57 protein-coding genes (2 of these 57 only partly in view) are annotated in these 55461 nt (G+C 69.3%); 19 read left to right on the top strand and 38 right to left on the bottom strand.

The window, feature by feature from the left end:
* Positions 1 to 287, top strand: the final stretch of a protein-coding gene (locus ABT170_RS14540; RefSeq protein WP_351867274.1) for an SIR2 family protein. The gene continues 1321 nt to the left of window position 1, outside the view; the window shows 287 of its 1608 coding nt (coding positions 1322–1608); its start codon lies off the left edge, out of view; it ends in the stop codon at positions 285 to 287.
* Between the two features lie 156 nt (positions 288 to 443).
* On the opposite strand, the gene ABT170_RS14535 is transcribed toward ABT170_RS14540, so the two are convergent.
* The 6 genes from ABT170_RS14535 to ABT170_RS14510 all read right to left on the bottom strand — a co-directional run bounded on the left by ABT170_RS14535 (position 444) and on the right by ABT170_RS14510 (position 6029).
* Positions 444 to 764, bottom strand: coding sequence for a DUF6087 family protein (locus ABT170_RS14535; RefSeq protein ID WP_351867271.1), 321 nt, complete (start codon positions 762 to 764; stop codon positions 444 to 446).
* 226 nt (positions 765 to 990) lie between these two features.
* Positions 991 to 2772 (bottom strand): hypothetical protein, encoded by a 1782-nt coding sequence (locus tag ABT170_RS14530; protein WP_351867268.1) that lies wholly within the window; start codon positions 2770 to 2772, stop codon positions 991 to 993.
* Between the two features lie 269 nt (positions 2773 to 3041).
* Positions 3042 to 3206 carry a hypothetical protein gene (locus tag ABT170_RS14525; RefSeq protein ID WP_351867265.1) on the bottom strand — a complete coding sequence of 55 codons (165 nt, stop codon included), beginning with the start codon at positions 3204 to 3206 and terminating at the stop codon, positions 3042 to 3044.
* 167 nt (positions 3207 to 3373) lie between these two features.
* Positions 3374 to 4618 carry a PH domain-containing protein gene (locus tag ABT170_RS14520; protein ID WP_351867262.1) on the bottom strand — a complete coding sequence of 415 codons (1245 nt, stop codon included), beginning with the start codon at positions 4616 to 4618 and terminating at the stop codon, positions 3374 to 3376.
* The gene (locus ABT170_RS14515) at positions 4615 to 5172 is read right to left on the bottom strand and encodes a PH domain-containing protein (RefSeq protein WP_332758406.1); all 558 of its coding nucleotides are present in this window, start codon (positions 5170 to 5172) and stop codon (positions 4615 to 4617) included. The genes ABT170_RS14520 and ABT170_RS14515 overlap by 4 nt, the downstream gene beginning before the upstream one ends.
* A 296-nt stretch (positions 5173 to 5468) precedes the next feature.
* Positions 5469 to 6029 (bottom strand): hypothetical protein, encoded by a 561-nt coding sequence (locus ABT170_RS14510; protein WP_351867258.1) that lies wholly within the window; start codon positions 6027 to 6029, stop codon positions 5469 to 5471.
* Between the two features lie 237 nt (positions 6030 to 6266).
* Between ABT170_RS14510 and ABT170_RS14505 the strand changes: the two genes are divergently transcribed.
* Positions 6267 to 6623, top strand: a complete 357-nt coding sequence (locus ABT170_RS14505; protein WP_351867255.1) for a WhiB family transcriptional regulator — start codon at positions 6267 to 6269, stop codon at positions 6621 to 6623.
* Between the two features lie 818 nt (positions 6624 to 7441).
* Here the strand turns inward: ABT170_RS14505 and lexA are convergent.
* Positions 7442 to 8173 carry a transcriptional repressor LexA gene (gene lexA, locus ABT170_RS14500; protein ID WP_351867252.1) on the bottom strand — a complete coding sequence of 244 codons (732 nt, stop codon included), beginning with the start codon at positions 8171 to 8173 and terminating at the stop codon, positions 7442 to 7444.
* Between the two features lie 284 nt (positions 8174 to 8457).
* On the opposite strand from lexA, the gene ABT170_RS14495 reads away from it, so the two are divergent.
* From ABT170_RS14495 to ABT170_RS14485, 3 genes are all read left to right on the top strand, one after another.
* Positions 8458 to 9288 (top strand): SDR family oxidoreductase, encoded by an 831-nt coding sequence (locus tag ABT170_RS14495; protein WP_351867249.1) that lies wholly within the window; start codon positions 8458 to 8460, stop codon positions 9286 to 9288.
* 137 nt (positions 9289 to 9425) lie between these two features.
* Positions 9426 to 9917, top strand: a complete 492-nt coding sequence (locus tag ABT170_RS14490) for a hypothetical protein (protein WP_351867246.1) — start codon at positions 9426 to 9428, stop codon at positions 9915 to 9917.
* A gap of 256 nt (positions 9918 to 10173) precedes the next feature.
* Positions 10174 to 10455 (top strand): HU family DNA-binding protein, encoded by a 282-nt coding sequence (locus ABT170_RS14485; RefSeq protein ID WP_351867243.1) that lies wholly within the window; start codon positions 10174 to 10176, stop codon positions 10453 to 10455.
* 85 nt (positions 10456 to 10540) lie between these two features.
* Here ABT170_RS14485 and ABT170_RS14480 read toward each other — a convergent pair whose 3' ends face one another.
* Positions 10541 to 10741: a helix-turn-helix domain-containing protein gene (locus tag ABT170_RS14480; protein WP_351867241.1), complete on the bottom strand. Its 201-nt coding sequence runs from the start codon at positions 10739 to 10741 to the stop codon at positions 10541 to 10543.
* 125 nt (positions 10742 to 10866) lie between these two features.
* A complete protein-coding gene (locus ABT170_RS14475; protein WP_351867239.1) occupies positions 10867 to 11223 on the bottom strand; it encodes a hypothetical protein in 357 nt (118 codons plus the stop codon).
* Between the two features lie 482 nt (positions 11224 to 11705).
* Here ABT170_RS14475 and ABT170_RS14470 point away from each other — a divergent pair, with 482 nt between their 5' ends.
* On the top strand, positions 11706 to 12410 hold the full coding sequence (locus tag ABT170_RS14470) for a RapZ C-terminal domain-containing protein (protein WP_351867237.1): 705 nt from the start codon (positions 11706 to 11708) through the stop codon (positions 12408 to 12410).
* A 123-nt stretch (positions 12411 to 12533) separates the two neighbouring features.
* Here ABT170_RS14470 and ABT170_RS14465 read toward each other — a convergent pair whose 3' ends face one another.
* The 3 genes from ABT170_RS14465 to ABT170_RS14455 form a co-directional block, all read right to left on the bottom strand.
* Positions 12534 to 12716, bottom strand: a complete 183-nt coding sequence (locus ABT170_RS14465; protein ID WP_351867234.1) for a hypothetical protein — start codon at positions 12714 to 12716, stop codon at positions 12534 to 12536.
* A 28-nt stretch (positions 12717 to 12744) separates the two neighbouring features.
* Positions 12745 to 13536, bottom strand: a complete 792-nt coding sequence (locus ABT170_RS14460) for a hypothetical protein (RefSeq protein WP_351867232.1) — start codon at positions 13534 to 13536, stop codon at positions 12745 to 12747.
* Positions 13537 to 13663: 127 nt separating this feature from the next.
* Positions 13664 to 14185 carry a hypothetical protein gene (locus ABT170_RS14455; RefSeq protein ID WP_351867229.1) on the bottom strand — a complete coding sequence of 174 codons (522 nt, stop codon included), beginning with the start codon at positions 14183 to 14185 and terminating at the stop codon, positions 13664 to 13666.
* A gap of 267 nt (positions 14186 to 14452) precedes the next feature.
* Here ABT170_RS14455 and ABT170_RS14450 point away from each other — a divergent pair, with 267 nt between their 5' ends.
* Complete coding sequence (locus tag ABT170_RS14450; RefSeq protein WP_351867226.1) at positions 14453 to 15055, top strand: hypothetical protein; 603 nt, start codon at positions 14453 to 14455, stop codon at positions 15053 to 15055.
* Between the two features lie 137 nt (positions 15056 to 15192).
* On the opposite strand, the gene ABT170_RS14445 is transcribed toward ABT170_RS14450, so the two are convergent.
* From ABT170_RS14445 to ABT170_RS14435, 3 genes are all read right to left on the bottom strand, one after another.
* Positions 15193 to 15399, bottom strand: a complete 207-nt coding sequence (locus ABT170_RS14445; protein WP_351867223.1) for a hypothetical protein — start codon at positions 15397 to 15399, stop codon at positions 15193 to 15195.
* A gap of 731 nt (positions 15400 to 16130) precedes the next feature.
* Positions 16131 to 16589, bottom strand: a complete 459-nt coding sequence (locus ABT170_RS14440; RefSeq protein WP_351867220.1) for a hypothetical protein — start codon at positions 16587 to 16589, stop codon at positions 16131 to 16133.
* 166 nt (positions 16590 to 16755) lie between these two features.
* Entirely contained in the window at positions 16756 to 17220 is a 465-nt protein-coding gene (locus tag ABT170_RS14435) for a DUF3592 domain-containing protein (protein ID WP_351867218.1), read from the bottom strand.
* A gap of 105 nt (positions 17221 to 17325) precedes the next feature.
* On the opposite strand from ABT170_RS14435, the gene ABT170_RS14430 reads away from it, so the two are divergent.
* Positions 17326 to 17706 (top strand): hypothetical protein, encoded by a 381-nt coding sequence (locus ABT170_RS14430; RefSeq protein ID WP_351867215.1) that lies wholly within the window; start codon positions 17326 to 17328, stop codon positions 17704 to 17706.
* 92 nt (positions 17707 to 17798) lie between these two features.
* On the opposite strand, the gene ABT170_RS14425 is transcribed toward ABT170_RS14430, so the two are convergent.
* Complete coding sequence (locus ABT170_RS14425) at positions 17799 to 18206, bottom strand: hypothetical protein (RefSeq protein WP_351867212.1); 408 nt, start codon at positions 18204 to 18206, stop codon at positions 17799 to 17801.
* 391 nt (positions 18207 to 18597) lie between these two features.
* Between ABT170_RS14425 and ABT170_RS14420 the strand changes: the two genes are divergently transcribed.
* Positions 18598 to 19272: an IclR family transcriptional regulator gene (locus tag ABT170_RS14420; RefSeq protein ID WP_351867210.1), complete on the top strand. Its 675-nt coding sequence runs from the start codon at positions 18598 to 18600 to the stop codon at positions 19270 to 19272.
* Between the two features lie 792 nt (positions 19273 to 20064).
* Here ABT170_RS14420 and ABT170_RS14415 read toward each other — a convergent pair.
* The 9 genes from ABT170_RS14415 to ABT170_RS14375 form a co-directional block, all read right to left on the bottom strand.
* Positions 20065 to 20295, bottom strand: a complete 231-nt coding sequence (locus ABT170_RS14415; RefSeq protein WP_351867207.1) for a hypothetical protein — start codon at positions 20293 to 20295, stop codon at positions 20065 to 20067.
* An 86-nt stretch (positions 20296 to 20381) separates the two neighbouring features.
* Entirely contained in the window at positions 20382 to 20780 is a 399-nt protein-coding gene (locus ABT170_RS14410; RefSeq protein ID WP_351867204.1) for a hypothetical protein, read from the bottom strand.
* Between the two features lie 724 nt (positions 20781 to 21504).
* Positions 21505 to 21822, bottom strand: a complete 318-nt coding sequence (locus ABT170_RS14405) for a hypothetical protein (RefSeq protein ID WP_351867201.1) — start codon at positions 21820 to 21822, stop codon at positions 21505 to 21507.
* 135 nt (positions 21823 to 21957) lie between these two features.
* Complete coding sequence (locus tag ABT170_RS14400; protein ID WP_351867199.1) at positions 21958 to 22428, bottom strand: hypothetical protein; 471 nt, start codon at positions 22426 to 22428, stop codon at positions 21958 to 21960.
* Positions 22425 to 23450, bottom strand: a complete 1026-nt coding sequence (locus ABT170_RS14395) for a hypothetical protein (protein WP_351867197.1) — start codon at positions 23448 to 23450, stop codon at positions 22425 to 22427. Before ABT170_RS14395 ends, ABT170_RS14400 begins: the two co-directional genes overlap by 4 nt.
* Before the next feature lie 371 nt (positions 23451 to 23821).
* Positions 23822 to 24214, bottom strand: coding sequence for a hypothetical protein (locus tag ABT170_RS14390; protein ID WP_351867194.1), 393 nt, complete (start codon positions 24212 to 24214; stop codon positions 23822 to 23824).
* A gap of 310 nt (positions 24215 to 24524) precedes the next feature.
* Positions 24525 to 24662: a hypothetical protein gene (locus ABT170_RS14385; RefSeq protein ID WP_351867192.1), complete on the bottom strand. Its 138-nt coding sequence runs from the start codon at positions 24660 to 24662 to the stop codon at positions 24525 to 24527.
* A gap of 140 nt (positions 24663 to 24802) precedes the next feature.
* Positions 24803 to 25624, bottom strand: a complete 822-nt coding sequence (locus ABT170_RS14380; RefSeq protein WP_351867189.1) for a hypothetical protein — start codon at positions 25622 to 25624, stop codon at positions 24803 to 24805.
* 531 nt (positions 25625 to 26155) lie between these two features.
* Positions 26156 to 26875: a TniQ family protein gene (locus ABT170_RS14375; RefSeq protein WP_351867186.1), complete on the bottom strand. Its 720-nt coding sequence runs from the start codon at positions 26873 to 26875 to the stop codon at positions 26156 to 26158.
* Between the two features lie 67 nt (positions 26876 to 26942).
* Here ABT170_RS14375 and ABT170_RS14370 point away from each other — a divergent pair, with 67 nt between their 5' ends.
* Positions 26943 to 27551 carry a hypothetical protein gene (locus ABT170_RS14370; protein WP_351867183.1) on the top strand — a complete coding sequence of 203 codons (609 nt, stop codon included), beginning with the start codon at positions 26943 to 26945 and terminating at the stop codon, positions 27549 to 27551.
* A gap of 221 nt (positions 27552 to 27772) precedes the next feature.
* Here ABT170_RS14370 and ABT170_RS14365 read toward each other — a convergent pair whose 3' ends face one another.
* From ABT170_RS14365 to ABT170_RS14345, 5 genes are all read right to left on the bottom strand, one after another.
* A complete protein-coding gene (locus tag ABT170_RS14365; protein WP_351867180.1) occupies positions 27773 to 33253 on the bottom strand; it encodes a hypothetical protein in 5481 nt (1826 codons plus the stop codon).
* A 371-nt stretch (positions 33254 to 33624) separates the two neighbouring features.
* Entirely contained in the window at positions 33625 to 35373 is a 1749-nt protein-coding gene (locus ABT170_RS14360; protein WP_351867177.1) for a hypothetical protein, read from the bottom strand.
* A 1068-nt stretch (positions 35374 to 36441) separates the two neighbouring features.
* Positions 36442 to 36861, bottom strand: a complete 420-nt coding sequence (locus tag ABT170_RS14355) for a hypothetical protein (protein ID WP_351867175.1) — start codon at positions 36859 to 36861, stop codon at positions 36442 to 36444.
* A gap of 161 nt (positions 36862 to 37022) precedes the next feature.
* Positions 37023 to 37496, bottom strand: a complete 474-nt coding sequence (locus ABT170_RS14350; protein WP_351867172.1) for a hypothetical protein — start codon at positions 37494 to 37496, stop codon at positions 37023 to 37025.
* A 126-nt stretch (positions 37497 to 37622) separates the two neighbouring features.
* The gene (locus ABT170_RS14345; protein WP_351867170.1) at positions 37623 to 37973 is read right to left on the bottom strand and encodes a DNA ligase-like domain-containing protein; all 351 of its coding nucleotides are present in this window, start codon (positions 37971 to 37973) and stop codon (positions 37623 to 37625) included.
* A 557-nt stretch (positions 37974 to 38530) separates the two neighbouring features.
* Between ABT170_RS14345 and ABT170_RS14340 the strand changes: the two genes are divergently transcribed.
* Entirely contained in the window at positions 38531 to 39295 is a 765-nt protein-coding gene (locus ABT170_RS14340) for a hypothetical protein (protein WP_351867167.1), read from the top strand.
* Positions 39296 to 39366: 71 nt separating this feature from the next.
* Positions 39367 to 40200: a hypothetical protein gene (locus tag ABT170_RS14335; RefSeq protein WP_351867165.1), complete on the top strand. Its 834-nt coding sequence runs from the start codon at positions 39367 to 39369 to the stop codon at positions 40198 to 40200.
* Positions 40201 to 40388: 188 nt separating this feature from the next.
* Here the strand turns inward: ABT170_RS14335 and ABT170_RS14330 are convergent, their stop codons facing one another.
* Entirely contained in the window at positions 40389 to 40811 is a 423-nt protein-coding gene (locus ABT170_RS14330) for a hypothetical protein (RefSeq protein ID WP_351867162.1), read from the bottom strand.
* A gap of 508 nt (positions 40812 to 41319) precedes the next feature.
* On the opposite strand from ABT170_RS14330, the gene ABT170_RS14325 reads away from it, so the two are divergent.
* From ABT170_RS14325 to mihF (ABT170_RS14310), 4 genes are all read left to right on the top strand, one after another.
* The gene (locus tag ABT170_RS14325) at positions 41320 to 42456 is read left to right on the top strand and encodes a VVA0879 family protein (protein ID WP_351867159.1); all 1137 of its coding nucleotides are present in this window, start codon (positions 41320 to 41322) and stop codon (positions 42454 to 42456) included.
* 58 nt (positions 42457 to 42514) lie between these two features.
* Positions 42515 to 43396: an ATP-dependent DNA ligase gene (locus ABT170_RS14320; RefSeq protein WP_351867156.1), complete on the top strand. Its 882-nt coding sequence runs from the start codon at positions 42515 to 42517 to the stop codon at positions 43394 to 43396.
* A gap of 214 nt (positions 43397 to 43610) precedes the next feature.
* Positions 43611 to 43907 carry a hypothetical protein gene (locus tag ABT170_RS14315; RefSeq protein WP_351867153.1) on the top strand — a complete coding sequence of 99 codons (297 nt, stop codon included), beginning with the start codon at positions 43611 to 43613 and terminating at the stop codon, positions 43905 to 43907.
* Positions 43904 to 44221 (top strand): integration host factor, actinobacterial type, encoded by a 318-nt coding sequence (gene mihF, locus ABT170_RS14310; protein ID WP_332757184.1) that lies wholly within the window; start codon positions 43904 to 43906, stop codon positions 44219 to 44221. Before ABT170_RS14315 ends, mihF (ABT170_RS14310) begins: the two co-directional genes overlap by 4 nt.
* A 244-nt stretch (positions 44222 to 44465) precedes the next feature.
* Here the strand turns inward: mihF (ABT170_RS14310) and ABT170_RS14305 are convergent, their stop codons facing one another.
* A complete protein-coding gene (locus tag ABT170_RS14305) occupies positions 44466 to 45005 on the bottom strand; it encodes a hypothetical protein (RefSeq protein ID WP_351867150.1) in 540 nt (179 codons plus the stop codon).
* Between the two features lie 827 nt (positions 45006 to 45832).
* Here ABT170_RS14305 and ABT170_RS14300 point away from each other — a divergent pair.
* From ABT170_RS14300 to ABT170_RS14290, 3 genes are all read left to right on the top strand, one after another.
* Positions 45833 to 46579 carry a hypothetical protein gene (locus ABT170_RS14300; protein WP_351867147.1) on the top strand — a complete coding sequence of 249 codons (747 nt, stop codon included), beginning with the start codon at positions 45833 to 45835 and terminating at the stop codon, positions 46577 to 46579.
* 117 nt (positions 46580 to 46696) lie between these two features.
* Positions 46697 to 47884 carry an integration host factor, actinobacterial type gene (gene mihF, locus ABT170_RS14295; protein WP_351867144.1) on the top strand — a complete coding sequence of 396 codons (1188 nt, stop codon included), beginning with the start codon at positions 46697 to 46699 and terminating at the stop codon, positions 47882 to 47884.
* Between the two features lie 212 nt (positions 47885 to 48096).
* Positions 48097 to 49002 carry a hypothetical protein gene (locus ABT170_RS14290; RefSeq protein WP_351867141.1) on the top strand — a complete coding sequence of 302 codons (906 nt, stop codon included), beginning with the start codon at positions 48097 to 48099 and terminating at the stop codon, positions 49000 to 49002.
* Positions 49003 to 49122: 120 nt separating this feature from the next.
* Here ABT170_RS14290 and ABT170_RS14285 read toward each other — a convergent pair whose 3' ends face one another.
* From ABT170_RS14285 to ABT170_RS14260, 6 genes are all read right to left on the bottom strand, one after another.
* Positions 49123 to 49632, bottom strand: coding sequence for a hypothetical protein (locus ABT170_RS14285; RefSeq protein WP_351867138.1), 510 nt, complete (start codon positions 49630 to 49632; stop codon positions 49123 to 49125).
* A 159-nt stretch (positions 49633 to 49791) separates the two neighbouring features.
* Positions 49792 to 50256 carry a hypothetical protein gene (locus ABT170_RS14280; RefSeq protein ID WP_351867136.1) on the bottom strand — a complete coding sequence of 155 codons (465 nt, stop codon included), beginning with the start codon at positions 50254 to 50256 and terminating at the stop codon, positions 49792 to 49794.
* 66 nt (positions 50257 to 50322) lie between these two features.
* Positions 50323 to 50955: a hypothetical protein gene (locus ABT170_RS14275; RefSeq protein WP_351867133.1), complete on the bottom strand. Its 633-nt coding sequence runs from the start codon at positions 50953 to 50955 to the stop codon at positions 50323 to 50325.
* Between the two features lie 172 nt (positions 50956 to 51127).
* Positions 51128 to 52210: a hypothetical protein gene (locus ABT170_RS14270; protein WP_351867130.1), complete on the bottom strand. Its 1083-nt coding sequence runs from the start codon at positions 52208 to 52210 to the stop codon at positions 51128 to 51130.
* 236 nt (positions 52211 to 52446) lie between these two features.
* The gene (locus tag ABT170_RS14265; RefSeq protein WP_351867127.1) at positions 52447 to 53679 is read right to left on the bottom strand and encodes an ATP-grasp domain-containing protein; all 1233 of its coding nucleotides are present in this window, start codon (positions 53677 to 53679) and stop codon (positions 52447 to 52449) included.
* Between the two features lie 44 nt (positions 53680 to 53723).
* Positions 53724 to 55461, bottom strand: the 3' portion of a protein-coding gene (locus ABT170_RS14260; RefSeq protein WP_351867124.1) for an FtsK/SpoIIIE domain-containing protein. 644 nt of this gene lie beyond the right edge of the window; 1738 of the gene's 2382 nt are visible here — the last part of the coding sequence; the start codon falls outside the window, past its right edge; it ends in the stop codon at positions 53724 to 53726.

The raw sequence follows: 55461 nt of genomic DNA, 5'->3' as shown, positions 1-55461 counted from the left end.
TCGGTCCCAGCCCCTACTACGCCCGGCGGTTCAAGCGGCTGTCCCCACTGCCGCGAACGCCTCGTGAGCTGGAAGCGCACGGCCTCGTGGAACTGATCAACTGCTGCCCGCTGCTGGATCCGGGCCAGTACCCACCCGCGGAGCTGCGGGACGTCCTGGTCGAGCGCATGGACGAATGCGGTCAAGGCACCTCGCACGCGACCGCGTTCCACAAGTGCGTGTGCCTCTACGACCTGCTGACCTACGGCCCGCCCTCCCAGGAACCCAATGTACCTACGCCTGATTGAGTCGGGGCGGGACAACCGACTCGGCGCCGATCCCGCTGCGGAGGTCGCTGGGCGAGGAGGGTGAGTACAGCCCCACCGCCCCGCACCGCACCGCAGGGAGACCCCGCACGCCCATGGGCGTTGATTTTCCGGCCGGCGCCGCTCCGTCTCAAGCTCTCAGCGGCCTTCCTCTTTCGGGGCCGTACGGCGATGCCGCCCTTTCCCCGGGCCGAGCGCGGGGCGATCCCACTCGGTCGGCTCCTCCTTCACCGGCTGCGGCGGATACAGCAGCGCCTTCGCGGCGTCCAGGTTCTCGACGACGCCGATCGTCTCCCACTCGGTGCCGTTCCACTCCTGAATGACCCGAGGAGCGTCCGGCTCGACGTGCGCCGCTCGATGCCGGTCCTCGGTGAGTGGCACCGCCCGCAGTCGGCCTTTCGAGGCGGCCCGGCGCTCCTCGCGCCGCCGTGCCCACTCCTCCAGCGGTTCCTCGTTCATCGGAGCATCGTGGCGCAAGCGCGCTCGGCCCGGCCACCCTCGCACGTCAAGCCCGCCCGGCGTCTCTCGGGACAGCGGCGCCGGGAGCCAGCCATCTACGACTCCCTCCACCGCGCCCGCACCGAACTGAGCATCGCGCCTGAACCGGCACCGCGCCCGGCCGGCTCCCGCAAGCCGGCGAACCGCCCGCCGCACGGGGACGGCGCGGCGGGCGCCGCTGATGCTCCTACTTCGCCCGTTGGAACCGGGAGACCTCCACGGCCCACTGCGCCACCGCTTCAAGGTCTCCCCGCGGCCGCGGCCGGCCGGCTGCGGCCGCGATCCGGGGGTAGGCCGGATGCATGTCGTGATCGGCCCCGGTGACCAGAGCGGACAGCAACGGCGCGGTCCCCGCGCGGCTCCGGTCCACCTCGATGAGCACGCTGGTTTGCTGGTTCCGCTCGAGGGCGGGCAGACCCGGCGGGAGCTGGGCGCGAATCTGCGCCCAGGTGAGCGTCGCGCCGGTTGCTGCCGCCTTCTGCAGGATGGTCTTGACCGCGGCGGCCAGCGCGTCGAGCTTCACCCGCGCGGGGCTCTCCGGCTTCCCGGCCGCCGTGGGCTTCGTGCGGGCACGGGGCTCAGTGGCCGGGGTGCGCGCCGGGTGTCGCTGTCGCGCCTTGCGACCCCAGCTGGCGACCCGCTTGCGTTCGGGGTCCCTGAGGTTGGGGCCTGCGATGTTCGCGGCCCTCGTCAACTCCTCCACCAGCTGCGCCAGCTCATCGTCGGCCAGGAGGTCGCTCTCACGGTCGAGCCGCTCCAGCAGGGCACGCGCTCGTGCTGCCGACTCCTTCGCCCGGTTCGGCTTCTTGCTCTTGGCCGGCGCCGGTCTCTTCGCGGCGGGGGCCGGCCGGTGGTGCAACGGCCTGCGCAAGGCCGCCTTGGCTGGGGACTGATCGGCGTAGTCGTGCTCGCGCAGATAGGCGCGGGCCGCGGCCAGGATGCGGTGCTCCTCGGCGCTGGCACCCCGCCGGGTCAGGGACGCGGCCTGCTGAATCCCCGCGCGGACATCCCACGCCCGCCGTTCGCGGACCGAGCCCTCCAGTTCCTTGAAGATGCGGCGCTGGTACTCCTCGTGGGTGGCCAGCCATGCTTTGGCCTCCGCCAAGGCCCTCTCAGCCTCGGCCCGCGCCGTGGAGGACAGGCCGTCCAGGAAGGCGCTGCTGCCGTTGCAGAGCCGGCGCACGTGGTCCACCGTCCCCGTCCGCTGCGCCGCCTCCAGGCCGCGGACGAACGTGACCACACTCTCCGGCAGAGCTCCTCGGCCGGCAGACGGCCCCGGTACGGCTGACCGGCTTCCGGCGGCGGCACGGTCGCGCAGGATGCGGGAGGCGGCAGGGGTGAGCAGGCCCTCGTCCGTCCACGTGCACTCGCTGAACGGGACCCACTCGGTGGGGCGGGCTAGGCTCTGGGTTCCGACCCACACGCGGCGACTCGCGCCGTCGCTGTCGCACCTGACGCGGTAGACGTAGGGGCAGCCTGCGAGCACGTCCGGAGCCGGCACCACGCCGGGGCCGAGGATCACGGCGCCCTGACGCTCCCAGTCCGGCTCCACGGCGGCGTCCATGTGGATGCGCAGGGGAACGCCGTCCTCCAGGTCGACGTCGACGAGGGAGCCGATCGGCGGCGGAAAGGCGAATTGGGCGGCTCGGCCGAACTCGAGCAGCGAGCGCGACATCGCCGACTTCACGTACAGGTGATCCGCGCTGGACTCGCCGACGGACGGTCGACGGCAGTTGTTCGGGGCGCCGTTCGGCAGCGGATTGTGCTGGAAGTGACACTGGCGATCCACGTAGAGCTTGGTGGCGAGCTGGCCCCCGCAGCCGCCCAGGAGCAGCCCGCACCAGAACGTGTCTTGCTGGTGGGCGTGCCGGAAGACGTCGAGCTCGATCGCCTCGGTCGGCAGGATGATCGGGACATCGGAGTGTTCATCACCGATGACCGCGGTCTGCACCAGTCTCGTGTCCCGCACCACGTCGCCCCCATTGAACTCTCTGCAGCAAACGATAGATCGCTGGATACAGACGCGAGGGAGTTCCACCGACAGCGGACCCACCAGTAGGCCGGCAGGGCAACCGGCGGGCCGGAACGTACCGAGTGGACGTCCGCACCTGGGCTCCAGATGAGGGGGTCAGGAGCAGTTGAAGCCGTCCCGGCGCCGTCCGCGCAAGACGCGTCGGTACTCCTCGGCCGCCGGGCCGCTGACGTGCTCGCCGCTGGCGACGCGGTCCTCGCTGGTCATCAGGTGCGCGTCTCCTTCGTGCGGTCGACGGTGAGCTCGTCCTCATGGTCCTCGTCGTCCTGGTGGTCGTCGGCGGGCCAGATGCCGAATGGGCCGGACAGGCCAGGGCCAGCAGCGCCGAGCTGGGCGGCCCCGCCCTTGAGTCGATGGTGAGCACGGATCACGGACGCGGTTCTCCTGAGGCAGACGAGCGTTACATCCTTATGGTGGCCTCTGCCGGAAGGCGGGAAGGCGCGTACGCGCCTTCCCGCCTTCCTCACGACAGTCGTCTACAGGCTCAAAATCGGGCTGGCCCGGGGTACGGAACCACGCGATTGACGTGGGGCCGAGGTCAATGAAGCGTGGACGCCTGGTGCAGGCGCTGCGCAAGATCGGTTGACTCGGTAGATGTGCGGTGGACTGCTGACACGCGATTCCCTCCTGCCATGTGCGCGTGCACGTTGGCGAGGCCGAGCCTGCGCTGCCAGGGCCCCTGTCGAACGCCGACCGTCTGGATTCGGGCAGCGGGGCAGATCGTGATGCTGTTACGGAAGAAGAAGCCGCGCCAAGTGGCGAAGTACCCATTGCCGAGGCGGTAGCCGAGCGCCCTGTGGAAGAGCGTCGCCCTGCGGGCCTTCCCAGGCGCCGGAATGGGAGCGTGGAGATGGGCCACGGCGTCCGCCCCAAGGAGATGGAGCACCAACTTCTCGGCGACGGTGCGCGGGCACACAGGCAGCAGCACGCCGGGTTTTCCCGCTCCGGCCACGGCCACCCGCACCTCGACCCAGTTGAACCGTCGCCACAGAACGGGCTGATGAATTTCGATGGATGCGACGCGGGAGGCTCGGTAGGTGTACTGCTGGGTGTCGAACAGGCCATGGTCGGTGCGGTAGCTGCCCTCGGCGATGCGGGTGACCGACCACCGGCTGTAGGTGAAAAGTCGCCGTCCCGTCAGCTTCCAAACCTTGGGCACAAAGGCGACCAGCGTCGAGAGGGTGAACAGCTGGCCGGAGAGAACGTACGGGCCTACGCCGATTCCGATGAGGAGGAGCGACTTGAGGTTCGTTCCGAGATCAAGGAGGAGAGCCACGACGAGGTCCGTAGTCTTGACCTGGTGAAGCCGCTCGTCGGCGGTGTCTTCGGCGAGGATGCGGGCCTTGAGCGCTCTCGCCTGATTGAGGGTGAGGTAGGAGAGGGTCATCGTCGTGCCCGACATCACGACTCGGAGGGTGCAGACCCCAAGGAGCCTGCCGAAGAAGGGCTGGCCGATGTCGACGCTCTGGACGTGGTGAAGCTCGCAGTGACGTCGGACCTTGAAGAGCAGGCCACTGCGGTACTTGAGTTCGTCACCATCCAGGCTGTAGTGGCTCAACCTCCACGACGTAATGAACAGGCTCAGGACGACCGCGACAACCACCGTCACGGCTGTACAGGCGACCCAAAGAGGCACGTCGATCTTGTTCCTCGCGCCTGAAGTCCCGACGCTGAAGAGGTTGTGCTGCTGGTACGCCAGACCTGCAAGCGCGGCAAGCACGGCCCAACTGCGCCGCAGCGGGGTGGCCGGATGAAGGCGGCCCTGCAAGGGAGACAGCGTCATACCGGCAGCCTCCGCTTCCGGGCGAGGTCGGTCAGCCGGTCGCGCAGCTCGTACGCCGTCTGCGGGTCGACGTCGGCGATGGCGTTACGCCCAGCCGCGCTGCTGATGGTCACGGTGGCCAGGTCGTAGCGGCGCTGGATGGGGCCGGATACGACGTTGACCTCCTGTATCCGGGCGTAGGCCAGGACCGTGAACCGCCGATGGAGAAGACCGGCGCGTATGTACAGCTCCTCATCGCCCAGGTGGTAGCCGCGAAAGAGCCAACCGGCCTTGATGCGGTCCCAGCGCCAGACGTACAGACCGACGGGAACCAGGACGAGGAACACCAGCGCCGGATGCCACCAGCTGACCATCTCGTGCCAGGTCCGTGCCTTGCTCAAGAGCGTGTGGATGAGGGTGGTGCCGGTCGCGGCCGTCGCTCCGATCAGGGCGCTCATGCCCAGGATCTGCAACGCGGCCGCAATCCGGTGGACGCGAACGGTGCGCGCTGGGTGCTGGGTCATCTCTACGCGGTCGAGCGTGAAGGGTGGTTCGGGTCTGATGTAGCGGGCCATGCCGGAGGTCCTGCTTCCCTTGAGCGAGACGGTGTGCACAGCGGAGCGTCGTCGTGCACGGCTCACTCAGCGAGGCGCCGCGAATCTTGATGAAGGGTTACATCGCCGCTGCGTGCGGCCGCCGGCGCCGGGGGCTCCGTGGTGAGAGGCCGTAACGAAGCAGTCGTACAGCCGTGCGGCATCGCTCGTTCAGGACAGGTCAGGGAAGGGCCGGACCGCGGCTTGGGACGCGCTCGTCTCCCGGGTTACGAACGGCAGTCGGAACCCACCAGGTGCCCGCGCGTCCCAAGCTCCTCTCAACCGATGGGTCGTGTCCAGCCGAGCTCGGGTGACCGCACACCCGTGATCCCTGGCCGGTCGCGGTACGGATAGAGAGGAGTGGCGGCTGCCGCCTCGGGGAACGACTCGGCAGGGCTGATCGCACAGGGCGGGCCGGGCCACTCGGTCTGCGCCCAGTGGATCGCCGCCCGGCGGCTCCACTCGCGGCGCAGGGTCACGCCAGTCTCGGGCAGCCAGACGATCCAGTCGCCGCGGCCGTGCCGACGGTGGCTCCACAGAGCGAGGAGAACGAGGCCGATGATGGCTTCGGCAGCGGCCAGAGGCAGGAGCAGAAGGCGGGCCGCCTCGTCGGCGGCTGTGGCGAGGAGAGCAGCCACTGTCGCGCCGGTCAGCCAAGCAGGCCAGTACCAGTACGGGCGAGGCTCAAGGGTTCCGCGATGCGCCAGAAGCGCTCCGACCAGCAGGCCACTGGCTGTGACAGCCAGGAAGAGTGTGCCGGTGACGAGCGTCAGGAAGGCGCATACCGCAGCCCCGCACGCAAGACTGCTGGCGGTCTTGCGATCTTGTGCCTGCGGCATCGTGCTCTTCCCTTCGGTCCTGCGAAAGATCTCTACGTCAGTTGGCGCGGCCCGGGCCCAGGGACTCCTGAGCTGCGGAGTTCCAGCCTCAGGTCGTAGGTATTTGGCCAGCTGTTCACTCGATCGGGTCACTGTACGCGGCCGCTATTTCGTCGCAGAAACGGTTGGCGTAGCGTCGCGGCACTTGCCTGCTGAGTTTGGCGGGGGAGCGGATGACGAGGTGAGAGGGCGGGGTCGGTGAGCAAGGGGGGCCAGGAAGCCTGGCGTGCACGAGGATCATGCCGGACGGGAGACCCGGAAGAGCTTTTCGTTCAAGGCTCGGCTCAGAGCAGAGCAAAAGCTATTTGCACTGGCTGCCCGGTGCGGACCGAATGCCTCGCATACGCCCTCGATCACAGGGAAGAGCATGGTGTTTGGGGTGGAATGACCGAACGTGAGCGCCGCGCTCTCTTGCGCAGGCGTCCGACCGTCACGTCGTGGCGGGGCCTGCTCACCGCAGCCCGTACGGAGCACGACCGACGCGCCGTCGCCGAGAGCGCTTGGAGCGTTCGGCAGGAGTCCTCGACGAAGAGCGCCGGCTCGTCCGTTGCTTGACCAGTGGAGGAGACCCGCTGGCGATGCTTGCTACTCCGGCCGCCGGCCGCAGTTCGGACACGGGGATTCAAGCCCGGGGCTGTAGACGGCGTCGCAGTCCTGGCAAACCGCCAGATGAACGTAGTTGCAGCTGCAGCCGTCGTCGGTGCATGAGGCAGCGCCAGGGCACATGTACGGGTCCCGCCCGGGCGCCGGGCGCGGCAGACGCTCCCTTGGAGGGAGGGTCTCCAGGTAGGCGCGGTAGACCGGGTTCTCCCGCGTCGGGCAGCCCTCCGGACACGGACCGGACAGCCACGGGTCATGCCCTGGGATCGGGTCAGTCACTTCGCAGCGGGGAGCGGTCCACGGGTCCCAGACGGCGCGGTAGTACGCACTGCGCTCGCGTCGCACGGCCTTGGCGGCATCGGTGTACGACTCGCCGGTGTCCTCTCCGCGGCGGCGTACAAGGCTCTTACGGGCGTGATCAGCAGGCATGGCAGCTCCGTGGGCATTCAGAAGGTCTGAATGCGCTGGTGCAGAGCACCTTTCCGTAGCGCGTCAGCCGGGCCGACAACGCGGGCCTGCGCACGGCCCGCCCCACGAGACTCTGGGGCGCGCCGAGCGTAGCAGCCTCTGGGAGCCGCGTCAGGCGGCGCCAGCCGCACGGGGGCAATGCAGGGCCGGGGGGCCTTGCTGCCTCTGCAGGATGGCGAACTGCCGGAGGGGTAGGCGTGTTGCGCCGCCCGTCTGATCGCCTTGGGCGACTGACTGCGCGCCGGGCCGTTGAGGAAGAGGAGCGGTAGGTCCGGCAGCTCGTGCCCCAGTCGGACAGTAGGGGGTCACAGGGATCGCATGACGGCAACGACCTTGCCCAGGATCACCCCGTCTTCTCCCAGCTTGATCGGTTGGTAGGCCAGGTTGCACGGCATCAACCAGGCGCCGTCGTCCGCGATACGGAGCTTCTTCACGGTCGCCTCACCGTCGCTCAGGAGAGCGGCCACGATATCGCCGGGCTCGGCGTTGCTCTGACGGCGCACGGTCACCACATCGCCATCACGGATGCCAGCATCGATCATGCTCTGGCCGGCGACCAGGAGCGCAAACAGGTCACCGTGACCAACTACCGCGCGAGGCATTGGGAGCACGTCTTGGACATCCTGTTCGGCCAGGATCGGCGGTCCGGCGGCGATGCGTCCTACGAGCGGGACATGCGCCACGGCGGCCGCTCGCGCTGCCTTGGCGGCCCGCACGGCCACGTCCTGCTCAAAGGGGGTAGGCAGCTGGTGGGCGTCGACCAGGTCCTGGGCGTGGGGGGCGAGGGCATACGCCCGGGGGCGCTGAGGGTCACGGCGCAGGAAGCTCTTGCGCTCGAGTGCCTGGAGCTGGTGAGCGACCGAGCTGGTGCTGGAGAGCTTCACCGCTTGCCCGATCTCACGCATCGAGGGCGGGTATCCGCGCTCTCGGACGGAGTTCAGGATGCAGGTCAGGACGGCGCGCTGGCGCGACGTCAGGCCGTCAGCGTCCTCTCGGATGCCCGGCGGTCGGCCGGGAAGAGCAGTATCGGCGTGCATGGAAACCCCCCTCACGATCTTGCGTGGAACCGAACGTAACCGCATGTATCCAGAAAGGGAACATTATTTCGATGCGAGCTCTGGCTACGGCCCCGCCCCGAACCGCGTAGGCGCCTCTTGGCGAACACCCCTCCGAGACGTGCCACGGTTGAGGCAGTCCGGCATCGATCTGCAGCGGGCTCCTCACCGCGGCAGAAAGCCTGCACACCCCGGGGGAGAGACGGAGCCTGACGGCTCTACACGATTCCGGGTCGGGGCGGCGATGGATCCTCTACGGTCGCGCCATGACTGTTCTGATCGTCGGCGGCAGTGGATTCCTCGGGGCTGAGCTTGTCCGCCAATCGACAACAGCAGGGCACACGACTGCCGCGACCTTCGCGTCCAGGCCCGGCAGCGCCCCGGCTGCAACGTGGTACGAGCTGGATCTTCGGAACCCTGACCGCCTCGAAGCTGTGATGGCGGAGGCGAGGCCCAGCGTCGTGATCAACGCCACCAGCAGTGACGCTGACTGGACAGTCACAGCTGAGGGCCCCATCCGCTTGGCCATGGCTGCGGCCCAGCACGACAGCCGCCTGGTCCACGTTTCCAGCGACGCGGTGTTCTCCGGCCTGGGCCGCGTTCATTATGACGAAGCCTGTGATCCTGACCCGCTGACCCCGTACGGCGCCGCAAAGGCTGCGGCGGAGACAGGCGTACGCCTCCTGTACCCGGCTGCCGTCATCGCTCGCACCTCACTCATCATCGGCGGCACCGAATCCGCACATGTGCGCATCGTCCACGACCTCGCAGCCGGCCGCCGAGATGGAGCGCTGTTCACCGACGACATCCGCTGCCCCGTGCACGTCACCGATCTCGCTGCCGCCCTGCTGGAACTCGCCGCCACCGGCGCGCACGGCGTACACCACCTTGCGGGCGCCCATGCCGTTAGCCGCCATGAGCTCGGCGTGCTCATCGCCCGCCGCGACCGGCTAGACCCCTCCCGACTGGCCCAGGGCCTGCGGGCGGACACAGCGCTTCCCGGGGCACTCGATGTCCGCCTCGACAGCCGCAGCACCCAACGCAAGCTCCGCACCACCCTCCGCGGCGCCCACGACTTCCTTGCCACCAGCGTCTGAGCGCCGACCGTGTGTCGCCGTGGCGCGAAACAGCGCTCGGCGGCCGATGCGACTCCGCCCCCAGAACCACCAGCCGCTCGGTCTGCATATGGTGCTCCCTACTTCCCGAAACGCCGATCCGACCTGACGGAGCCCGTGTGCCTTCCCCTCCCGAGCACGAGCGTGCAGAGATCCTGCTGCCGGCCATGGCCCGCGCTCTGGGCCGCATCCGCTACCTCGCCAAAGACCTCCCCGACATCGCCGACGTGTTCGACGACATGGACCAGGCCATCGCCGACGGCATCTCCATACCCGTCGAGGAGGTTGCGGAGATAACCGGCACGGCCGAGTCCCTCAGTGAGAGCGAGCGCGCCATGGACGCGCTCTTGTCCCGAGCGCTGCTGAAACTGCCGGAGGACCTGACGGCCGGGCTACCCGAGGACCACTTCGACAGAGCAACGCAGCAACAGTTTCAGACCTCTTGGCAGAAGGCTGCCGAGGCCATCGCCGCTGGTGAGCTGAACCAAGCCACCCAGGTACTCCAGCACACCCCTTACTCGGCGCTCGCGCGTATCGAGGAAGGGCTCGCACACTGGGCGCACTGCCTGCATGCAGCGGAGTTCCGGCGGAACCCGCCTGAGCGCACCTGATGTCCTCGTCGACGGACAGCTATCCGCGAGCCATGACGTGAGGGCAGATCCACCTTCACCGAGAAACCGCCCTTGTGGCGACCACGGTTACCCTGCCTGTCGGCGTCTTGGTCTTCGTCTCGCGGTTCTCAGCTGGGCGGCCGGTTCGGCTCGGCACGTCGACTACGTTCCGTTGTCAGTGCCGGATGCGAGGATGGCGACACCCCGGCCGAAGCACCTGCCGACTGGGGACGCTCAGAGACTTTGGAGTAACCGCATGAACCGCAGTGAGCTGGTGGCAGCGCTCGCAGACCGGGCCGAGGTGACCCGTAAGGACGCTGACGCCGTTCTGGCCGCCTTCGCCGATGTCGTCGGCGACATCGTCTCCAAGGGCGACGAGAAGGTCACCGTCCCCGGATTCCTCGCCTTCGAGCGCACTCACCGTGCCGCTCGCACCGCCCGTAACCCGCAGACCGGCGACCCGATCAACATCCCGGCCGGCTACAGCGTGAAGGTCTCGGCCGGTTCCAAGCTGAAGGAAGCCGCCAAGGGCAAGTAGCGGGTCATCGAAGCGGGGCCCCCACCAGATGGTGGGGGCCCCGCTTCCTGCGGACTGGATTCAGGCGGGCTTCCTTTTCGGCCCGCTAGGCGTTCTTCTTCCGGAGAGCTCCACCTCGGCCGCGCATGGTCGTCTCGGCTTCGCCGAGCAGAGTATGGACGAATCCGTACGACTTCCCCTGCTCGTCCGAGATAGCCCGGACCGAGGCGCCAGCGTCGTACTTCTTCTTGAAGTCGGCGGCGAGCTTACGTCGCGCGTCGCCAGTGATCTGAATCTTCTTCGGCATGATCGGAGGCTCTCTTCGTTCACGGTGTTACGTCGTCGTTGCCCGACGAGCATCGCCCTGGAGCCCAGGGGAAGCGACGGTCTGCGAATTCTGCGTGGAGAAAGGGACACGGGCGCGTGTTCACTTCAGTCTGAGCGGCCGGTGCGCTCCATTTCCGCGAGGTAGTCGGCGAGCGCCTGGGCGGCGGTGGTGCGCATGACCCGAACGTGTGGAGCAGCCTGCTCGGCCAGGTGCAGCGCAGTCTCAAGATCGAACTGATGGCTGGCAACCCAGGCGCCACGTCCTGCGTGGTAGTCGTCCCATTCGGCGTCGGTAACCGGCTCTCGGTCGCCTCCAGGCCACTGGTACCCCCAGGACCACTTCCCGTCGGATCCGAGGGAGCACAGTTCGTTGCGAATGACTCGATAGCGTCCGGATCCGTTGTACTCGACGGTGATGGTGAAAGCCTCGCGGTCGGGGACGTCCTCGGGAAGCAGGTTCACGGAGAACCGTGTCGGCCGGACGACGGGCCGGCGCTCTTGCGGGGCTGGGGTAGGTGTCTGTTGATCGGGGGTTGTGGACATGCAGTCGATCGTCACGCTTGAGGTGGCCAGACTCCCAGCGACCGCGAATCCAAGGTGCGGCTGAGGCACGGCGCCGGGGCGGGTCCGACCTGGATGGCTTCGTATAACGGGAACATCGGGCTTCACGGCGCCGAGGAAGATACGAGCAACTTGGCACGTCCACCCGAATCCGGCGCAGCCTCACGATATCGACAGCACGAGAGGCCGAGCACCAGCGCGGGGGGTTGCGCAAATGGTCTCGGCCTCTGCTCGCAGACTACGCCTAACCGGCCAATAAGCGACAGCCCTTTTCGGTCGCCAGCCCCTTCCGTGGCCGACCGGGCAGAGCCGTAGACGAGAGTGGCAACAGGCAACAAGGACAACTCCATCCCCGGCCCGTGAAGCGTCGGAACACTGAGCTCATGACTCAGCACGCCTTACGCGGCCACGCCCGTCCCTCCGGGTTCATTCAGTCGGTGATCACCTCGTACGGAGAAGGTCATCACGACGCTCCGAGTGGCAACGCCCTTCGCGTAGACGCCCGCCCGCTCCGCAACCCGCCTGACGACCCTGCCGTCCGTGAGCGCATGCTCCACTCCACCGGCCTGGACCCTGAGGTACGCCACTACGTCATGTCCACGCACGGAGCAGAACAGCTCGTCGACCGCAGCGTGCAACGCGCACTGGCTCTCCTCCGGCTCCCAGCTCCGCCCCGCGGACAGCTGCACCGCGTCGATGTTCATGTCCTGTGTGTCGGCGGCCGGCACCGATCCGTTGCACTGGCCGAGGAGATCTCCACCCAGCTGCAGGCCGTGGGCATCGGGTGTGAGGTCGAACACCGCCACATCGATCGGCCCGTCCTGAACCGATGGGTTCCTAAGCTGACGGAGCACGAGGCCGCGGTCCTTCACCTGCTGGCGCGAGGGTACTCGTACACCGAGATCGCTACCGCGCTCCGGGTGCGCTCCCAGACTGTCGGCCTCCTCGTCGCCAGGCTCCGGGGAGTACTTCGAGCCCGGACCGCCGCGCAGGCCGTCGCCGTCGGCTACGAGACCGAGCTGCTGCCGGCTCGACCTCACGCGGGGGCCTTGCGGCGGTCAACGAGCGACAGAAGCGGATGTGAGTAGGGCTCCAGTGCGGAACACTGGCTGTGTCGGGCGCCGACGACGTGGGTGTCGGATCTCACCGTGGACGGCCCACGGGGTGCCGGTGCGATCGAGCCCTGGCCCGTGCGGAGACGACAGCGTTGGTCACCGCAGTTCGTCCTGCGGCGGGCGGCGGGGGACGAGCAGGTTGAAGGGAGTGGGAGGCAGGTCCAGGCGCGGGCCAGCGTCGTCTCCGGTGTACTGACCTCCGCAGGAGCAGAAGCTCCCCTCGTAGACGAAGCAGTGCTGGAAGTGCCTTCCGTGAGGGTGCCCCGGAATGGTGTTCATGCGGTTCATCCTTTCGAACAGCAATCGGTCAGACAGGCTGGGGGAGCGGCGGACCGGGCACGTACGCCGGCTGCGGCTGGGACGCGTGGTGGCCGTCCGGCTCCAGAAGGAGCTGCCCGTGCTCGCTGGGTGTAAGACGTTGATCAGCCAGCTCCCAGACCTGCACACGCCGCGCATCCCCGATTTCCAGGGTCAGAACTCCCTTGGCGCCCGCGATGAGGGAGGCCCCCAACGCCGCGGTGAAACGCTCCCGGTCCCGGTCCTGAACCCCCGGCTTCGGACCAGCCTCCACCGCGAGCGAGTATGCGCCGAGTTCGAAACCAGCGGCCTTGGCCACCAGGGTGACCAGGCCATACGCAGCGGTCGATGGCGCACCGCCGAGCACCTCATCGACGAGGGCTTGCAGGACGCGGGCAGAACAGCCCCTGGCCCAAGCCTCCGCTTGAGGACCAAAGCGAGACTGTGCCGCACCGAACACCTTCCGACAGCGGATCATCATGGCCCACGCCGACTGCTCCCTGCGCATCTGCCGCAGCATCTCCTCTGGAGACTCCCCAGCGAACGGCCACAGCTCATCCACCGGGTGCAAGCGGTGCGCGTACGCGTCGAAGCCAGCCTTCGAGCGAGGGTCGAGCCCCACGTCGTTACATGCGCGGATGTAGGCAAAGTCGACCAAGGGCGCCAGCAGCGGCTGTTCGCCTTTCGTCAGAGCTTCCTCCGCCCGGGCATGCACGCTGCGCCAGTACAGGGTGAACGACTGACCGCTGCCGCGGGCTTCCGGTACGAAGGCGAGATCACGCTCGTCGACGGCAACCAGCATGCTGGCGCGAGACTCTCCCTGCTCTCGGTCCCTCATGGGTTGGGCCCCCTCCTCACGGGCGGAGTCCCTCCCCGTCCGCGAACCCACTCTGCTCTATCTGGCCGGGCGCAGGGAACGACGGCGAGAACTAGGCCGAACGCCAGTCGCTGTCGAGGAGGAGCTCGGCCTCGGCCCAGGGGCCGTCGTATGTCGGCGGACCGAAGAGGAGCGGGGAACCGGAGTCCGCGCTGCCCCGCAGCATCTTCGTCCAGTCGTCCCATGTCCCAAGGTCCGCGCCAACGGCGCCGAAACGGCCCTCCACGACCGTGCGTACGGACTTGCTACTGCTCCTGTCGAGCACGGCCAGGGCCGCCCTCGTCTCCAGAGCACTGACAACCCACCCGGTTGACGCGAGCTTGTGAGCGCTGATGCCCAGAGGCGCTGCGGGATGCCATGAGAGGAAGCGGCGGTGCTCGTCGACGTAGGCACGCAGGGCGTCGTCGAGCGCAACGACCGGCAACCCCAGCTCCGCGGCGACGCACTCATGCTCGCGGCCCTTGATGGGTGCCGGCTGCTGGGGGACGCCGTTGACGATGTGCATCATGCGCAGATCGATCATGCTCAACGCCAACGCGTTGACCTCGGACTCAGCCAACGGAAGATGGTTCACGGGTACTCCTTGTGAAAGCTGGTGCGGCTTGGGTGACAAGGAAGCTGCACGCGCGGTCGGCGTACTCAGGCGCATCCGCCCGACGCTCTTGCCGCCCACCACGAGACACGAGAAGTCGCGTGGATGTTGTGCCGTCGCGAATCACGCCTGCGGCGCCTGACCCGGCTGCCTCTTGAGCTCCGACCCGGTGGACCGGGGGCCGGCCCCGCCGGCACCCTGACCACGCTCGGGTCCAAGGCGCGGGCGTGCCGGACCTAGGGTGATCGCATGCAAGATGACCTGGACACCTGCGAGGGCCAAAGCTCGCTGTTCGACCTGCCAGCTGCTGATGAGATGCCGGACGGCGGATGGTCGTACGAGGCGTACGTCCACTTCCTCGGTGCCCCGGACATCGCAGCGCTCCCCGGCAACCTCGAGCGATCCGGCACGGCCACCTGGGAGTGGCTGACCGGCGCTGCTCGCTGGCCCGGCGCACCGGGCGGCGCCGTACTCGTCTCCATGCAGACCGAGGAAGACATCGCTCAGGCACTGTGGGAAACGGTCGAAGCCTTGAAGGAGACCGGGCTTCGCGTCACCGAAGTGCGCGACGTCTTGCGGGTGACCTCCCCGGCCGCCGAGGCCCAGCCGGAGGACGAAGCCGCCGCCCTGGTGAACAACAAGCTAGGGCGGCGGCCTGGGCGCGAACTCCTTGTCGAGCTGGAAGACGCGCGGAGTGCCTGGCTCGAACGGGCCGGCATCACCCTCGAACGTGGCTTGGAGCAGACTGCGCAGATCCGGGTTTGGTGGGAGCAGCACCCTCTTGGTGACGACGGCTCCTCCCAGCTGCGGACGCTCACCGACCTCTACAGCCGGTGCCTGGAAGGCACCTGACACCCTCCCTCGCCTACAACTACGACCGTTGTCGCAGGGGCTTGGGCGTGCAGCTGTCTGAGTTCCACGGACTCAGACAGCTGACGAGGGCCAGCGGCTCAGCGTGGCCGCATCTCGACACGACATCAGGCATCGAGCTACGACTGCTCTTGGCCCAGATGCAGGTCCACGACGAGACGATGGCCTTCCACTGGACGGAGAAGTGCACTGAGTGCACCCAGCGCCCGGGCCAGTTCCCCGTCGTCCAGGTCGACGGCCTCGTTCGGATCGCTCTGCCCCTCGGCGTAGAGCTCTACGTCCTGGCCGACGAAGCCGGCGTGGCTCATTCCCAGCTTCGTCTCCATAGCCTCGAAAATGGCGATCGTGTAGCGGTCTCTGCCCGGCACGAGGGTGCGTACCCGACGGGCGGCTACCCGGCGCCACGCGCTCTCTTCCGCTATTGCAGCGCTCTCGCGGATTGCGGTGAGCGTCTGCGGGTCGAGAAGGGGGAGTAGGGCGCGGACTGCCCTGGTGTGCTCCGCGCGCCGTGCCGCTTGCAGGGCGACTTCAGCACAGCACTCCGACCGCCAGCACATGCATCGCTGGCAGTCTGAGCAGTCCTGAGCCCGGGGGCAGCCGCATCGGCAGTCGAAAGCCCGGCAGCCGGGCTTGTGGGTGGTCTGTTCCGGCCGTGTGGGCGCAGGGTGATCGAGTTCGGTCAGGTCACGATGTGCCTCTACGATGCCGGCCGAAAGGGGCAGGCCGTCGCGGGCCAGCATCTCAGCCACATCAGTGCACGCCTGCCGCCATATGGCACGTGCGTACGCCTCTACCTGTTCGCCGGCGAGCAGAGGGAGAAGTTCGACGGGATGGCTCTCGCGCATGGTTCTCCAGTCGGTGCAGTGTGAATCTGCCCGTCCTGAGGTGGCCGGGCAGCCGCCGACCGGTCGGTCCCGTAGAAGAGCTACCGGTTCCTGATCGACGTCTGCGCATCCCACGGCGTCAAGGGGGTGCGGTGCGAGGAACTGCGAATCCTGACGGCGTCAGCCTGGAGCGCTACCGGTTAACCACGCCCGCGCCGACATGGTGGAGAGGTTCAGCGTGCCGGGCAGTGACCGCAGGAGCAGGGGTTTGTGGCAGCGGCGGCGTGAGCCTGACGAACGGCGGAAACCGCAGCGGCGTACGACGACCGGACATATGTGCTCAGGTCCGTGGGCCCGTACGGCGCCTGGTCCGAGCCGTGGCGGCGAGCCAGGTTCGCTGCGTAGAGGGTGTTGACGGCTGCGTGCTCCAGAATCGTGGCGGTCCGCAACGCCGCTGAATCGCTGGTAGTACGCAGGTGTCTCACTGCCTCGAACAGGCTCATGGCGATGTGCCCGCCGTGCTCCCGGTCAGGGTTGAACGCTTGATCAGTGAACGGCTCGACAGTCTCGGCGATCCATCCGGCCAGGGCATCGCGAAGCTCGGCGAGGGCACGGGCTGGTGACAACTCGTGCGGTTGGGAGCCGAGGTCAGCTTCATCAGCGGGGAACAAGTGGGCCCTGTAATCGAACATGCGGTTGTGGAGGTCCTTCAGATGTGGCTGCCCGGCGGAACGTGCCAGCCAGAGTCGGAGGCGACAGGCGAGTGCCTAGTGCGATCGTGACAGTCAATCCGGCCAGTGGCTCAAAGGGGAGATGTTGCGAAATCCCGGAGGGTCGCCCTCTCTCCAGCCCTCCGGTTCAGAGCCTGTTTGACCAGGCCCCGAGCAAGAACCCCAAGCCGATCACGACGAATAGCACACCCTGGGCGACGAAGAGCCACCAGAAGCCGTTGCCCTCAGCAGGGAGCATCCAGCGTGACGGATCCTTCGGGTCGTAGCGGAGCTCGACGCGAGCACCGACGGGGAGGGTCTTCTTCTTGGGGCGAGCTATGTCCGCCCTGGTCTCCATCGCTTCGCCATCGCCCGTGCTCCATGCGATGACTGGGTAGTACACGGCGGTCCCGGAGCTGCGGCTGGTACTCATGGAGTCCGCGCCTGGTGCGATACGAGCCTGCTCATGGCGGGTCACCACACCCCGCGCTGCCGAGCCTTCCCGAAGCAGGCGCCGAGTGCGTCGAATCTTGAGGGACGCAACGACGCCGACAACAGCCCCCGCGGTCGTGAAAAGCAGTGCGGCGAGGAATAGGCCCTGGGAAGGAGACATAGGCTTCATGATCGCGCACCGAGCGGACAGGACAGCGGGCGATGGTGTCCGCTTTCACCGGCACAGTCTTGGCGACAGTCGTCCCGCTGTGAACAGGAGCAAGCCGTGCCAGTGCCCCACTTCATCAAGCGCTCCCTCCCTGTCGCTCTGGGAAGCGCGCTCGCGGTTGCCGCGATCTCCGCCACGCCCGCGTCCGCAAGCTCCGGCTGGTGGTACTCCAGCGGTAACGGCGCCTCGGGCTACTACAACCACGTCAACGGCAGGGTGACGGCCTGCGACATCAAGACCGACGGCTACAAGGCGGCCGTCCAGATCCTGAGGATGGACGGCTCGGTGATCACCACCGTCACCGATTCCTACAACAACGGCAGCTGCTCCTGGCGGACCCCCACCCTGTTCGAGGGCCGCCACAAGATCCGTGTCTGCGTTCAGAAGAGCGGCGCGCGCCCTGTGAACTGCAGTCCCGCGCACGAGTTCAGCGTCTGAGCGTCGGCCTGCTGGGCCTCGGGCCCGCCGAGGTGGAAAGCTGACCCACACAGCGGCCGGGGCACGGCCCTGGCCGTGCCCCGGCCGCTGCTTCAAGCCCGTGCCCTCGTGACGACTATGTGGAGCTCGTCGTCTTCATGGGCTGGCGGCGTGAGCTCAGTGAGTGCGTCCAGCGATTTCACCAGCTCCGGGTCGTTCCTGGAGTCGTAGGACGCGAGGGGGACGTCCTCTCCGTCGGAACTGCTGCCCAGGAAGGTCACCTTCTGATCGGACCACTGGGGGCCGTTCTTGCTGTCCTCCGCCTGGAAGACCACCGTGCACACGGCCGGGACCTTCTCCGCCGCCCACTGGGCGAGGTAGTCCTGGTGAGCACGCTCGGCGGCGATACCCGCAGCGTGCCAGTCCTCCAGGAGCGTGTGCCGCGCGGCGGCGGAGGGCAGGGTGGCTTCGGCTGCCGTCCCTCCGGAAGTGGGAATTGGTCCGGGATTCACGTTGGTCATCGGGGCTCCTGTGCGCTGGGGAAGGCTGGGCAAGCCTGAGTAGAACGGGCGATGCCGCACATACCATCACCGTGCGAGATCCCTCTGCCCAGCGCCTGTCCTTTGCCGCCGATGAGAGCGTTGCTCCGGCATCTACTCGGCTCCCAGGCCTCCGTCGGTCCCGCAGGCCGGCGTGTACGACACCACCCACAGAGCAGCTGCTCAGGACGGTAGAAGCCAGTGTCCGGTCTCGTTGGCACTCTCGGGTCACGACCTTCAACCAGTCGCGTCACCGTGCGAATCGAGTTGGTGCCCCATGCCTGTTCTTGCAGCTCAACAGCCTGTGACCGCAGCGGCGGCCACCACACAACCCAATCGGTCCGCCAGGGCGTTCGGTCGAGTCTTGCGTGCCTTGGCACAGCTGGGCGCCGACCTTGAGCACCAGGTCGCCGACGTCGCACACTCTGCCGGGCTGCGCCCCGGCCATGCCTCCCGCCTGCTGCTGACTGCTGTCGAAGAAGGCTTTGCCGAACCCGGCGAGCGCTACGGCACCTACCGGTTGACCTGCGACGCCGCAGTCCTGCTCGGCCCTGCCCCAGTACGGACCAGCACTCCAGAGATCACCGAGACGCTACGCGCCCTGCACAGGGACACGAACCTGGCGACGGCGTGGCACGTCCCAGGCTGGCGTCCTGGGGCCGGCCTGCACCTCGACCTGGTCGACGTGGTCAGCCCCCGGCTGGCGCTGCGCCTCGACGCGGCCCAGCAGGATGGCGACCTTTCCCGGACAGCCGCCGGCCGGATCGCCCTGGCCTTCCTGCCGCCGCAGATGACCAGCACCGCCGACGGCCGGCCCCTGCGCTTGTGCGAGGACCTCGCGCGAACTGTGACGAGCAGCAGAATCGCTGCCAGTCGCACGAGCTCCACCCACAGCCTGGCAACCGCGGTCCTTCGCGGCGACGCTCTGGTCGCTACCCTCACCGTCACCGGCACCCCTGACCAGTTCACCGACGACCTCATCGTCCAGGAACACGCGGTTCTCCTACGCCGCGCCGCCGCGCGCAGCAGTCAGTCACGTGCCGCCTGACCAACCGGGACACGTCCGATTCCCCGTACCGGAGACAACGCCGCGAGACGTGAATCTCCAGGGCGGGAATTGCAGCCGCACGCCCGCCTTCCGCTTTCTACTGTGGCGCCACCCTCATCCAGAGGGCCCGCCAACAGGAGGTGTCGCATGCGCTCCATCCGTAAGACCTCGGTCCGTCGTCCCTGCCGGTTCTCCCGACCGGTCTGACCCATCGGCACACGCCGTGATGCAGGCGGCCGGACCTCTCCAGGTCCGGCCGCCTTCGCGTGTCCCTCCCGTGCCGTTTCGTCCACCTCGCTCCCGAGCGGGCCCCAGTGCCCACCGTGAGCCCAAACGCACCGTCCAGCCTGCGTAGGCCGACTCCCACAGTGTCGAAGGAGGAACCGTGACGTCGAAGTTTCTGAATCTGCCCTGGCCCGACTCGAACCGTCGCCGAGGTCTGCAGCCCGACCACACCGACCGGGAAGGCCAGCCCCCCACTCCAGATGAAGGGAACACCAGCCGGCCTGTCGAAGCCTCCGACAGGACAGCTCGGACCGGTACAGGACTCCCTGCTCAGCCGTAGGTACTTCGCGATGAGAGGGCCCCGTGAAACTGACGCAGAAGCTCAGCCGTACGACCAAGCTGGCCGCCGGGGCCACCGCTGCCCTGCTAAGCAAGTACATCGACTGATCACCAGGCGCAGCTCACGACGAGATACGCCCGCAGCCATGTGGCTGCGGGCGTATTCCTGTTCAGACCGGCGGACCACTCGCCCTCCTCACGGTGGTACCCCGCTCGAGGTTGCTCCGATCACGACGGGTCGACGAAGACCATGACGTCTGCGTGGACGTCCGCCATGCTCAGGTAGTCATCTCGCTGATGAACAGGGCAGACCAGCACCGAGACGATGTCGGTTCCCTGGCGGCGCACGACCCGCTGCGCTCCGCGCAGCGCACTGCTCTTACGCGTGTAGGAGCCTCCGACGAACGCGGTCCGGGTCGTGTGGTTGACGACTATCTGTGTGTGCGGCTGGTCTTGCATCTCGCTGCCTCTCGGAGTCCTTGGGACGGGCGGTACCGGCTCGTGGTGACCGGCCCTGCCTTGGGCTGTCACCACGAGCCGGGTCGTCACGCCTGGGGCGTGAGAGAGAACCACTCACTGCCGACACCGGTGACGATCTCCATGGCCGCCCGATGCTGCGGAAGACCGGAGTCGCCATGGCTATGCGGTCGGTGGACGCGCATCTCTCGCACGGTGACGGGCTTGCCGTGGACGACGATCAGGTCACCGGGCTGCAGGTCCGGGTCGGAGGCGGGCTTGACGAGCTTGGCCAGCTCGGCCTCCGCCTGGTGGGCGCGGACCCAGTCGATCAGGTCGTCGAAGACGGTGTCGATCTCGCTGCGCTCGGAGTGGTGGCGCTCGAAGTAGTCCTTATCGGCGTCGTAGGCGACGGTGCCGCGCGCCGAGTCCAGCTTCTCGACGAGCTGGCTGATGTCGACGGTGCTGCCGGGCTTGGGGCGGTTCATCGGTACGTACTCCCTGCTGTGCGGGCCGGGGAAGCGCTGGAGTCTTCCCTCCTCGGTGGCCGCAGTGAACCGCTCCAGGCCGGTGAGCAGCGAGGATCCGCGAGTTCGTGCGGATGGCGGCGGCGGAGACCTGTGTCAGCCGCCGTACCGTCAGGACAGGGAGCGGATGAGCCGCTGGTCCATGGCGCCGCGGCCCGGGCTGTGGGTCCGGCTTGGAGTAGGCCGGACCAGAGACAAACCCTGCCGCGCCGGTGCTGGCAGCCGGCGTACGCAGCAGGCATGGGACGCTGCGGTCATCAGCGGGTCCGGTCGGGCAGGCGAGCGTGGCACCATGCGCAGCGAGTGGCACTCAGATGTCGGAGGGGCCAGTGTCGGCCGTTGCTGGTGCTTGGGCAGCGGCGAGTGACGCGCAGAACGTCAAGCGCTTCCATCGCGGGCCCCATCAGCCGACAGTTGTGGCTGAGCTCATGGCCCGGTAGGCCTGCGATCCGGCGGGCATGCTCGGCCAAGGTGTCGCGCTCACGCCGGACCAGAGCTAGCTCCTCCGTCATCGCCCGGACTAGATCAGCGGCAGACGTCTGCCCCAGCCTGTCCAGGTGCTCGGCCAAACCGAGGGGATCAAGCGCCGCGGTCACGCCGTCCGTCTCAGGGTCTTTGCGTTCCTGCGGACGTTTGGTCATCACAGGCGGCCTCTGGGGAACGGCGAACTCCTGCTCCGTGCGGCTCACGAGCCGCACCCCGGCCCGCAGCGGTGACGGCCAATGCCGCGCCACCACCCCCAGTACAGGCGCCCCACCCGCATCCTCACCGTCCGCGCAAGCCGAGCCGGGCCGTGGATGCCGAGAAGGAATTCCATCGTGACCCCGGCCTCCTCGGCGATACAGGCGAGGTCGGTCGTGCTGGGCGTGAGCGTGCCGTCGTGCAAGGCCGGCAGCTCCTCATACTGGAGCGGGCGTCCTTGGGACGCTCGTTCGATGACGAGAGCCCGAATCCGGTCGAGGATCGCCTCCTCGCTGCGGGCGACAGACGCGATGCGCTTCATGGGGTGTGGGTGTCTCCTTGACTCATGGCGGGCTGAGAGGTCCGAGGAGACCTGGTGCGGCCTGGGTACGTCACGCGCTGGCGAATCCTGGGTTCATGCAGCCGTACTAGGTCCACCGGCCCCGCCTCTGCGGGATCACTCGGCGTCGTCAGCCAGCCGCCACAGCGGACAGTCGGTGATCATCGGCGTGGCGGCTCCGACGGCACAGCCCTCGGGGACTTCTGGACAGTTGCAGTACGGATCACCCCAGCAGCCGCCCGCAGCCTCACCCGGCTCGTGGTGCTCGCACGTCTTGCAGGACCGCACCTCGGGATTGCTCCAGCAGCGGGCGACGTGCGCGGCGGCGGCGGGCTTCTTGGCCCAGGTACGGCGGCAGTGCGGGCACTGGTGGCGTACGACGGTGACCGGGAGGGTCACGGCAGTCGGAAGGCGGGCCGCTTGCAGTGCGGAGCGTTCCTCGTCGGCGGCCTCCAGTAGTACGCGGACGAGCCAGTCGACGTATGGGGTGGCGGTGAGCAGTGCAAGGAACGGCCTTCGGCCGGTAGGGGAGCCGTCGGTGTGGTCCACGGGGAAGCCTTCCTTCTCATGCGCGGACTGCTGCTTCATCGGCCTTGGCTGCCGTCGAGGCTGCTGAGGGCGATGGTTTGCGCCTGTACCAGCAGGGCGCGGCAGTCTTCGCCGCTGGAGCCGACAGTGATCGGAGCGCCAACTGCTGTGACCAGCTCCCACCCCTCACGGGTGGGCCGGAGGATCAAGCAGGGCTCGCGGCGGGCCCCGAAGCGCAGCTCGGTGCAGGGCGGTATGACCTGGATGTTCATGTCGGGGAGCATGCGGTCCGTGCGGGACGCTGGCCGTACGGCACTGCCTATGGAGTTGAAGGACCTGGCCAGGGCCGCGGTCCCTTCCTGCGTGGTCAGCGAGACGTTCCACGCGATGTTGCAGGTGCGGACGGGACGGCGAGGGTTGGTGGTCGGAGGGTGGTCGGGGCACCACAGCTGAGAAGAAAGGCTCTGGAGCCATGCGGTCATGACTTCCCGGGCGTACCGCTTGGAAGGGTGGTCGTGACCGCGTATCCACCAGCGAAGGACGCCGGCAAAGCCGTCCTCAGCCAGTGCGTCGGCTAGCTGCCGGTGAACAATCCGCTCCTCCAGCAGCTCGACTTCCGCCTGGCGGCGGCTCTTACGCTGCTCAGCGACGACCAGCCGAGCGCGAGCCGCCGCTAGCTCGTCCTCTAGCTCCTTCACGGTGTGCGCGGATGACTGAGACGCGTCGAGCTGCGCGACCTCGGCACCGATGCTCTCTACCAAGGTGCCGCGCAGTTCCTGGGGCACGTCGGGGCGGACGGCAATGAGGATGCGGACGCCGGGGCCGTTCAGCGTCTTGGAGAGCGGTTCCAGGCCGTCGGCGCCGAGAACGACGGACCACTGGGAGAGGTCGGGAGCGTTGTTGATCAGGTCGTAGATCTTCTGCTGCGCCTGGCGGAACTGCTCCTGGTTGAGCTCCGCCCAGCGGAGGTTGCCCTCCATCTGCTCGCCGACACCCATGATGTCGGGATCCTGGGTGAGAGTGCCGCGCTGGCGGGCAGCCTCGGCGCGGAGGTCGTCATCGGTGTACGGGGCGGTGCTCATGTACGCCTTCCTTGAAGAGAGGCCGACGGTTGCTGCGGCCGTGGTCACTGAAGCCGACCGCAGCCGCAGCGTCGCCTGGCCGCGAATCTGGTCGGCCGGGTGCGGTCGGCGGCGGGGCAGCAGCAGCGGGTGCGGCCCTGTCGGCGCGGCACTGTGTCAGGGACGTTGGGTGGCCGCCGTGAGCCTGCTGCAGGGAACGGACAGCCGTCCCTGAGTGGGGGCAGGGCCGTGTGACACCTTGTGTCGCCTCGACGAGGAGACGTGGCCAGTCGACTGCCGCCGCGGTGAATTTGGGATTGCGTGCGGACGGTGGGCGCTCCAGGGCCCCGGACGTGGACTCTGGAGGACCTGGAGCGCCGAGTTGTAGAGGACTACAGCGAGGGCGTCGGGGCGGTGCCGTAGTGGTGGGCGAGCTTGTCGGTTACCTCGCGGGCGCACCGGACTGCGTCGACCACTGCGTCGAGGTCGCCCGATGTGCCGTCGACCAGGGTGGTGAGGTAGTCGCCGGTGGCGTCGTGCAGGTGCGCGGACCAGGGTTCACGGTGCTCGGAGGCGGGGCGGTCGGCACGCTCGCCGGCGTACATCAGGACATGCGGGCCGTCATAGGCGGCATCCTCGTTGTCCGGGGCGCCGGGAAGTGCGGCCATGATCAGGAAGGTCATCCCTCCCTCAGTACCAGGGAAGGCGTAGCGGCCGACGGCAGCCAGAGCTGCGCGCAGCAGTTCGCCTTCGGTGGGCACGCTCTGGTGGGGCACTTCATTCATCGTGTCTCCGCTCCGCGGGTGGTGAGTGCCGGCGGAGCCTTGGTGCAGCGCCGGCAGGACGGCCGCAGTGAACAGGGCGGGTGCGGAAAGGGCGACGATCGGCGAATCCGCCGGCGGGCTGGTCTGCCGCGCGCAGGGTCGGGGTCAGCTGGTGACGCTGCACCCCGACGTTCCACCAGGAGCCCGGGGGGAGAGCGCCGCGAAGGCGGCGGTGATCTCCGTTGGCGCGCTGGTGATGCGGATGTACGTCTCGACCGCCAGATGGCCGCCATAGGCCATGCGCCACATTCGTGAGACTGCTGTGGGCGGGTTACGCGATTCCGTTCTTGGAGACCGTGTAGCGGAAGCCGCAGGCCGAGATGATGACGAACTCGGTCCCGCGCGGCGAGGTGTACGGAACCCAGGTTGCGTCCTCGTCCCTCAACAGCCCGAGGGCATCCCTGAACACGACCTCCTGGGCCCAGGGCGGCATCTCCTCGAGCGGCTTGCCCTCCTCCGCGGTCCCAGAGGACGTGCGCCCGCACTGACGCTTTGCCGTGGAGAGGGCGGGGCCGGTTGTGGGAGCTGCGGCTCCGGTAGTCAGGGGGCTCATTCGGCGGCTTCCTGCTTCTGGGGGTCGGTAATGGGGGAGAGGAGGGCGCGCATTTCGCGCACGTAGTGGATGCGGTGCTCGTTCCACCGGTGCCGTGCCGCGACGTTCTTGAGCGTGTCGTCGTCCCAGCCGATGAGGACGGCCCACAGATAGGCGTCGTGCCGGTCGGCGGACCAGTCACGGGTGTCGCCGACGCCCGCGCGCATCATGTTGCAGACGGCGTTGACGGCCCGTGCGATCCCGCCGAAGGTATTCCGGTGCCAGTCCCAGGCCTTGTACATGGCCTGCGCCGCCTCGCGGGTCTCGGCTCGGTCGTGCTCGGTGTCCTCCAGGTCTTCGTAAAGCTCCGCCAGGCTGGCCTCCGTGTGCTCGTCCAGCGACAGCCGACCGGGTGTTTCAGCGAGCGTTACAGGCGCAGCGAGCTCCCCGGCTGCGAGCAGGAGGTGTTCCTCCCACAGCGGCCGCAGAAGACCACCGTAGCTCTGAGAGCGGGACATCCAGCCGCATGCGCAGGCCACCATCCAGCGGCCGTTGGGCACGTCGACGGTGCGGGGCAGGTGCTCGGTGACGACGCCGACATGATCGGGGCAGAGGGAGCCGGTCGAGGGACCACGGGTGACCTGACGCCAGCCGGCACCGGACCAGGAAGGACGGGCTGGCTCCCGCCCGTCCATGCGGGCCGCCATGTCGAACTCCCGGAGACATCCCGGGTAGAGGCACTGGCGGAGAGACGGCTGGTTGCGGAACGCCGTGGCCTCGGCGATGAGATCGGCCAGCTGTTCTTCAGTGAGCGTGGCCAGGGTCGGCTGGTCGGTCACGGGCTGTTCCTCTCAAGGCGGGCGGGATAACGGGAAGCAGCTAACCGCGAGCTGGGGACGCGGGCAGTCGTGCCGCGAGTTTGCGTGCTTCCACCACGGCCTTCAGAACGGCCCGGCTCAGGTACTGGAACGTGTCAGCGGTCGGCGACATGCGGTACTCAGTGCAGCCGCCCCTGGCGGGAAGCGTCAGGGGACGTTGCGGGCCCGAGTGAGTCTGCCGCAGGGAGCGGACAGCTGTGCTTCGTAGTTGGGGAGTAGGACCATGCCTCCGAGGCCGGTCCGCTCGAAGCCGTCGCTCGGCCGGTGTTCGGTTGGCGGGCAGGTCTCCGCCTTGACCTGCGTCAGCGGGGGAGCGGAAGGAAAGCCGGCGGCCCGGGGTCTGTAGCGGTGACGCGTCCCGGTGGCTGGTCCGGTTTGTCGATAGCGCCATCTCCGCTGAGAAGGCAGAGGAGGCTGGTCATGGCCCCGCAATGTCGGGGCCCGGCGGCGTTCCACCCAACTGCTGAGACCCGACGTCACCTGGTTGCCCTGCTACGCGCGCGGCGGCGCGTCCGGGTCGTCGCCCTGCTCAATGCCGAGGGCCTGGGCGACCGCCTTGAACACCTCGGGGTCGATGGACGGCCGAGGGAAGTCGTCCTGCCAGTCGAGATCGGCGATCGGCCAGTCGGGATCGACGATGATCGGACGGTAGGAGCCGGAGAGCAAATCGCTGGCGAGCAGGCCGGGCGGGAGCGGGAGCCGCTCGTCTGCTTCGGCGAACAGCCCGGCGAGCTCGGGCTCCCCCACGGTCTTGCCCGCGCCGCCACGCCGGAAGTTCTTCGTGTGCAGGTGGCGGCGCACTAGGTCCTCAAGCTCCTCGTGCTGCTGGGCGGGAGTACGTGGGGCGGTCAGGGCGCGGGCCTGCTGCGGGGTCATGCCGGTGGCCGCGACGAGCGCCTTCACCGCGGCGTCGGGCAGGCCGTCGGCGAGCTGGTCCAGACGCTCGGTCGCTGAGGCGCCGGGCTCCAGACCGAGGAGCTCCATAGCCCGGTGCCGCTGAACTCCGGCGGCAACGGCGACGCGCTTCACGTAGCCCTCAAGCCGCTCACCGGGCCGGGGCCGGGGAGCGCCGGCGATCCGGGAGGGGAGGCCAGGGCGCGGGCCGGAGCGGGCGGCGACGGCGGCGCGGGCCTGGGCCAGGGTGACGCCGGGGTGGGCCCGCTTGTACGCGCGTACGGCACGGTCCTGCTCACGGCGGCGGGGGTTGGTCATGACGTCTCGTCCTTGTCCAGCCTGCTGCCCCACACGCGTCGGCCGTCCAGGAGGAGGGCATGACGAGTTGGCTCGCGCGAGTCTCAGACGTCTGCGGTCCCCGTCGACGGTGTGGGCGTCGAGGTCGGTGTGGACCGGGCGCGGCGCGGTTGCCCTTTCCTACGCCCACTATCGTAGCGGTGAGGGCGGCGGGGACGACGAAGCCCTCACCGAGACGGTCCTGCGTGAGGCCGCCCCTGCCGCTACCGCCCGCTGGGGCGAGCAGACGTGGCAGGAACACCACCCCCGGTGGGCAGCGGCCGACGCCCGCACCCGCAAGGACAGCCTCGCCCCCTGGCGGCACCTGATCGAGGAGACGCTCCAGCCCGCCGACCCGGCCGCCACAGCCCGGTTCCTGCTCGCCCATCTGGACGCGCCCGAGGACACCCCCATCGCGCTCGCGATCGCGCACGTCGACAACACCCTTGCCGACGAGCAGCACCACCTCGCCGACGTGCGCGACGCCCTTCGCGCCGAGGGCATCCCCGCGCTCACCGTCCTGCCGGACCTGCCCGAACACTCCGAACGAGAAGACGCGCTGCAGGCCCCGGCCCGCCCCTCTGCCCAGGAATCCGCAGCCGCCAACCGGCTGGCCCTGGTGATGGCCGACCTACTCGTGACCCGGACATCCTCGTGAGCACGCTCCGCGTCCCCCGTCGGGCATGTCCGACGGGGGACGCGGCTGCGCACTGCCGACGGACTGACCCGCACGCGCCCACGGCGTACGCCGCCGGGCCAGCGGGGACCCCCCGGAGGGACTCCTCCGGGGGTCCCCGCTGAAGGCCAGCTTCAGCTGACCCGCTCGTCGTTCCAGGTTGAGGGAGCGAACAGGAGCTCCTCGAATGCCTCGGTTTCTTCTCAGCGGGTGCGAACGGCTCCCGCCCCCAGGTCCGGGCCCCGGTGCGAGGCGGGCGGCAGCAGGTCTGCTTGCCCGCCATCGCAGCGACGGCTGACCGCGTGCACAGGAGGCTTCACCTCCACCTGCAGAGGGGTCGGTACCAGTCCACACCGGGTCCGCTCGTCCTCGACGAACGTACGGTTGTGCCGGTCCTCGGCCATCCTCTCTGGCGTAGCTGGCTGCGGTTCCGGGATCGTCTTGGCCCCTGGGTACTGCTCGCGTAGGTAGGCAAGAAGGAGGGGCAGCCATCCTCCGCAGTTTCGTTTGATCCCGAAGAGGTGACCGACGGTTTCCCCGAACACGGCGGCGGAGACGACGGGGGCCACGATGTCCGCGAACTGCTGACAGATGCTCGTCCGTGAACCCTCGGCAAGTGCTGCGTAGTCCCTGGGGAGGGTGACCAGAGCTGCCACCTGCTCAAGGGTGAACCGGCCGCCCTTGTGCCCGACATCGACCGACCGGATACGCGAGGTGACCCCCGGGATCACGCGGCCCATGACGAACGCGTTGCCTCCGCTGGTCTTGCGGGCGCCTCGGGTGATCACCTCCAGCTCGGCGGGAAGTCCCGTCGCCTGGTCGGCGGTGATCGTTATCTCTGGTGCTTTCGGTCCGGAGTTGTAGCGGCCGAACGTCGCCATCATGAACGCCCGGCGGCGCGTTGACGGCGACCCGTAGGAGGCGGCGTCGATCTCTTCCCACGTCACGGACACAGCGGCGCCAAGTTCGCGTTCTCCTGCGCAGTACAGCTCTTCCTTGATCACGTCGCGGATCTCTTGGGGAAGCTGGTTGGACTGCTCGAAGAGGATCGTGTGCAGCGGCGCCCCACCGTGTTTGAGGGCGAGTGCCCAGATCATCGGTTCGAGCATGAGCCCGGCGGTCTGGGTGCCGGGCATGTCGGCGACGAGTGAGCGGATCTCGTCCCAGGTGGCGCCCGAGCGCGGGCCGAAGTGGTCGTAGGCCTCCGGCCCGCACTCGCACTCGTCGTCGGTGACGCACGTGCAGCCCGGGCCGTCGACGATGTAGTTCCCGACGGCTGCCCCGGCCTGCTCGATGGCGTCGGCCAGAGCGGCGACGTTCTCGGGCAGCCGTCCGGCGCGCTTGCCGGCGTTGGTGAAGTCGATGCACGGCGAGGACCCGATCAGGATCTGGGTGTGCCGGAACACGAAGTGCTCGGGGTCGATGCTGCGCACGTCCGCGCAGATGGCGTGGCAGCCGGCCCGCGTCGCTGTGGCCGTGGCGTCGCGGCTTGCGTCTATGCACAGCATGTCGACCTTGGCCCCGAGGATGCGGCGGATCCCGACGCACCAGCCCCCGCAGCCACCGAACAGGTTCACAGCTCTGGGCGCGTCGCCCTCGGCGGGGGCGAACAGCCATCGCACCGGGCCTGGCCCTGCGAGTCTCGCCAGGTCGGCGGTGTCCTCCTCGGACGGGTGCGCGGCGACGAAGTCGGCGTACGTCCAGCCGTCCAAGTCGTCGTACGTGAGCGGCGTGCGGCCCGTAGCGCTGAAGGTGTCCGGCACCCGCACCGGGCCCTGCTCATGAGCCTGCGGTGCGACGCCGCTGCCGCCTTCCGCCGGGCTCTTTGGCCCGGCAGTGGCCGGGACGGCAGCGTCGTCGGGCTGCGGGGGCTGGGTCTGGGTGGGGTACACCCGGCCGTCAACGCTGCGGTGGAGGGTTCCGGCCTCGATCAGCGGCAGCACCCGGGAGGGGTTGACCTTGCGGCCGGCGTGGCGGAAGCCGTCACCGTTCTGCCACAGCAGGCCCGCTCCAGCCCACTCGATCACCTCAGCCTCCGTGCCCGGCTTGGCGGTCTGCACGAACTCGCGCGAAGCCCACAGCTCCGCCGGTTCCTCCGGCCCTTGATCGGCCTGATCAAGCAGTGCGAGCGTCGTCGTGCCTGCCTTGATGGCGGCGGCCAGGTCGAGCTGGTACACCCCGTACCGCTCATTTACCGTCGTGCACAGCGCGTGCCAGGTCTCGGCCGTGGCATCGGTGAGGTTCGCGGCGGCCGCCGACAGAACATCGGCAGCCGCCGGCGTGATCGGCTTCTCCACGCCGTTGACGTTGTAGGTACGCGTCACCCGCCGGTCGCCTCGGCCCGTGCCACCATCAAGACGCGCCGAGGTGGCCCCCGGGCGGAGACGGGTGACCACGTGGCCGATGTACGCGGCCGACAGCGTCGCGGCCGCCTCCGCGTCCAAACCGTCAGCGTTCAGCGCTTCCAGCACGGCCAGCTCGTCAACCGTGGGGGTGGCGGCCCGTTCGGCCGCGGCCTTCTCCTCCGCGGCGCGCAGCGCGGCGGCCCGCTCGTTGGCGGCCTGCTCCGCCTCTGCTGAGGCTTGGGCCTTCTCCTGCTCCCCGGGCCAGGTTTCTCCGGCGGACAGCCACCGGTAGCGGGAGCTCTTTACCGCGGCGGGCCGGGTGTCCTTCTCCGGCTCCGTGACTGCGTTGATGCGCATCGCGTTCGACCACAGACGAAGCGCGCGGTCTCCCTCGTCGGTGAGACCGAACGCGCGGGCCCCGGGGGCGATGGCGAGCACCTTCACGAACCCGGCTGCCCACAGGCGTGGAACCAGGGTCTTCCTGATCTTCTTGGAGACGTCGGCGCGGTTGGGGCTGATGTCGTAGGCGCGGAATCCGTCGGCAGTCTCGCGCACCTTGCCGTCACGTATCCACCCCAGCGTGCGCCACTGGTTGCGGGAGAAGTTCAGTGCTTGGGCAGCATCGATGTCCTCCGGCGTCATCACGTCGGCGTCTTCCCGGGCGTGCGCGTCCAGGTGGGCGCGGGCGGCGTCGGCGGCATCCTGCTCGGTGTCGTAGACGTAGGCAGCCGCGATGTCGGCGACCGCGTCACCGAACTTGTTCAGCCCCCTGGAGACAGGGCCATGCCGGTCGCACTCGGCCACCCACTGGGAGCCGATCAGGTCGAGAGCGACCGCCCGCGCGGGGGCGGGGGTGCTGTACGCCTCCCCGACCTTGGGCAGATCGTCGCCCGCGGCCGCCCGGCCCTGGCCGGTCTCCTTGGGCGTAGCGACGGCGGCACCGGGCGGCGTCCGTTCGGGAAACGTCTCGCCGCGCTCCGTGGCGTCGGCGTGGGCGCGAACGATGTCCCGGACGCTGGCCGCGTACGGCGCGTCGTTGATCACCGAGCAGACGTCGATGCGCGTGCCGTCCGGCGCGATGACCAGCCAGGGCCAGTCCTCGCCACCCTCCTTCGACACCACGTATACCGCTCCGCGGACCACCGCTTCCCAGATACTCGGGCTGACCCGCGTCACCGTGACGCGCCGCCTACCCGTGCCCATGACGATCTCCTGCGGACCGTGCTGCGACATGACGAGACCGTCATCGCGGCGGTCATCCTTCACCGCCTGCCGCTCCTCGGCCTCCTGCTCGCTCCGCGCCCATGCGGCCGCCTGCTCCTGCTTGGCCTGCGCATCCCGCTCCGCCTGCTCCGCCGCAAGACGCTCCCGCGTGGCCTCCATCTCCTTGGCCCACTGCTCGACCTGCCGCATCTGCGCGGCGCGGCGGCGCTCCTCCTCCTGTCCGTACGGCAGGGGAGTAAGACGCCGGGCCCGGTCCCTGGCCGACTGCTTGCTCGTCCGGCCGGTGTGGTGAACACGCACCCGCGCCCAGTAGGCGGCCCGGTGGTCTGCGTGCAGCAGGTCGGGGGCGGCGGTGCACCAACGGTGCGCGATGACGCCGTCGGGGGTGACCGTGACAGGACCGCGCCGGCCGCTGCGGGGGACCGCGATGTAGCCGCCGGACGCCAGCAGCTCGACCAGGGCGGCCCGTACCCGGCGTCCCTGACCCTCACGTCGGCGGACGATCCCGGACGTGTCCGCGTGCAGGTCTCCCGCGTACACGGCAGCCAGGACGTCGGCCAGCCCCGCGCACCAGCCCATACGCGGCAGTTCGGTTCGGGCGTTGCTCTCATCGAGCCACCGGTCCGCGCCGCTGTTCTCCATCTCTGAGTCAGCGGGTGCGGCAAGCGTGGTGCCAGCCGTTCGGCTGGCGTCGTGGGCCCGCTCCGGGGCGTTGGTGTCGTCCGGACCGTACGCGGCGTCAGCCGTCGAGAAGTCCGTCGTGGAAGCCACCGCTATGTGGGGGGACGTGCTTCCGAGGCGTTGCTCGGCGGTCTGGCCGGAGTCGGCCTCGCCGGAGCGCTCCTCATCCTTGGTAGTGGACGCGGCGTTGAGCCGGGCGGAGAAGGCGGCCCGGCTCGCCCGGACCGCGGCGACCAGGGCGGCCCGGTCGGCGCGCGCCTCAGCGGAAAGCGCGGCGGCCTCGTCCTGCGCCTTCTTGCTGCCGCCCCGCTCGCGCACAGCCGCGCGGGCTTCCCGCTTCGCACGCTCGTCACCGTCGGCCGCGCCCTGAGCTATGAGCGCATCGGCCAACGCCTTGGACGGCCACGGCGACCGCTCGCCGTTTTCCAGAGCCTGAGCGAGCATCTGCCCGCACAGCTCCGCCGCACGATCACCCCACTGCTGCCAGTGCAGAGCGCACGTCTTGGGATCGCCCTTGGCCAAGTCGCGGGCGAGGTCGACCACATCCCGCCCGGCGGACCGGTCGCCGCCGTGAGCGTCGTCCAGGATCCGGCGGGAGAGGCAGCGAGCGCAGGCGACGAACCGGCCGAGCTCGCAGTCCTGGTCGTCGACGACCGCCACCCAGTAGCGGGCGCCGGAACGCTTCGAGCTGCACTTGCCGACGTAAGGAGCGGACATCGCACAGTACGCGTCGATGTCGGCTTCCTTGTCGTCGTCGGCACAGAGGGAGACAACGCGGAGACGGGAGTTCGCCACACTTTCCAGGGCGGAGTTCCACACCTTCCACTCAGCCACGTAGCGCCGGTGGTCAGGCCCCTTGCGCGCCCAGTCCTCACCCGTGCAGCCTTCGCGGCCGTCTGCGGCGGTCAGGTGCTCGAAGCCCCAGCGGGCCTCGGCGATCAGGCCCACGGCGCCGAAGCGGCGGATGAGGAACACACCGGGCTCGAGCTCCATACGCTCCGGCGTGCAACCGAACGCCGGAGCCTGTGCCGTGCGCTGCCCGTACTTGGCCCACAGTGCGGCGAACCGGCTGCGGGTGGTGGAGTCGGTGCGGATCCGGGCGAGCACCTTGGCAAGAGGGCGGTCCTCGATGTTGGCGGCCCACCAGTACGACCCGTCAGCGTCGTGTCCTGCCTCCCACTGGCCCTCCTCCGGACGGCAGTAGGCGACAGGCCGGATCCGGAACGTGTGTCCGGCTGCGGTCGTCAGCACCCACCCAGGGGAAGGCTGTCGCCCGTCCAAGAACGACACAGCCGCGATCGACTCGCCTTCCTGCAGCGCAGCCGCGAGCTGACCGGCGGCAATGTTCCCGGCTGCAGGCTCGGGCAGTCCGGCATCGCCGTTGACGACGGACTTGTGCTGGCTGTCGACGGAGCTGCTGGGGACGGTGTTCACGGGATTCCTTCGTGGGCCGGGAGAGGCCACGCGGATGCGCGGCCGGGGCCACTGAAGCGGCGTACGCCAGCGGCGTCGCCTTCTCGCGAATTCCGGCATCGGCGCTCGCACCAGCGGGTTCTCGACCGCGTGCTGGCAGGTAATGAGGGCGTCCTCGACGACGGACAGCGGCCGGCCCGGGTCGAGGGGAGCGACCCGGGCCGGTTGGTGACCGCGCATGACCGCGGTCCGGATGAAGTGGGGCTGCGACATCGCGAGGGGAGGGCCTGCCCCGCGCCCTGAGGCGTCCTCACGTCCGGCGGGGGCCTGCAAACGAGGAGTCCGAGACCGGCACGCTCACCCGGGGCAGCGCACCGCACCCGTCTTGGCCCCTACCGGAGCACGTCCTCGCGCCGGTCCTCCTCCGCCTTCGCGGATGCCGCGAAGGCACACCCGTACAAAGCCAGCGTCTCTTCACGCCCAGACTCGGCACGAGCGGCGGCTTCCTCCATGCGCGCGCACTCGGCCACGAAGTCAGACAGGGCACCCACTGCGCGGTAGGTCCCGGCCGACTCCTCGTAGTGGCCGGCGTCCCGCTTCGCACGGCTCACGTCGTCGTACGCCCCTTCACAGGACCGGACGGCCGACCACACGTCCTCAGCGAGCGCGTCCCCCTCCCGGACCCGGTCCCGGCACGCCTGTGCCCGCTCCACGTCACCGGCGGCGAGCACCCCCGCAGCATGCACACGCATGCGGGCCTTCGTCAGCCGCTCCACTGCCGCTTCCCACGCGGCCGCCGTTCGGCCGGACGCCGCGCGCTCGGCCCGGGCCTGGTCACGTCCGGCCAGGCCGGCACGGTCGGCTTCCGCACGCGCCTCCGCCCGCTCGCCGGCGTAATGCGCATCCCAGTGCAGGGCCTTCTCGAAGTCCCGAACGCCGTTGTACGCGGCCTGGGCGGTCTCGAGCGCCGCCCACTCGGCGACGGCGTGCTCGGCAAGCCGGGTCGGCTCCCCGTAGCTGTTGTGCGGGTACTTGGCCCAGTCGGCCAAGTGCTTGCGGTCGTTTCCAGTACCGAATCCCCGGGGGTTCTTGCGGACGGCGGCCGCCGCCTTTCGCAGGTTCTCAGCGCCGCGTCCCTCAATACGGTCAGCCACGGCCAGCGTGAACGCCACGGCAGCGGCGTCGACCCGGTCCCCGGCGATCAGCGCGGCGGAGGTGTACCGCGACGGGTAATACACCGACCGGCTGGAGCGCTTGGACTTTGCCCAGGCGTCGTACTGCGCCACGAACGACAGCGAGGGATCACCGTGCCCGGCGTGCGTGACACCGTCGTAGTCGGTGTGGCCGTCGAACCACGCACACCAGGCGCGCGAGGAGTCCTCGAACATCACGATCAGCCCGGCGTACCCGCGCGCCGACGGTTCGCGGCCTTCGTCGGCCAGCTGCTTGCGCCACTGGGCTTCCTGGGCGATCAGCCGCTCCTGTGCTTCCTCAATGATCGGAGCGGCGAGCGCCTCCCGCTCCGCGCGCGCCGCAGCGTCCGCGATCGCCTCCCCGGCTTCCTTGACGTGCTGCCCGGCCAGCACGATCGCACGCCGCCACGACGCGCACCCCCGCGCGTCCTCGCCGTTCGTCTCGGCCAGCCAAGCCCGCGCCGCCTTCACAGCGTCGGTGGCCGACCGCTCCGCCGTCTTGGCCTCCGCGTAGGCGGCGGAGCCCAGCTCCACCGTCCGCGCGCCCGTCGGCGTGGAGCCGTCGAGGGCGTTGAACGCGTCCCGAGCGTCACTCAGGGCAGCATTCACCTTCGCCACGGCGTCGTCCATCTGCCGGACCCACTCCGCGCCGTCGCGCCCCCACACCGTCCGGCCCGTGGCCTCCTGCTCACGCGAGACGACGCGTACGGCCTTGACGGCCTCGCGCACGGCCTTGAACCCGCCGGTCGAAGCGGACGCCACGAACTTGCCCGTCGCCTCGTTCCATGCGCACACGTGCTCGGTCTCCTCCACCCCGGCGCGCACCATCACGAGCCCGGAGAGCACCGCGGCGCGCACCCACAGGCGGCCGGTCCAGCGGCGCTGCACGCGTACGTCCCAGCCCAGCTGTTCGGCTTCACGCACCAGGGCGCCCGCGCTCTTAGGCATGCCTTCCAGCGCGGCGACCGCCGCGTCGGCCCCGAGGGCAGCGGCACTCCCGCCGCAGCGCCCAGAGCGGACCTCACTGCGCTGGCACGCCGGGCAGGACTCGGCTGCAGTTTCCTCCCCGGCGGGACCGCGGGCATCGTCGTGTCCGCCGGAGCAGGCGGTGACCGGAGAGGAATGCGGATGGGGGGCTGCGGTGCGCGAGTCGGCGTTCATGGGGTGCCTTCCTGAGAGAGGACTGCCGGCGGCTGCGCGGCTCGGCCACTGAAGAGGCAGAGCACCGTCACCGTCGCGATCTCGCGAATCCCGCGCACGGACCGGGCCGGGGGCCCCAGGCTGCCGACCTGTCGGTCCGGCGGCGGGCGCTCGCCCGTGGGGGTGCGGCAACGTCAGCGGTGGCGACCTGGCACGCGGTTCTCGTAGATCAGGTCCAGGTCCCAGGACCCGCGGTGCTCGTACACCGTCATGTGCTGGCAGGCCGGACATCGAAACGCCACGTAGCGGCCCGGGGGTTCACTGCCGCGCCCGGATGCCATCAGTCCGGGCCCCGAATCCTCACACTTCTCGCATGCTGTCGAGTAGTGCGACAGGACGAGCTGTGGCTGCCAGTCGCACCAGACGAGTGGCCGACCCCGGTGTTCACGTGGCAGCGCAGGAATCCGCCGTTCGACGGGCTCGATCGGCTCGGCGCCGGGCAGCTCCTCAAGGACAGCCTGCTGCGGGGCCGGATCGCCCCGCCACACACGCAGACACGCCCGGCATGTCTTCGGGCCATTCCAGGGACCGTCGTACGCGCGGACTGCGGGGGCCTGTTCCGGGTCGGTGCAGCACAACAGGGGGACGGTGAACACCGGCAGTGGGGGAGGCGTGGCGCCGGGGGCCAGGAGGTGCAGGACGCCGGCGGGGGTGCGGACCACGACGGCCGCAGGGCCCCCGGCGCTCGCGGCCGCGGGCGCGGGCGCGGCGGTTCCCGGCCGTGGCGGTGCGGCCGGTTCGATGGGAGTGGCGGTGTGGGGCTGTACCACGGGTGCTCCGGAGGCGAAGGGCGGGAAGGGGCCGGCGGAAAGTCGGTCACCAACCGTTTCCGGTGTGGCGTTCGAGGATGGCCGCCAGGTCGCGGTGCCATCGGTGGTACATGGCCATGCGGTGCTCATGGACGAGCCGGGCCATCTCTGACGCGTCCTGGCCGAGGACGAACGGCGCCTTGGTGTTGAGCAGCTGCCGCATGGCGGGTTCGGGGGAGCGCGGCACATTCAGGCGCTGGTCCGCTTCGGACAGCGCCGACGCGCCCGTCCAGGAGTGGGCGCGGGCCCACAACTGGTGCAGAGCCTGCACCCGTACGAAGGTCTCCAGCTGCATGCCGGGAACGGGGTCTTCGGCTTCAGCGGTGTTGACCAGGAGGGTGATGGCCTGGTGGTGGGCCTTGCGGGCCACTCGCGTCTCCTCCAGGACGGAGGCGACGATCAGATCGTTCGTTGTCGGCTCGGGCATCGGATGTCTCTCTTCTGTGAGGTCGTGCTCGGGAGCCCCTGGTCCAGGGCTCCCGGCCTGGATGCGCAGCGGGATGGCGATCGTGACGAAGGCCGATCTGGCAGCCTGGAGGGGGCGGGCGAGAGCGCCTCGCTCGTGCGGGTTGTCGAGTCAGCGCCCGCTCACGGCTGCTGCTCGACGGCCTGCACCGACCACGTCAGCAGGTACGCCCGGAACACGATGCCCTCGTACCTGCTGCGGTCCTCTTCCGTCGCCCACCGGGCGCGCTGGATGGCCTCGGCAGCCTCGGGAGACGCCGACAGCCGGTTGTGGCCCCCGTTGCGGTGCGCGTCGAAGTCGATGCTGCTCCACCTGCTGTTCCATGAGGGGGTGCTGGAGACGAAGGCGTAGTCGGGCCCTTCGGGTGCGGGGGTGCCGGCGTCCGTCGGCGAACTGGTGCGCGTGATCCGGTACAGCGTGGGCCCGGGCCAGGGGCCGGGCCCGGACGCTTCGGCGTCTTCGCGGCTGCGGTGGGCGTGGGGGCTGAACATCCGGGTGATGTCGCTGTCGGAGGATTCGGCCAGGAGGACCAGGCCCCATGCCATCGAGGGGCTGTCGGACCAGACGAACCTGGTTCGGCTCTCCTGTGCACTCATGGGCGGCCGTCCTCTGCTGCTGGCGGGATCGTGGGTGAGGGGCGTGGTGCCCAGCGGGCACGCCCGCTGGTGACCGCTTTCTCGGTGCAGGGCTGGCGGTCTGCTGGGCGGGGCTCGTCGGTGGGTTCAGGCGTCGGGGACGAGGGTGAAGTAGAGGCTGCCCTGGCTGGTGGTGATCTCGGTGGCGGGCCGGTGGCGGGGGAGACCGGAGCGGGGGTGCCTGTTGGGGGCGTGGAAGTTGATGCTGCGGACGGTGGCGGGGTGGCCGTTGTGGAGGATGACGTCGCCCTCCTTGAGGTGGGGGTCGGTGGGCTTCTTGGCGAGCTGGGCCAGTTCCTCGTCGCTCAGGTGGGTGCGGACGTAGTTGATGAGGTCCTCGAAGGGGAGGTAGCGGCCTTCGCCGTCGATGGCCACGCATTCGGCTTCGAGCGCGGCGATGAGCGCGAGGGGGTTGAGGGGAGTGCCGTTGCTGGGCATCGGGTCGGGCTCCTTGGCGTAGGGCAGGTGCTGGGGCCCTGCCGGGGTGCCTCAGTGAACGGGGGCGCGTCCGGTGGTGGCGACGTCTCGCGAATCCCGGGTGCCGGCGGCCGCGCGGTTGTCCTCCTGGTGCTGTCCGGTCTTGTCCGTACGGTGCGGGCACCACTGAGGAGAGAGGACAGCGCCCGTGCCTGCGACCAGCCCACGAATCCATAACGGCAAGAAGCCTGGAGTCCTCCTCTACGGGTGGCTGTCCGGCTCCCGGCCCTCTTGGGGGCCCGGACGTGACGATACGGAACGACACGTGACGACCCGTGACGAGTCGTCACGGCCGGGTGGGCACGGTGCGGGTGATGCGAGCGGGCTAAAAAGAGGGGCGGAGCGCTTCTTGCCGTTATGGGTTTGTTGGCTGGTAGTAGACACGGAGGAGACGGTTCGATGAGGCACGACCGCACCGTACGCAAGGGAGCGGACACCGCCCCTTCCCTCCGCCCCTCACGACAGGCCAGTCCGCGACCGCGCCTACCGCCGGCGGCCCACACGCCGAGAGGAACCCGATGACCGAGACCGACCTGCCCACCCCCGCACGCACCACCCCGGTACGCGACGACCACGCCTGGCCCTTCCCCCTCAGCACCGGCGGCCGCTCCCACGTACGCCTGCGCGTCTGGCCCACCCGCGACCGCCCCGGCCCCCTCGTCATCGCCACCGACCTGATGCTCGGCGCCGGACTCATCAACAACGCCGAGAGCCTGTGCCGCGCAGCCCACGCCGAATTCGGCCCGCACACGACCGTCGTACGCCACTTCCCCGCCTGGTCCATGCTCGCCATCGACGGAGAGGACGTCTTCGACCAGCTCACGCTCGACAACCGCGACCGCGCCCGGGCCCGCCGGTGCACCGAACAGGTCCTGGACCTTCTCGGCCCCGGCGTCCTCGGCTACCCCGGCGACACCCCGCCCGCCCACGCCGGCGCAGGCGCGGCCGCCGTCCCGCCACAGAGCACCCACATCGCCCGCGTCCTCGCCGCCCTGCTGCGCCTCGACGAGACCCGGGTGATCGAACGACGCCCCGACGGCTACCCCACCCGCACCGGCCCCGTCGCCGAGAAGGACCTCGCGCCGCTCAGCCACCTCAAGCTCGGCACCGAGGCCCTCCAGCGCCTGTCCGGCTTCCTCGCCGAGGCGGACACCAACCCCCACCAGAGCGCCGCCGGCGTCAAGCGGGAACGCCAGCTCGGCAAGATCATCCACACTCTGCACGAGCAGACGTGGCAGCTCGGCCTCCTCGCCGACGAACTGGCAGCCGAAGAACGGACCTGAACCAGCCACCCGGGCGCCCTCACCGAGACCAGGACGAGCGCAGGAACGCCGCAGTGCGCAAGACTCCCGCCGTGCCCCCCTCACCCAAGAAGCCGACGAACCGCATGGAGCCGCTGGGCCAGGTCGCCCGTGAACTCTGGATCCTCAGCGGCAACGAATGCGCCTTCGACCCCTGCACCGAGCGGCTCATCTGCGAAGACGGCGCATTCATCGGCGAAGTGGCGCACATCCATGGCGTTGAGCCGAGCAGCCCCCGGCACGATCCCGCACTGGACCGGCAGGCTCTCCGGGCCGCCGACAACCTGATGCTCCTGTGCCCCAAGCACCACACCCGGATCGACCACGTGAACAGCCGCAGCAAGTACCCCGCGCCCATGCTGCGCAGGATGAAGAGGAAGCACGAGGACCGGTTCCGCGCGGCGGCGGCGTACATCGAGGCCCAGTTCACCGATCACACGAAGGCCGCGACCGTCCGCTACGCCACCACCCTCGACGCACTTCACGCCGCCATCGGGGTCGACAAGCTCACGCCCGACGAGAAGCACGACGACGTCACGATGGTCAACACCATCGCGGACAAGCTCGCCGAGCTGACCCCGCCGGCCCGCAGCCTCCTCTCCTTCCTAGTCCAGGCCGACGCCGTACTCGGCATCGCCGAGGTGTCCCGGCGCACCCGGCGGTCACAGAGCGAGATCAGCAGCACGATGGAGGAACTGGACCGCCTCGGGTACGCCTACCTGGAACGCGAACCCGACGAGGACGAACCCCGCGGCGCTCTGAAGCTCTACGCCCACGACTCGTTCGACGGATGGCCGTTCTGGGATGACCTGCGGAGCTTCCTCGACGAGCACCCGGAGCGCATCGCGCGGGTCATCGTCGACCTCGAGTTCAACCTGCTGGACTGACAACGCAGCGGCCTGGATGCGCTCAGCGGCGGGGGCCCTCACCCGATGCCGCGGCCAGCCCCCCGGCTGTGGCCTGAAGCATCCCCGCCGTCGAGGAGGCCGAGGGGGTTCGTGAACGGCTCCCTGGCTGAGGCGCTGGCGTACTACCGGCCGCGCCGGGCGCGGGCGCGGTGGCATCCATAGCGGCCTTACGCGGAGGCGGGAGGCGGCCCCGGGTAGACAGGGGCGGCTGGACGTTCGGCGTCGTGCCGGACCGTGCGGTCGGGCCGCTGGACCGCGCCAGGCTCGAACAGGGCGTACTCGCTGTAGCCGCAGATCATGTACGAGGTGTTCGTCCTGTCCGCGAACTGGGCTATCACCTCCCCGTCGCGGCAGGTCAGGTGCCAGGCGAACGTCCAGGTGACCGCGTCGACCGGCTTTCCGTCGCGCATGACATCGAGCGGCTCCACCTCCACCGTCGCCACTTCACCGACTTCGTACTCCTGGCCGAGCCACGGCCGGAATACCGTCTGGATGAGCAGTCCAGGCTTGAGCTGGCTGGCCGTTACGTACGGCAGCCCGGTGGCGTCACAGGCGGCGCAGGTTCCATCGGTGGGGTGGCGGTGCGTCATCGACTTCTCCGAAGGGGCGGGATCGCGGTTGGGGTGTCGGCCCGGATGCTTGCGCAGGCCGAGCGGATAGCCATCGGTCCGCGAATTCAGGCGCCGGCGGTTCGCTGCAGGGCGCGTCCCGAGGTGCCGGCCCTGACTGGTTGATGGGTGGGCATGGGCGTGTCGGCGGCGGACAGCGGTGCGCGATGTCTGCCGCCGGCACGCAGAAGACCGGCCGCCTGCTGTTCCGCACCGAACTGAGGGGAGCGGCCGTCAACACCACGGCTCCTCTTTCGAGGGACCTCTGCCTACTTCCTGGCAGTCGCTCCTCGCGGTGCCGGTAGCGTCGGGTGGACGGCAGAGTGCCTGCCGGTCTCCCGCTGATGCGACACCCCACGCGGTCCCAGCGAAGAGGCGAAGGAGCCTCGCGGTGTCCGCGGGGTGAGTCCCGGACCCGGCACGCACCATCTCTTGTGAGACCGACCGTGGACTTTGACGGCCGGGCGTGGGCGGCCTCGAAGGACGCAGCATGGCACGGAACCGGACGGTGCAGCGCAGGGCCCGGCAGCTCCAGCGGCGGGCGGGCGGCGGGTTCAACGCCGCCCGCGACCAGGTGGTGGCGCTGCCACCGTTGCGGGCGCGTCTGACGCATGAGGAATGGCTGGCCGCCGGGCGGGCCCGGTTCGGCACGGACGACATCAGCCAGTGGTCTGCCCTGTGCCCTCGCTGCGGGCACGTCACGTCCGTGGCACGGTTCGCCGAGGTCTCCGGGACCACGGAGCTGACGCAGGCGTTCACCGAATGCCTCGGCCGGCACCTTCCCGGCACTGGATCCCACACGTTCCCGTGTGACTGGGCCGCTTGGGGCCACGTCCCCCTGTACGGGTACACCGTCGTCGACGGGCGGGAGTTCCGGGTGTTCGCCTTCCCGGCCCCGGACGAGGACGTGGCGAAGAACAAGACGCGCCAGGAGGAACGGGCTGCGGCCTGGCAGGCCCGCGTCGACGCCCAGGCGGAGGTCGAGGCAGAGGCAGAGGAGGACCAGGAGGGGGACGAAGACCAGACCGATGTGTGCGAGTCATGCGACCGGCCGGTGGGCCGTCGTCACCGACAGGACTGCATCTGGCGGGTCGAAGAGCTGCTGGGTGAGTGGACGGACGTCGAGGAAGTGCACACCTGGGCGGATGGTCAGGCGCTCCTCGATGTCGCGACGGACCTTGAGCCGGCCATCGGCGCCTACATCGAACTCGTCGGACAGCTGCTGACCGCCCGCGGTATCCCCGTGACGGAGCAGGCCGGGGTCCGGGTGGAGGACGGGTTCGACCTGTCGGCCGACTGTGACGTGACACTGCGCGAGCGGAACCAGTTGGGCGGTCTGCAGTGGTTCTCCTGGGATGCCGAACACGGGTGGTCTTTCACCTCCATGGATCCGGCCCAGCGGCCCAGTCCGGTCTTCTACGCGGGAGGCCCGGTCACGCCGGTGGCGAGCGAGGCCGCCGAGCGGATCGCGGCGGTCGTCGAAGGCCGGGAGTCGTGGACAGGGCAGCGCATCCGTCAGCGCGTGGTGGTCGAGCCCAGCGCGTGGCACTGTGTGGCGCGTGAGCTGGAGACTGCCGTCGAAGGCCGTGCCCGAGCAGCAGGTCGGGGCGCCGAGCCGGTGAACTGACGGCCGCCGGCGCGCGCCGCTACGGGTTCACCGTGCCGTGCACGGCACGGTGAACCCGATGACCACGCCCGTGCCTGTTCCCGTCCCGCTCATGCGCCCCTCCGTGGTGTCGTCCGTGCCTGCGGGGCCCGGTTGGTCCCATGCCATGAAGCTGGACGGCTGGCGGGCAGCCGTTCACCGCCGCGGCGACCAGGTCCTGCTCCACTCCCGGTCCGGCCGGGACATCACGAGGGAGCTGCCCGAACTACGCACTGTGCTGATGGACTTGCCCGACGGTGTCCTGGACGGTGAGATCGTGGCGGCCTACGCGGACGGACGGATGGACTTCGGTGCCCTCGCACGCACGCCGGCGTGGCGGGCCTCCCACGGAATCGGGGTCGTTTTCACCGCGTTCGACATCCTGGCCTTCTCCGATTCGCCTGGCCGGCCTGCGTTCGACGTTCGCTCCCGACCTCTGCGGGAGCGGCTGCTCCTCCTTGAACAGGCCCTGGCGGGTCGCGCTGTGCGATGGGTGCCGGGGCTCGACAGCGCGGCCGAGGCGGTACAGCAGGCGCGGGATCTGGCACACCTTGGAGTGGAGGGTGTGGTCTCCCGTCGGCTTGACTCGCCCTACAGCGCGCGGGCCTCTCGGGCGTGGGTGAAGTGGCGTACCGATGGTGATCCGGTCGACGCGAAGGTGATCGCGGTGATCGGGCCGGTGCACCGTCCTTGGGCGTTGCGAGTGCTGGTCAACGGCGGGGAAGCTGAGACATCACCGCGGTTGGACTCTGTGCGCGCTGCGGAAGTCGCCCGGCAGCTCACAGGCCACGTGGGTGCTCGGCGACAGCGGCCCGACGGCTCCGAGGAGCACCTGGTCGTCGGGGTGGTTCTTGCCGAGGTGCGTCCGCCTGTCGGCAGGCACGGCAGCCTGCACTTCGTGCGGCTCCGCACGGACAGCTGAGGGCTCCCGCAGGCGCCGCGTCGTCGCCTCGGGCAGTTGACGGCCGGACCGTCCAACTGCGTGGGCACCGTGGTGTCCGCTTCGCACGAAAGGCTGCCTCACGTAGTCACCCACGGCCCCGGCGCGAGCTCGCGCCGGGGCGGCCGTACGGACATCGCATGTGGTTGACCGCTGGCACGCTCGTGTCGACGCCGGTCGCCAAGGAAGGACGATCATGAACGACGCCGCTCCCGCGGCGCGCGGCGACGCCCTCCTGCAGCAGGCCATTACCTCGCTGCGCCAGGGCAACCCTCTCGTCGATCCGGCCTTGTACGAGCCCCTCACCGAACTGCTTGAGGATGCCGCCCAGGGCGACGACGAAGGTGTCATCAACCCCTACATCGAAGCCGTCGCCGCAGCACTGCTCGGCAGCCCGCTGACGTCTGCCCGGCCGGCGGCCGCGCCCAGGCACCGGTCGGCTGCCGCTTCCGACAACCACACCCCTACACCGACCGGGAGCACCATCTCGTGACCGCCCTGCCCCGCCTCACCGCCGACGCCCGTGCCCAGGCACTGCAGAAGGCCATCGCCGCCCGCAAGGAACGCAGCGAACTGCTGATCCGCCTCAAGGCAGGCCAGATCTCCCTCCACGAGGTCCTCGACCGTACGGACACGGTCGCAGGCAAGATCCGCGTACGCCCCCTGCTCGAAGCCCTGCCCGGCATCGGCAAGATCCGCGCCGGCCAGCTCCTGGACCACATCGGCATATCCGAACGCCGCCGAGTCCGAGGGCTCGGACCCCGCCAGAAGGCCCAGCTCCTCGATCTCTTCCCGCCTCAGAAGTGAGCCGCCCTGGTGCCCGGCGGGACGGGCGCCGGGCACCAGGGCGGCCGGAGGCCGACATCCTTCCGGGCGCCACATACTTGTAGCGCGTCCACTGAGCCTTCTGCTCGGCTGGCGCTACGACGCCCCGGCGCCGCCGCCTGCAAGTAGTGCAACGCCGGGGCGTGGTTGCCCCTCTGGCCTCGCGTCCCGGCCCTCCCCCTGCCCCCGGGCCGTCGGGCTCAGGCGCCGGGCAATCGGAGCCTGGCTAGGCCCGGGCCCTTTGTCGTGCCGTGCGGCGCTCGTGCCGGGCGGCTTCCACCGCCGTACGCCGCCGTTGGCGAGCCTCCTCCGTGGAGCGGCACTCGTCCGCAATCTGCTGCCCCAGAGCTGCTGCCGACCATGCGCCTGGGCGGTCGCTGCTGCCCAGCTCTACTCCGGCGGGCGGTGTGGGCACTCGGGTGAGTTCCGGCTCCTTGCCCGGACCGCCGTACAGAGCCACGTATCCAAGGCCGACGGCCCAGAGTCGGAGGGCTTCCACCTCGCGTACCACTGCTTGCCCCAGATCTCCGTCGGGGGTGTCGGCCCAGAGAGCCACCTCGTGCCAGCCTTCGGCCGGTGGCGGAGTGAACTGCTGCACCGCACCAGCGACGGACTCGGTGGTCTCCAGCCACAGCCGGGTGCCGGCCTCGTCCCGGCACGCCACTCCGAGCCACGGCCACGTCCGGACGTCGTGCTCGACGGCTTGTCCGTCGGAGGTGTACGGCGTGAGGCGTACACCTCGGAACCGCAGCCCGTTCACTGTCACCTCGGCATGTGGAGACCTGATGCCTGCGCAGGTGTCCGCAGGCCCTGCCATTGTGGCCGACAGAATCCGCGTCCTCAGGGGCCTGCCAATCCGAGGGGAGAGAGTTTGCCGTGCTCCGTCATGAGCCCTACGCGCTCTGTTCCTTGCTGCTTGCAACCTGCGGTGCGGCCCGGCGACATGCTGCTGCGTCCAGGGATAAGCCGGGTCTTCACGGTCTTCCTGGCCGAGGCTGTTGCGGTGTTCGACGATCCGGTGGACGTCTCTCACGGCCTGGCCGCCGGGCTCCTCCGCGCCAGACGCAGGCCCAGCCTTCCGGACAGCCGCAGGCTGGCTTCCGGCACGCCGCCGGCGTCGCCTCTCTCGCTGCCGGAACCATCGAGCGTGCAGGGCTCTCCGTCCTGCCGTCGACTTTCTCCACCGCCGCCCGATCGACACCAGAGGTCCAGGTATGAGCCAGGAACGTAGCCACGACGAGACGAACGACCTGATCGACGCTGAGCGCAGGGTCGACTGGGACGAAGAGGAGTACGAACGGTAGGCGTCTCAGACCCCAACTCCCTCGATCGGGTGAGGCGACCGTCGACAGGCTCAGGGCAGCTGGGACGGCCGCTAGGGTCGGGCTCTGGGAGTAGCGCAACCTGACTCCGGCCTGCATGGGCGCCCACGCCGCCGCAGGACCGGCCAAGCCGTCTCGGACGCAGCGCTGCATTGTCGTGTAGCCAGCCGGCACGTCTTCCATCGTGGAACGGACGGCGGGGGCGTGGGGTCCGCCGGAGGGGTTCACCATGGTCAGGAGCCGTAAGGCGCGCCGGAACACCCGGGCTCGCGTGGCTGCCACCGGACAGCGGCCGGCCGCCGCCTACCGTGAACTGCGCGAGGTCAATGCGCCCTACGAGGGGTACGTCGTCGATCTTCACCATGTCGTGGACGACATCACCGCGCCCGGGCACCAGGGGGACTCCTGGGCGTACCGGGTGCGGACTCCGGAGGGAGTCGACCTGACGTGGAACGATGTCAACGACCCCGATGCCGGCGGCCCGGAGCTGACTTCCAGGCAGCAGATCTCCCTGTTCGGCGGGTGGCTGCTGACTCCTGAGCTGCTGCGGGCCCGGTTCCCGGGCGCCAGGATCCTCGAGCACAGCGTCATGCCGGAAGGTTGCCACGGCTGCCATCTGGTGAAGTGCTGGACAGTACACGTCGGGTGCACCGTTCCGTGCGAGCGTCTTGAGGCTGCGCGGGAGACGGAGGCGCGGTGGGCGGCCGAGGAGGCGTTCGACCGTGCATACGCGGCATACCAGGCGGAGCTCGCTGCTCTGTGGCGCCGGCACGAAGCCGAGGACGCCGATCTTGAGCAGGATGTGCAGAAGGTCCGCGAGCGGGTGGAGGCCTGGCGGACCGCAGTGGATTCCGGGCGCTGGGACGATGCCGGGGGCACCGAGGCGATGTGGCGTGAGTGGGACGTCTGCAACGCGCGCGAGCGGGATCAGCGCGAGCGGCATAACCAGGAGTACAAGGAGCTGACCGGCAGGCAGCCTGAACCCCCTGCCCACTGGAAGACGGATGCCTCGGCCTGAGCTGTGAGCTGTGAGCTGTGAGCTGTCGGCCGGTGGCCGCATCGGTGAGTCCGCTGCGTAGATGCTGGCGGCGTGCGTCACCAGGCGGCGGACACGCCGGTCGTACGATGTGACGTCATGGACCGGCTCGAACGCCCCGCCCGCACCGAGATCACCGCGCTGCTGAAGAAGCTGGCACGCGGCCCGCAGGCGACGTACGACCAGCGCGCCTTCTTCCTGAACGAGTACCTGCGGGTGCTCAGCGACTTCCTTGAGCTCCCCGAGGAGCGAATTCAGGCAGGCGACCTCGTGGACGTTGGTTACGCGGTCGCGTGGCTGAACGCCGCGGCCGCGGGTTACACCCGTCAGCGTCGGGTGGCCGGCAAGCCGGACGCGGCCGCGGCGTCGCAGGCAGCTCGCTGCGCCGCTTTCAACGCCTTCGCTCGTCACCTCGGCCAGCCGGAGCGTCTTTCCGAGGGGTGGCCCGACAGCCAGGGCCTGCCGGTCGACGAGAGCCGCCGGGTAGTGGAGCTCCTTGCGGACAACCGACCGCCGCGCACGAACCGCAGCACGTGGGAGCGCACCAGCGCGCTTGCGGCCCTGAGGCTCGTCACCGGCCGCCCGCTGTCCGAACTCGCTGGTCTTCAGGTGTCGGCCCTCGACCTGAAGGCGGACCCGCCCACCGTCACCTTGGGGGAGCGCGTCTTCCCGCTGGACGACTTGGCTGTGCGGACCATGAGCCGCTGGCTGGATACCTGGAAGAGACTGACCGAACAGTTGGAGGGTGGGACCGTCACGCAGGTGTGGGTCACCATCAAGCCGGGCCGGCCCCGCTACGGTGAGCCGGCCAAGCACCCGTACCTGCCGTGCTCCATCCGCGCTCTTCGGGCGGCTCAGCATGACCTGACCAGCAGACTGCTCGCCCGGCCGACACGGCTTGGGCAGCTGAGCGGCCCTGATCCAGACGATGTCGTTTCCCAAACCCCCAAGAGACGCCGTGCGCCGTCGGCAGCTCCTCCTCCGGAGCGCACCGCCGAGGACCGGGCGCTGGCGCTCCGACAGGCTGCCGAGGTCAGGCGTGAGCGGGCGGAGATGCTGGGGCGGCTGAAAGCCGGCGACCTGTCGCTGCCCGATGTACTGGCCCGTGAAGACAGGGTGGTCGGCGGTACCCGGGTTGGCCGGCTAGTGGAGTCGCTGCCCGGCGTTGGGCCCGCTGCGCGGAGGCGCATTCTGGCGGAGGTCGGCTTGGACGAGCAGCGGCGTCTGCAGTCCCTCCGGGCCCAGCAACGTGAGCGGCTGCTCCACGAATGCTCAACCGTTTCGTGAGCCACGCAGTCGCCCGCGGCTGATGGCTCCGCATGCGAACCGGCCCAGGGAACGGGGAAGGCACCCGGGGGGTGAGCCCTGGCGGGAAACCACCGGACCCACGGGCTCTCGTTGTCAGGGGGGATATGCCGCGCGGACAGGCGAATCCGCGGCTGTTGCGCGGTTCGCTCCACACTGGGGTCTCTTGATTCCCAGCTTGGAGTGAACCGCCCATGACCACGGACCCGAGCGCCGGACCGGCCGCCGGCGAGGATCTGCTCGACGAGACTGCGCTGCTGACGCACGGCGACACGATCGCCCGTGCGCTCCGGCGTTGGTGCGCAGACCGGATCGAGGACCTGAAGGAGGAGTTCGACCTGTTCGGTGCGCCCGACAATCCATCAGAGCGGCAGCGCTGGACTCTCGAGCTTTCGGAGCGCCAGGCGCTGGCCCTGGCCGAGATCGAGCAGCTCCAGCGGGTACGGGCGGAAACCAACAGCGCTTGGTCAGAAGACCGGTGGGCCGACCTGGGGGCGTTGGGGCTTCGCCACCAGCGGCACCTGGATGAGGAAGCAGTCGCCACAGCCCGCCGCCTGCATGATCTCTCCGACGTGTATCCGGGGCGCGGTCGGGCCCCCAGACCCAGGCAGTCTTCTGCGACGCTCGGGCCGGGAGAGGTGGCCGTGCCGTGGGGCGTCGATCCCGGCGCTCCGGCCACCGGTCGATCGCCGCAGATGACCTCCCGATCCTTGTGGGCACTGCTCAGAGAAGCATTCCCAGATGCCTCCTCCGGCCGGTGCACGGTGACGGCACACCGACTGCTGAAGGAGGTTTTGCAGCCGACACTCGGTCCGGTCGACGCGATGCGGATGCGCCGGGATATCACAGCGGCCCTGTACGACGGGGTGAGGCCGCCTACCGACGAGCACGAAAAGCACCGCAACCAGTGGATCGTCGAGTCGGTTCTTGGTCGGGTGGCCGTACCGCTTGCTGATCAGCGCAACCGGCTCGCGGCGGCAGTGGATGACGTCCGCGCCCTCCACCCACTCATCTCGGATGGCAGTTGCCCGGTCTGCAGGGTTGCGTCCCCGTGTCCGACACGGCGAGCGCTGGGTGACACGGCCGTAGAAGGCATGTGAGCGGGGTGGTCGTCGGGGGGCATCTGGGCTGGCGCCGTCCGTGCGTGCTCCTGGGCAGAGGAGCTGGTGGCGGCCCCTGTGGTCCGGGGCCGCCACCAGCTCAAGCGGATGCCGGGCCAGTCAGAGGGGACGCCCGGCGGGCAGCAGAGAATCCTCCGACAGGCCGTCCTTGAGGATCGGATAGCTTCTGTCCGGGTCCTGGAGGATGCCGCCACCGTCATACGGCCAACGCTGCGGATCACGGAACGCCACTCCGATGTAGGCACGGCCTGGAGTATCGGCCCAGGTGGGATCCACGACCGTCCCGTCAGGCCGGACGCACCAGGCGTGAGCGAGGGGGAAGTCGACGCCGTCAGGGAGGGCGAACCCCTCGGCGTAGACCAGACCTTCGGAGCGGTGGCCGCGGGCGTAGCGGGCGGCATTGCTGTAGCACAGCCGTGGCTCCATGCCCGTCAGGTCGGGCGGAGGCGGGGAAGCGGTGAAGCGGCGACCGTGGCTGAGCAGGAGGTGGTAGAGCGTGGCGAACGCCCATCCGTCCGTGTTGTAGTTGCCCTCAGCAAGCCTCGCTACGTCGTGGAGATAGGTGGCGACCGCCTCCTCGGAGAGGGGGTCGACGATGGGTGTGATCATGAACGAGAGCTTCCTCCGAAAGGGCCAACGCGCCGAGCCTAGGCGAAACCCGCATCTGGGGTGAGGCCCTCCGTCAAGGTGACGCTCGCGCCGCAGCCACAACGCCCCGCGCATCGTCGTTCCCGGTCACTACGGCCGGACACTGGACGGAGGGCCCGCTCAGGCGGTGAGCGGCCACTGCTCGGCGACCTGCTGCTGGGCCTTGTGCCACGCTCGCTCCAGCTCGCTTCCCTCGGTGGGGTCCTGCAGGGACCATCCATCTGCGGCGAACTGCCTGATCTGCGGCAGCAGCATGAGAGAGGAGCCCCGCAGGGCTGCCCTCAACACAACGGTGGCGGTCGGCTCTTGGGGCGAGTCGCCCCACCAGTCCGGCACGCGCCCCTGCCGCCGCGGCGCCGGCTGATGGACGACATCACAGACACGCAGCGTGGAGCCGAGGACGAAGGGGCGGAAGTCGTCGCGGGACGTCAGCCGTAGCGAGCTGGCGCTGAGGCGGCTGCCGATGGCCGGGACGGCGAGAGCGAGGTACCCGTTCGGGCGGCAGAGCGCCCCGAGGAGGCGGCGCTGGTCCACGTCCACGGTGGCGGCGTCGAAGAATTCGATGCGGATTCCCAGGTCAATCATGGGTTGATCCTGCCGCCGTGACCGGACACCCCTGGGCCAGGCGCAGGCGCTGGCATCCCGGCGGGGCTACTCCTGGGCCGCGTCGCTCCCCGTGTCTCCGGCCGTGACGGCGGCCAGGGCCGCTTCGAGCTTCTCCTGGGCGATGGGCCCAGAGTCCGGGAGGCCGGCGGCTCGCCACGCGGCGACGGCACGTTCAGTGTCCCCGGCCACGGCCTCGACCATCATGTCCTTGGCGTCCTTCTCGGCGACGGCTCCGTCAGCGGGTCCGAGGTCGACCAGGTGCACGGCCATTCGGACCTTACTGGGCCGCTCTCCAGCCTGAGCCTTCGTCGTCTCCATCTCCTTGTAGACGCGGACGAGCCGACCGATCAGGCGCTGGGCCGTGACATACAGCGCCTTGCCTGAGTCGTTCTCGAGCCGATCGGTGCGGAACCGTTCCTCACCCCGACCCAGAGCTTTGATGTAGATGAAGGCGCGGTTGCTGCTCTCCTCGATCTCGACGCGGGTCAGAACGCCGCGGACACGGTCCTTGGCGCCTTCGACGCGCGCGATGTCGGCGGCCAGCTGGGTGCCGTCCAGGTAGAGGTTCAGCGCGAGCTCGCGCACCCGGCCGTGCCAGGCTGCCTCCAGCCCGGGTCGGCACGGGCCAGCGGCCTGCGCTGCAGCAACGATGAGCTGATGGGGTACGGATCCGTTCACGGGTCTCATGATGCCGCGCGCTGCCTCCGGCGCACATGGAAGGTACGCGCGGTGAGGTACCGGACGGCGTCTCCGCGGCCGCGCATGACGCCCTTCCCGCCGCCCCTTCGCCCGTACGTGGGGCCGGGCGAAGAACGTGAGCTGAAGCATCAAGGAAGAGCGGGAGACAGGCCTAGGGCGCGCCACGGCCGCCCCGGAGCGGGATGGGGACGGGGATGCCCTCGCGGTGCAGGGCAGAGGACGGGTACCCGTGATCGATCGCCCATCTGATCATGTGGTTGCGCCCTTCGCTGGGAGCCGCTGAGGCCCATCGGCGGACGACGATAGAGCTGAGCCTCCTCCACACCGGCTGCCCGATCCAGAACTGGCCGTACGCGTTGAAGAAGTGCCAACTTCGTACGAATGGCGGGAGCGGTCCTGTCTCTGCGTCCGGGACTGCCTCGGTGGATGCGGCCTCCAGCCCCTCAGCTGTGTCGTTTCCCCTTGCTGCTCCCTCCCAGGCGGGGTGCGGGCGGTTCGGCAACCGTTCGGATCGGGCCAGGAGCAAGACGGTTGGTACCCAGGGCTCCAGGAGTGCCGCCTGCTCCCGGCACGCTGCCTGCAGGTCTGCTGCGCCGTCCGCCACAATCGGCAGCACTGCCGCCGTCTGGTCTCCGTCGAACAGGGCCAGGTAGGCCAGCTCGGCCTTCTCGGCGGCCTGAGGGAGGTGAGGGTCGAGGGGGAACCGGCCGGGCAGGAGCGCGAAGTACGTTCCTGCTGCGGGATGTGGTTCGTCGGGACCTGCGAACGGGATGCGAGCGGGCGGAAGGCTTGAGTCCTGGCAGTTGCGGGCCACGATGGGATCGCCACGGAAGCGGGCGATGTCCTCCAGGGTGGGCGGCGGGACGGTGAGGATCCGCTCCTCGACGAGGCTGGTCTCGCTGCCAGAATCGGGCAGCGGCGTGAGGGATACTCGAGCTCGGAGCGCCGTCGGCGGCCGTCGCCGCTGGATCGAGTCCTGTGCCGGGCCGCCGGTCGGAATGGAGGCCGCGCTGATCCACCGTGCTCGGCATTCATCCTCCACGAGCCAGGCAGTGAAGTTCAGAGCGGAGTCGATGATCTCCTGCGGGGAGGCTGGAGCCCTCTCAAGAAACTCCGGCAGGGCTTCTTCACGCCCGAGCGTGACGTTGCCCGAGTGGTACGGCCGCCATTCTGGCGGCGTCCAAGCGCCGGTTCCCCACTGCACCTCGGTCAAGTAGGTGTAGTGCTGGCTCATCTGCGGGCTCCTCGATCCTTCCCCACGGCGTCTGGAGAGCCTCCATCTTCCGCAGAAGTCAGGCAGCACGGCGAGGGTACGCGAACATCTCATCAAGTATCGGCGGGCGAACTCCCCCCGGTACGCGAGCCTCCTGCGTACACGGTCACACCGGCTGCGGGGAGTCGTCGCAGCCGGTCCGAGGAGCGAGCCGACGGCCGTTCTTCGCAGGCCGTCGGCTACCCCCGCCGGCGGCGCTAGCGGATGTGGAGCCCCTCGCGTTCCCACTGCCGCAGCAGCGTGTAGTCACGGTCGATGATGCTCTGGCTCTCGGCGGCGAGGTATACGTAGCCGGGGGAGCTGGTCAGGTCGCTTGTGCGCTCCAGTGGTTCGCCAGGGGTGATCGAGGAACAGACCGCTATCGCGCTGGGGAGCGTGGCTACCGTGCCGGCGGCCTCGGCGCTGGCACGTCCGGGGGTGGGGTTGATGAACTCGACATTGCGGATCCGTCCTGGCCAGGAGGTGAGCTGGTCGTCGAAGTCGAGGAGGGTGCGGGGGTCAACGAGGGTTGCGGCGAGTAGAGCGGTCTGGGAGGTCCCCAGGTACTTGTCGATGATGTCGGGGGAGGTGGCGCCGCCGAGTCGGGCGCCGGTTTCGATCAGGACGGGGCCGCGGGCGGTCAGCATCACCTCGGTGTGGGCGGCCGACTCCTGGATGCCGAGTGCGTCGAGGACACGGCAGGTGTAGGACTTGAGTAGCTTCGCTTCGGCGGTGTGCAAGGCGACGGGCTCTTCGTAGTCGTACAGGGGCATGGGCCCGTCGGAGGCCCGCTTCGTGTAGCGCCAGATCTCCGCGATCCGGTGGGCGCCGCCCGAGCTGACCGAGTTGATGTAGTACTCGTCGCCGGACAGTCGTTCTTGGATGATGACAGCGGTGTTGCGCTGGCCGAAGATGTTGGGCTTGGCGAGGATCGCCTCGGTGGCGTGGGCGATCTCTTCAGGGGTCTGGCAGAAGCGCACACCGTCGGTCGCGGCACTGGCCAGGGGCTTGACGACCGCTTCGGTGAGGCCGGATGCCGTGAACCATGCGGCTGCGGCCGCCGGGCTGCCTGCCGTGGTTCCTTGCGGTACGTCGAGCCCGGCGCGCTGGGCGGTCTGGTACATCAGCGCCTTGTCCCGTCGTGCCGGTCGGCCGCCGGGGGTGTTGGTGGGGAGGCCGAGCTGCTGGGCGAGGGTCTCGGCCAGCGTCACGCCGGATTCGGAGCCAGCGACGACGCGTGAGATTCCGAGAGTGGCGAGCTGCCCGGCGAGCGCGGGGATGTCGGCGGTGTAGCCGAAGTCCATGGAGTAGTCGTCGGGACGGAAGCTGCGCTGGAGGTATTCGTTGGTGCGGGGCTCGCTCTGGACGTGGATGCAGTTCACGCCGAGGTCGCGCAGGCGGCGGGTGAGGGTAGCGCCGGTGGAGTAGCCGTCGACGATGCAGATCTTCATGTTCTTCCTAGGTTCTGGCGTGGTGTGAGGTGTGCTGCGCAAGGTCAGCTGAAGTCGAAGCCGGACATCCAGTTCCCGGCCGGGGGCTGGTCGGAGGCTGGCTGCTGGGGCGCGGGGGCGGCAGGCGGCGTCGGGGCCGGAGCTTCCGGCAGGCGCGGCTGCTCCGGTTCGGCCGGAGGGGCCGGATGCGCGGCGGGGGGCGGCTTCGGGGCCGGAGTCTTCGACAGGCGCGGCTGCTGGGGTTCATTCGCCGGACGTGGTGAGGGCGCCGGTGTCGAGTCGGGGGTCGGTGGGGGCTCGTCGACGAGGTCGCGGCGGACCCAGCGGGGGTCCTGGCCGCCGTCCTTGTTGGGCACGAGTACCTGCACGTAGCCGAGTTCGGCGAGGTGCGCGCGGGCCAGGTCCTTGGCCCCGTGAATGGTGACGGTGGGGTCCCACGGCAGGGGGGTGGTGTCATCGGGCAGGAACATGATCTGGGCCTGCTGGTAGCCGTACTTGGGGTCGTAGCCCCAGGAGCGGCCCTTGGGGGTGCCTTCGGCCGGGAAGCGGGTGCCGTGGTCGGAGTTGAGGATCTGCTGCGATTCGTACTGGTCCAGGGGGCCGACGCCGAGGCGTCGGCCGAGCTGGGAGCGCAGCTGCATGCCGAGGATGTCGCCGGCCGGCTTCTGGGCGGCGCAGGCGATGTTCGTCTCCAGTGCGCGGCCGAGGCGGGCGACCTTCTCGAGCATCGCCTTGGCGTCGTTCTTGAGTTCCTCGATCTCCTTGTTCGCGGACTTGGCGAGGTAGTCGGCGATCTCGTCGAAGAAGAGGATCAGCCGGCCCGGGATGGTGTCGTCGTCGCGCAGGACGACTTCGCCTCGGGCGACGGCGTCGCGGAGGAGTTGCAGGTTGCGGCGCCCGTACTTGTTCAGGAGGGACTGGCGCTTGTCCATTTCGCCAGCGAAGGCCTGGATGGCCTCGTAGATCTCTTCGTCCGTCGCAGCGAATCTGATGACGGCGGGGAACTCGGGGGTCCAGGTGAAGTCGGTGCGCTTGGGGTCGCAGACGATGAGCTGGTAGATGGTCGGGTCGTACAGGGCGGGGAAGAGAATCAAGGACAGGGCGACGGACTTGCCGGCCCCGGTCTTTCCGCCGATGAGGGCGTGGGGGGTCTGCTGCAGGTCCCAGTCGAGCCAGCCGCCTCCCTTGACGGGGCCGAAGCGGATGGTGCCGCGGCGGGCGAGGGCGAGGAACTCCTCGAACTCGGGGCTGCCGGGTTCAGGGAAGGCGAGCTGAGTGGGCAGTCTGGGGACGGCGCTGACGGTGACCCGGCCTTCCGCCTCGCTCCAGGCGTAGTGCCAGTCGTTGGTGTCGGTGAGAGAGTCAGCGTGCTGTTCGAAGGCGTCCCTGGTCTCCGGCTTGGTGACGTCGTAGGCGCCGAAGGTCACGGTGAAGGACTCGGGCCGCTCGACCGGGGAACCGTTGCTTCCTCGGTGGCTGCTCCAGGTGTGGATGTCCACCTCGACGGGGTCCTGGCCGCGCTTGGTGGGGAACTTGGACTCGACGACGGCCTGCAGCCGGGCCGTTTCCCGCTTCCGTACGGCGCGGGGATCTGCGTTGGAAACAGCCTTCAGGACCAGCCGGTTGGTATTGGCGAAGGTCCAGTCCGGCAGCCAGGTCCGGTCCGGAAGGGTTTTGGACAGGGCGGTGTCCAGGGTGCGCTCGATACGGGTGCGTAGTTCTGGCGCGGCGACGTCCAGGGTGCCCAGGCTGATGGTGATCTCAAGTGGCGTGTTGGCCCTG

Origin of the sequence: Streptomyces sp. NPDC001787 (genome assembly GCF_040297465.1) — a bacterium.
GTDB lineage: Bacteria > Actinomycetota > Actinomycetes > Streptomycetales > Streptomycetaceae > Streptomyces.
The sequence above is the reverse complement of the archived record's forward strand: the minus strand, read 5'-3'. Positions and strand labels throughout refer to the sequence as shown.

Excerpts from the sequence above, each read along its gene's own strand:
- ABT170_RS14470 (WP_351867237.1), top strand. The coding sequence starts at position 11,706 with ATGACTCAGCACGCCTTACGCGGCCACGCCCGTCCCTCCGGGTTCATT.
- ABT170_RS14320 (WP_351867156.1), top strand. The coding sequence starts at position 42,515 with ATGACCACGCCCGTGCCTGTTCCCGTCCCGCTCATGCGCCCCTCCGTG.
- ABT170_RS14325 (WP_351867159.1), top strand. The coding sequence starts at position 41,320 with ATGGCACGGAACCGGACGGTGCAGCGCAGGGCCCGGCAGCTCCAGCGG.
- ABT170_RS14445 (WP_351867223.1), bottom strand. The coding sequence starts at position 15,399 with ATGGAGACGAAGCTGGGAATGAGCCACGCCGGCTTCGTCGGCCAGGAC.
- ABT170_RS14440 (WP_351867220.1), bottom strand. The coding sequence starts at position 16,589 with ATGTTCGATTACAGGGCCCACTTGTTCCCCGCTGATGAAGCTGACCTC.
- ABT170_RS14400 (WP_351867199.1), bottom strand. The coding sequence starts at position 22,428 with ATGAAGCAGCAGTCCGCGCATGAGAAGGAAGGCTTCCCCGTGGACCAC.
- ABT170_RS14425 (WP_351867212.1), bottom strand. The coding sequence starts at position 18,206 with ATGACCAACGTGAATCCCGGACCAATTCCCACTTCCGGAGGGACGGCA.
- ABT170_RS14485 (WP_351867243.1), top strand. The coding sequence starts at position 10,174 with ATGAACCGCAGTGAGCTGGTGGCAGCGCTCGCAGACCGGGCCGAGGTG.
- ABT170_RS14515 (WP_332758406.1), bottom strand. The coding sequence starts at position 5,172 with ATGGCCCGCTACATCAGACCCGAACCACCCTTCACGCTCGACCGCGTA.
- ABT170_RS14465 (WP_351867234.1), bottom strand. The coding sequence starts at position 12,716 with ATGAACACCATTCCGGGGCACCCTCACGGAAGGCACTTCCAGCACTGC.
- ABT170_RS14395 (WP_351867197.1), bottom strand. The coding sequence starts at position 23,450 with ATGAGCACCGCCCCGTACACCGATGACGACCTCCGCGCCGAGGCTGCC.
- ABT170_RS14495 (WP_351867249.1), top strand. The coding sequence starts at position 8,458 with ATGACTGTTCTGATCGTCGGCGGCAGTGGATTCCTCGGGGCTGAGCTT.
- ABT170_RS14375 (WP_351867186.1), bottom strand. The coding sequence starts at position 26,875 with ATGACCAACCCCCGCCGCCGTGAGCAGGACCGTGCCGTACGCGCGTAC.
- ABT170_RS14520 (WP_351867262.1), bottom strand. The coding sequence starts at position 4,618 with ATGACGCTGTCTCCCTTGCAGGGCCGCCTTCATCCGGCCACCCCGCTG.
- ABT170_RS14265 (WP_351867127.1), bottom strand. The coding sequence starts at position 53,679 with ATGAAGATCTGCATCGTCGACGGCTACTCCACCGGCGCTACCCTCACC.
- ABT170_RS14535 (WP_351867271.1), bottom strand. The coding sequence starts at position 764 with ATGAACGAGGAACCGCTGGAGGAGTGGGCACGGCGGCGCGAGGAGCGC.
- ABT170_RS14345 (WP_351867170.1), bottom strand. The coding sequence starts at position 37,973 with ATGCCCAGCAACGGCACTCCCCTCAACCCCCTCGCGCTCATCGCCGCG.
- ABT170_RS14480 (WP_351867241.1), bottom strand. The coding sequence starts at position 10,741 with ATGCCGAAGAAGATTCAGATCACTGGCGACGCGCGACGTAAGCTCGCC.
- ABT170_RS14270 (WP_351867130.1), bottom strand. The coding sequence starts at position 52,210 with ATGAGCCAGCACTACACCTACTTGACCGAGGTGCAGTGGGGAACCGGC.
- ABT170_RS14410 (WP_351867204.1), bottom strand. The coding sequence starts at position 20,780 with ATGAACCGCCCCAAGCCCGGCAGCACCGTCGACATCAGCCAGCTCGTC.
- ABT170_RS14340 (WP_351867167.1), top strand. The coding sequence starts at position 38,531 with ATGACCGAGACCGACCTGCCCACCCCCGCACGCACCACCCCGGTACGC.
- ABT170_RS14280 (WP_351867136.1), bottom strand. The coding sequence starts at position 50,256 with ATGATTGACCTGGGAATCCGCATCGAATTCTTCGACGCCGCCACCGTG.
- ABT170_RS14415 (WP_351867207.1), bottom strand. The coding sequence starts at position 20,295 with ATGCAAGACCAGCCGCACACACAGATAGTCGTCAACCACACGACCCGG.
- ABT170_RS14450 (WP_351867226.1), top strand. The coding sequence starts at position 14,453 with ATGCAAGATGACCTGGACACCTGCGAGGGCCAAAGCTCGCTGTTCGAC.
- ABT170_RS14290 (WP_351867141.1), top strand. The coding sequence starts at position 48,097 with ATGACCACGGACCCGAGCGCCGGACCGGCCGCCGGCGAGGATCTGCTC.
- ABT170_RS14390 (WP_351867194.1), bottom strand. The coding sequence starts at position 24,214 with ATGAATGAAGTGCCCCACCAGAGCGTGCCCACCGAAGGCGAACTGCTG.
- ABT170_RS14330 (WP_351867162.1), bottom strand. The coding sequence starts at position 40,811 with ATGACGCACCGCCACCCCACCGATGGAACCTGCGCCGCCTGTGACGCC.
- lexA (WP_351867252.1), bottom strand. The coding sequence starts at position 8,173 with ATGCACGCCGATACTGCTCTTCCCGGCCGACCGCCGGGCATCCGAGAG.
- mihF (WP_351867144.1), top strand. The coding sequence starts at position 46,697 with ATGGACCGGCTCGAACGCCCCGCCCGCACCGAGATCACCGCGCTGCTG.
- ABT170_RS14360 (WP_351867177.1), bottom strand. The coding sequence starts at position 35,373 with ATGCCTAAGAGCGCGGGCGCCCTGGTGCGTGAAGCCGAACAGCTGGGC.
- ABT170_RS14435 (WP_351867218.1), bottom strand. The coding sequence starts at position 17,220 with ATGTCTCCTTCCCAGGGCCTATTCCTCGCCGCACTGCTTTTCACGACC.
- ABT170_RS14355 (WP_351867175.1), bottom strand. The coding sequence starts at position 36,861 with ATGCCCGAGCCGACAACGAACGATCTGATCGTCGCCTCCGTCCTGGAG.
- ABT170_RS14405 (WP_351867201.1), bottom strand. The coding sequence starts at position 21,822 with ATGAAGCGCATCGCGTCTGTCGCCCGCAGCGAGGAGGCGATCCTCGAC.
- ABT170_RS14315 (WP_351867153.1), top strand. The coding sequence starts at position 43,611 with ATGAACGACGCCGCTCCCGCGGCGCGCGGCGACGCCCTCCTGCAGCAG.
- ABT170_RS14350 (WP_351867172.1), bottom strand. The coding sequence starts at position 37,496 with ATGAGTGCACAGGAGAGCCGAACCAGGTTCGTCTGGTCCGACAGCCCC.
- ABT170_RS14460 (WP_351867232.1), bottom strand. The coding sequence starts at position 13,536 with ATGCTGGTTGCCGTCGACGAGCGTGATCTCGCCTTCGTACCGGAAGCC.
- ABT170_RS14285 (WP_351867138.1), bottom strand. The coding sequence starts at position 49,632 with ATGATCACACCCATCGTCGACCCCCTCTCCGAGGAGGCGGTCGCCACC.
- ABT170_RS14510 (WP_351867258.1), bottom strand. The coding sequence starts at position 6,029 with ATGCCGCAGGCACAAGATCGCAAGACCGCCAGCAGTCTTGCGTGCGGG.